57 protein-coding genes and 4 tRNA genes (2 of these 61 cut by a window edge) are annotated in these 55856 nt (G+C 63.4%); 32 read left to right on the top strand and 29 right to left on the bottom strand.

The genetic code is table 11. From position 1 onward, the window contains the following. The 3 genes from sufD to sufB all read right to left on the bottom strand — a co-directional run. Nucleotides 1-218 carry the 5' end (the start) of a Fe-S cluster assembly protein SufD gene (sufD, locus tag D3260_RS01835; RefSeq protein ID WP_120096840.1) on the bottom strand. It extends 1120 nt beyond the left edge of the window, so only the first 218 of its 1338 coding nucleotides appear in the window; its start codon is at nucleotides 216-218; its stop codon lies beyond the left edge, outside the window. Then, on the bottom strand, nucleotides 215-976 hold the full coding sequence (sufC, locus tag D3260_RS01830; protein ID WP_120096839.1) for a Fe-S cluster assembly ATPase SufC: 762 nt from the start codon (nucleotides 974-976) through the stop codon (nucleotides 215-217). Before sufC ends, sufD begins: the two co-directional genes overlap by 4 nt. Nucleotides 977-1054: 78 nt before the next feature. Further along, nucleotides 1055-2542 (bottom strand): Fe-S cluster assembly protein SufB, encoded by a 1488-nt coding sequence (gene sufB / locus D3260_RS01825; RefSeq protein ID WP_120096838.1) that lies wholly within the window; start codon nucleotides 2540-2542, stop codon nucleotides 1055-1057. Nucleotides 2543-2937: 395 nt separating this feature from the next. On the opposite strand from sufB, the gene D3260_RS01820 reads away from it, so the two are divergent. The 3 genes from D3260_RS01820 (at nucleotide 2938) to D3260_RS01810 (ending at nucleotide 4247) form a co-directional block, all read left to right on the top strand. Beyond that, complete coding sequence (locus D3260_RS01820) at nucleotides 2938-3396, top strand: DUF3015 family protein (protein WP_120096837.1); 459 nt, start codon at nucleotides 2938-2940, stop codon at nucleotides 3394-3396. Nucleotides 3397-3520: 124 nt separating this feature from the next. Next, on the top strand, nucleotides 3521-3964 hold the full coding sequence (locus D3260_RS01815) for a thioesterase family protein (RefSeq protein ID WP_120096836.1): 444 nt from the start codon (nucleotides 3521-3523) through the stop codon (nucleotides 3962-3964). Further along, nucleotides 3957-4247, top strand: a complete 291-nt coding sequence (locus D3260_RS01810) for a SelT/SelW/SelH family protein (RefSeq protein WP_120096835.1) — start codon at nucleotides 3957-3959, stop codon at nucleotides 4245-4247. Before D3260_RS01815 ends, D3260_RS01810 begins: the two co-directional genes overlap by 8 nt. Before the next feature lie 17 nt (nucleotides 4248-4264). On the opposite strand, the gene D3260_RS01805 is transcribed toward D3260_RS01810, so the two are convergent. From D3260_RS01805 to D3260_RS01795, 3 genes are all read right to left on the bottom strand, one after another. Further along, nucleotides 4265-4693 (bottom strand): DUF3293 domain-containing protein, encoded by a 429-nt coding sequence (locus D3260_RS01805; protein ID WP_120096834.1) that lies wholly within the window; start codon nucleotides 4691-4693, stop codon nucleotides 4265-4267. A 458-nt stretch (nucleotides 4694-5151) separates the two neighbouring features. Then, nucleotides 5152-7614 (bottom strand): acyl-CoA dehydrogenase, encoded by a 2463-nt coding sequence (locus D3260_RS01800; RefSeq protein ID WP_120096833.1) that lies wholly within the window; start codon nucleotides 7612-7614, stop codon nucleotides 5152-5154. Nucleotides 7615-7638: 24 nt separating this feature from the next. Beyond that, complete coding sequence (locus D3260_RS01795; RefSeq protein WP_120096832.1) at nucleotides 7639-8289, bottom strand: TetR/AcrR family transcriptional regulator; 651 nt, start codon at nucleotides 8287-8289, stop codon at nucleotides 7639-7641. Between the two features lie 101 nt (nucleotides 8290-8390). On the opposite strand from D3260_RS01795, the gene D3260_RS01790 reads away from it, so the two are divergent. Next, nucleotides 8391-8831: a thioesterase family protein gene (locus tag D3260_RS01790; protein WP_158583343.1), complete on the top strand. Its 441-nt coding sequence runs from the start codon at nucleotides 8391-8393 to the stop codon at nucleotides 8829-8831. A gap of 72 nt (nucleotides 8832-8903) precedes the next feature. Here the strand turns inward: D3260_RS01790 and D3260_RS01785 are convergent, their stop codons facing one another. Next, on the bottom strand, nucleotides 8904-9509 hold the full coding sequence (locus D3260_RS01785; RefSeq protein ID WP_120096830.1) for a nitroreductase family protein: 606 nt from the start codon (nucleotides 9507-9509) through the stop codon (nucleotides 8904-8906). A gap of 4 nt (nucleotides 9510-9513) precedes the next feature. Then, the gene (purB, locus tag D3260_RS01780; RefSeq protein WP_120096829.1) at nucleotides 9514-10905 is read right to left on the bottom strand and encodes an adenylosuccinate lyase; all 1392 of its coding nucleotides are present in this window, start codon (nucleotides 10903-10905) and stop codon (nucleotides 9514-9516) included. A gap of 130 nt (nucleotides 10906-11035) precedes the next feature. Here purB and D3260_RS01775 point away from each other — a divergent pair, with 130 nt between their 5' ends. Both D3260_RS01775 and D3260_RS01770 read left to right on the top strand, forming a co-directional pair. Further along, complete coding sequence (locus tag D3260_RS01775; protein WP_120096828.1) at nucleotides 11036-12427, top strand: aspartate ammonia-lyase; 1392 nt, start codon at nucleotides 11036-11038, stop codon at nucleotides 12425-12427. A 64-nt stretch (nucleotides 12428-12491) separates the two neighbouring features. Then, nucleotides 12492-12932, top strand: a complete 441-nt coding sequence (locus tag D3260_RS01770) for a hypothetical protein (RefSeq protein ID WP_147418076.1) — start codon at nucleotides 12492-12494, stop codon at nucleotides 12930-12932. A gap of 7 nt (nucleotides 12933-12939) precedes the next feature. On the opposite strand, the gene D3260_RS01765 is transcribed toward D3260_RS01770, so the two are convergent. Beyond that, nucleotides 12940-13386 (bottom strand): hypothetical protein, encoded by a 447-nt coding sequence (locus tag D3260_RS01765; protein ID WP_147418075.1) that lies wholly within the window; start codon nucleotides 13384-13386, stop codon nucleotides 12940-12942. A 166-nt stretch (nucleotides 13387-13552) separates the two neighbouring features. Between D3260_RS01765 and D3260_RS01760 the strand changes: the two genes are divergently transcribed. Both D3260_RS01760 and kynU read left to right on the top strand, forming a co-directional pair. Beyond that, a complete protein-coding gene (locus D3260_RS01760) occupies nucleotides 13553-14056 on the top strand; it encodes a GNAT family N-acetyltransferase (RefSeq protein ID WP_120096825.1) in 504 nt (167 codons plus the stop codon). Between the two features lie 37 nt (nucleotides 14057-14093). Beyond that, a complete protein-coding gene (kynU, locus tag D3260_RS01755) occupies nucleotides 14094-15332 on the top strand; it encodes a kynureninase (protein ID WP_120096824.1) in 1239 nt (412 codons plus the stop codon). A gap of 774 nt (nucleotides 15333-16106) precedes the next feature. Here the strand turns inward: kynU and D3260_RS01750 are convergent. The 4 genes from D3260_RS01750 to D3260_RS01735 form a co-directional block, all read right to left on the bottom strand. Then, complete coding sequence (locus D3260_RS01750) at nucleotides 16107-16799, bottom strand: glutathione S-transferase family protein (protein WP_120096823.1); 693 nt, start codon at nucleotides 16797-16799, stop codon at nucleotides 16107-16109. 91 nt (nucleotides 16800-16890) lie between these two features. Next, a complete protein-coding gene (locus D3260_RS01745; protein WP_120096822.1) occupies nucleotides 16891-18417 on the bottom strand; it encodes a peptide MFS transporter in 1527 nt (508 codons plus the stop codon). A gap of 188 nt (nucleotides 18418-18605) precedes the next feature. Further along, the gene (locus tag D3260_RS01740) at nucleotides 18606-20153 is read right to left on the bottom strand and encodes a BCCT family transporter (protein WP_158583342.1); all 1548 of its coding nucleotides are present in this window, start codon (nucleotides 20151-20153) and stop codon (nucleotides 18606-18608) included. A 54-nt stretch (nucleotides 20154-20207) separates the two neighbouring features. Then, nucleotides 20208-20921, bottom strand: coding sequence for a transglycosylase SLT domain-containing protein (locus D3260_RS01735; RefSeq protein ID WP_158583341.1), 714 nt, complete (start codon nucleotides 20919-20921; stop codon nucleotides 20208-20210). Between the two features lie 193 nt (nucleotides 20922-21114). On the opposite strand from D3260_RS01735, the gene D3260_RS01730 reads away from it, so the two are divergent. The 8 genes from D3260_RS01730 to D3260_RS01695 all read left to right on the top strand — a co-directional run bounded on the left by D3260_RS01730 (nucleotide 21115) and on the right by D3260_RS01695 (nucleotide 26164). After that, complete coding sequence (locus tag D3260_RS01730) at nucleotides 21115-21609, top strand: disulfide bond formation protein B (protein ID WP_120096819.1); 495 nt, start codon at nucleotides 21115-21117, stop codon at nucleotides 21607-21609. A gap of 20 nt (nucleotides 21610-21629) precedes the next feature. Beyond that, nucleotides 21630-22109 (top strand): ribonuclease E activity regulator RraA, encoded by a 480-nt coding sequence (gene rraA, locus D3260_RS01725; protein ID WP_120096818.1) that lies wholly within the window; start codon nucleotides 21630-21632, stop codon nucleotides 22107-22109. 531 nt (nucleotides 22110-22640) lie between these two features. Next, a complete protein-coding gene (locus D3260_RS01720) occupies nucleotides 22641-23297 on the top strand; it encodes a uracil-DNA glycosylase (protein ID WP_120096933.1) in 657 nt (218 codons plus the stop codon). Nucleotides 23298-23302: 5 nt separating this feature from the next. Then, nucleotides 23303-25129, top strand: coding sequence for an excinuclease ABC subunit UvrC (gene uvrC, locus D3260_RS01715; RefSeq protein WP_120096817.1), 1827 nt, complete (start codon nucleotides 23303-23305; stop codon nucleotides 25127-25129). Between the two features lie 34 nt (nucleotides 25130-25163). Continuing rightward, complete coding sequence (gene pgsA / locus D3260_RS01710) at nucleotides 25164-25718, top strand: CDP-diacylglycerol--glycerol-3-phosphate 3-phosphatidyltransferase (RefSeq protein ID WP_120096816.1); 555 nt, start codon at nucleotides 25164-25166, stop codon at nucleotides 25716-25718. Nucleotides 25719-25791: 73 nt separating this feature from the next. Beyond that, nucleotides 25792-25866, top strand: a tRNA-Gly gene (locus D3260_RS01705). A gap of 80 nt (nucleotides 25867-25946) precedes the next feature. Beyond that, nucleotides 25947-26020, top strand: a tRNA-Cys gene (locus tag D3260_RS01700). 69 nt (nucleotides 26021-26089) lie between these two features. Continuing rightward, nucleotides 26090-26164: transfer RNA gene (locus D3260_RS01695), tRNA-Gly, on the top strand. Between the two features lie 75 nt (nucleotides 26165-26239). On the opposite strand, the gene D3260_RS01690 is transcribed toward D3260_RS01695, so the two are convergent. Then, nucleotides 26240-29302, bottom strand: coding sequence for an FAD-binding and (Fe-S)-binding domain-containing protein (locus D3260_RS01690; protein ID WP_158583340.1), 3063 nt, complete (start codon nucleotides 29300-29302; stop codon nucleotides 26240-26242). Between the two features lie 251 nt (nucleotides 29303-29553). On the opposite strand from D3260_RS01690, the gene D3260_RS01685 reads away from it, so the two are divergent. Together D3260_RS01685 and D3260_RS01680 are read left to right on the top strand one after the other, a co-directional pair. Next, a tRNA-Leu gene (locus tag D3260_RS01685) sits at nucleotides 29554-29641 on the top strand. 358 nt (nucleotides 29642-29999) lie between these two features. Further along, nucleotides 30000-30332, top strand: coding sequence for a hypothetical protein (locus tag D3260_RS01680; protein WP_120096814.1), 333 nt, complete (start codon nucleotides 30000-30002; stop codon nucleotides 30330-30332). 329 nt (nucleotides 30333-30661) lie between these two features. On the opposite strand, the gene D3260_RS01675 is transcribed toward D3260_RS01680, so the two are convergent. The 15 genes from D3260_RS01675 to D3260_RS01610 all read right to left on the bottom strand — a co-directional run bounded on the left by D3260_RS01675 (nucleotide 30662) and on the right by D3260_RS01610 (nucleotide 40559). Then, complete coding sequence (locus tag D3260_RS01675; RefSeq protein WP_120096813.1) at nucleotides 30662-33175, bottom strand: hypothetical protein; 2514 nt, start codon at nucleotides 33173-33175, stop codon at nucleotides 30662-30664. A gap of 4 nt (nucleotides 33176-33179) precedes the next feature. Then, complete coding sequence (locus D3260_RS01670; protein WP_120096812.1) at nucleotides 33180-33428, bottom strand: hypothetical protein; 249 nt, start codon at nucleotides 33426-33428, stop codon at nucleotides 33180-33182. Continuing rightward, nucleotides 33421-33696, bottom strand: coding sequence for a hypothetical protein (locus tag D3260_RS01665; RefSeq protein ID WP_120096811.1), 276 nt, complete (start codon nucleotides 33694-33696; stop codon nucleotides 33421-33423). Before D3260_RS01665 ends, D3260_RS01670 begins: the two co-directional genes overlap by 8 nt. Before the next feature lie 244 nt (nucleotides 33697-33940). Next, nucleotides 33941-34954 carry a major capsid protein gene (locus D3260_RS01660; RefSeq protein ID WP_120096810.1) on the bottom strand — a complete coding sequence of 338 codons (1014 nt, stop codon included), beginning with the start codon at nucleotides 34952-34954 and terminating at the stop codon, nucleotides 33941-33943. A 12-nt stretch (nucleotides 34955-34966) separates the two neighbouring features. After that, on the bottom strand, nucleotides 34967-35416 hold the full coding sequence (locus tag D3260_RS01655; protein WP_120096809.1) for a hypothetical protein: 450 nt from the start codon (nucleotides 35414-35416) through the stop codon (nucleotides 34967-34969). After that, nucleotides 35409-35696 (bottom strand): hypothetical protein, encoded by a 288-nt coding sequence (locus tag D3260_RS01650; protein ID WP_120096808.1) that lies wholly within the window; start codon nucleotides 35694-35696, stop codon nucleotides 35409-35411. Before D3260_RS01650 ends, D3260_RS01655 begins: the two co-directional genes overlap by 8 nt. A 47-nt stretch (nucleotides 35697-35743) precedes the next feature. Further along, nucleotides 35744-36196, bottom strand: coding sequence for a hypothetical protein (locus D3260_RS01645; protein WP_120096807.1), 453 nt, complete (start codon nucleotides 36194-36196; stop codon nucleotides 35744-35746). Nucleotides 36197-36199: 3 nt separating this feature from the next. Beyond that, nucleotides 36200-36511 (bottom strand): hypothetical protein, encoded by a 312-nt coding sequence (locus D3260_RS01640; RefSeq protein ID WP_120096806.1) that lies wholly within the window; start codon nucleotides 36509-36511, stop codon nucleotides 36200-36202. A gap of 272 nt (nucleotides 36512-36783) precedes the next feature. Beyond that, complete coding sequence (locus tag D3260_RS01635; RefSeq protein WP_120096805.1) at nucleotides 36784-37251, bottom strand: hypothetical protein; 468 nt, start codon at nucleotides 37249-37251, stop codon at nucleotides 36784-36786. Between the two features lie 102 nt (nucleotides 37252-37353). Continuing rightward, a complete protein-coding gene (locus D3260_RS01630; protein WP_120096804.1) occupies nucleotides 37354-37554 on the bottom strand; it encodes a hypothetical protein in 201 nt (66 codons plus the stop codon). After that, a complete protein-coding gene (locus tag D3260_RS01625) occupies nucleotides 37551-37805 on the bottom strand; it encodes a hypothetical protein (protein ID WP_120096803.1) in 255 nt (84 codons plus the stop codon). The genes D3260_RS01630 and D3260_RS01625 overlap by 4 nt, the downstream gene beginning before the upstream one ends. Beyond that, entirely contained in the window at nucleotides 37802-38062 is a 261-nt protein-coding gene (locus tag D3260_RS01620; RefSeq protein ID WP_120096802.1) for a hypothetical protein, read from the bottom strand. Before D3260_RS01620 ends, D3260_RS01625 begins: the two co-directional genes overlap by 4 nt. Beyond that, nucleotides 38059-38265 (bottom strand): hypothetical protein, encoded by a 207-nt coding sequence (locus D3260_RS01615; protein WP_199671302.1) that lies wholly within the window; start codon nucleotides 38263-38265, stop codon nucleotides 38059-38061. The genes D3260_RS01620 and D3260_RS01615 overlap by 4 nt, the downstream gene beginning before the upstream one ends. A 129-nt stretch (nucleotides 38266-38394) precedes the next feature. Then, nucleotides 38395-39243 (bottom strand): hypothetical protein, encoded by an 849-nt coding sequence (locus D3260_RS17175; RefSeq protein WP_147418074.1) that lies wholly within the window; start codon nucleotides 39241-39243, stop codon nucleotides 38395-38397. After that, on the bottom strand, nucleotides 39240-40559 hold the full coding sequence (locus tag D3260_RS01610; protein ID WP_120096932.1) for a tyrosine-type recombinase/integrase: 1320 nt from the start codon (nucleotides 40557-40559) through the stop codon (nucleotides 39240-39242). The genes D3260_RS17175 and D3260_RS01610 overlap by 4 nt, the downstream gene beginning before the upstream one ends. A gap of 1161 nt (nucleotides 40560-41720) precedes the next feature. On the opposite strand from D3260_RS01610, the gene D3260_RS01605 reads away from it, so the two are divergent. From D3260_RS01605 to tolR, 14 genes are all read left to right on the top strand, one after another. Next, entirely contained in the window at nucleotides 41721-42212 is a 492-nt protein-coding gene (locus D3260_RS01605) for a pyridoxamine 5'-phosphate oxidase family protein (RefSeq protein WP_120096800.1), read from the top strand. 284 nt (nucleotides 42213-42496) lie between these two features. Continuing rightward, nucleotides 42497-43045, top strand: coding sequence for a hypothetical protein (locus tag D3260_RS01600; protein WP_120096799.1), 549 nt, complete (start codon nucleotides 42497-42499; stop codon nucleotides 43043-43045). A 278-nt stretch (nucleotides 43046-43323) separates the two neighbouring features. Next, nucleotides 43324-44208 carry a MaoC/PaaZ C-terminal domain-containing protein gene (locus D3260_RS01595; RefSeq protein WP_120096798.1) on the top strand — a complete coding sequence of 295 codons (885 nt, stop codon included), beginning with the start codon at nucleotides 43324-43326 and terminating at the stop codon, nucleotides 44206-44208. A gap of 45 nt (nucleotides 44209-44253) precedes the next feature. After that, entirely contained in the window at nucleotides 44254-45156 is a 903-nt protein-coding gene (gene galU, locus D3260_RS01590; protein WP_120096797.1) for a UTP--glucose-1-phosphate uridylyltransferase GalU, read from the top strand. Between the two features lie 161 nt (nucleotides 45157-45317). Continuing rightward, entirely contained in the window at nucleotides 45318-48239 is a 2922-nt protein-coding gene (locus D3260_RS01585; RefSeq protein WP_120096796.1) for a 2-oxoglutarate dehydrogenase E1 component, read from the top strand. Nucleotides 48240-48321: 82 nt separating this feature from the next. Next, entirely contained in the window at nucleotides 48322-49626 is a 1305-nt protein-coding gene (gene odhB / locus D3260_RS01580; RefSeq protein ID WP_120096795.1) for a 2-oxoglutarate dehydrogenase complex dihydrolipoyllysine-residue succinyltransferase, read from the top strand. A gap of 69 nt (nucleotides 49627-49695) precedes the next feature. Further along, a complete protein-coding gene (lpdA, locus tag D3260_RS01575) occupies nucleotides 49696-51132 on the top strand; it encodes a dihydrolipoyl dehydrogenase (RefSeq protein ID WP_120096794.1) in 1437 nt (478 codons plus the stop codon). Nucleotides 51133-51562: 430 nt separating this feature from the next. Continuing rightward, complete coding sequence (locus tag D3260_RS01570; RefSeq protein ID WP_120096793.1) at nucleotides 51563-52315, top strand: YebC/PmpR family DNA-binding transcriptional regulator; 753 nt, start codon at nucleotides 51563-51565, stop codon at nucleotides 52313-52315. Nucleotides 52316-52318: 3 nt separating this feature from the next. Continuing rightward, nucleotides 52319-52843, top strand: a complete 525-nt coding sequence (gene ruvC, locus D3260_RS01565) for a crossover junction endodeoxyribonuclease RuvC (RefSeq protein WP_120096792.1) — start codon at nucleotides 52319-52321, stop codon at nucleotides 52841-52843. Next, nucleotides 52840-53457, top strand: coding sequence for a Holliday junction branch migration protein RuvA (ruvA, locus tag D3260_RS01560; protein WP_120096791.1), 618 nt, complete (start codon nucleotides 52840-52842; stop codon nucleotides 53455-53457). Before ruvC ends, ruvA begins: the two co-directional genes overlap by 4 nt. Nucleotides 53458-53538: 81 nt before the next feature. Then, on the top strand, nucleotides 53539-54606 hold the full coding sequence (ruvB, locus tag D3260_RS01555) for a Holliday junction branch migration DNA helicase RuvB (protein WP_120096790.1): 1068 nt from the start codon (nucleotides 53539-53541) through the stop codon (nucleotides 54604-54606). Beyond that, nucleotides 54599-55000 carry a tol-pal system-associated acyl-CoA thioesterase gene (ybgC, locus tag D3260_RS01550; protein WP_120096789.1) on the top strand — a complete coding sequence of 134 codons (402 nt, stop codon included), beginning with the start codon at nucleotides 54599-54601 and terminating at the stop codon, nucleotides 54998-55000. Before ruvB ends, ybgC begins: the two co-directional genes overlap by 8 nt. Continuing rightward, nucleotides 54997-55752, top strand: a complete 756-nt coding sequence (tolQ, locus tag D3260_RS01545) for a protein TolQ (protein ID WP_120096788.1) — start codon at nucleotides 54997-54999, stop codon at nucleotides 55750-55752. The genes ybgC and tolQ overlap by 4 nt, the downstream gene beginning before the upstream one ends. Nucleotides 55753-55776: 24 nt before the next feature. Next, a protein-coding gene (gene tolR, locus D3260_RS01540; protein ID WP_120096787.1) for a protein TolR crosses the window boundary here: on the top strand, nucleotides 55777-55856 show its 5' end (the start). It continues 364 nt past the right edge of the window; only the first 80 of its 444 coding nucleotides appear in the window; its start codon is at nucleotides 55777-55779; the stop codon falls past the right edge of the window.

The following is a 55856-nucleotide window of genomic DNA, read 5'->3' as shown; positions in this document are numbered from 1 at the left end:
GTGTCCGACAGCTCGAAGCGTCGCTTCTCGACCGGTGCGAGGCTGGTGTATTTCCAATCCTCCTGACGGGTGTTCGGGAAGCCGGCCTCGGCGAACCGCGCCAGCTCGGCCGAGCGGCCTCGCTTCGACTCGTCACTGCCCGGCAGATCGCGCTCGACGCGTGCATACTCCGCCAGGTAGTGGTCGATGCTGGGTTCGATCTGTTCGACAGCGCTCATGATGCGGTCGCGGCCTCGTCGGTTTCGAGATTGGCATAGCCCTCGGCTTCGAGGGTGTCGGCCAGTTCCGGCCCGCCCGATCGGACGATACGTCCCTGATAGAGGACGTGGATGCGGTCCGGCACACAGTGCTCGAGCAGACGCTTGTAGTGCGTGACGAGAACGACCGAGCGCTCGGGCGAGCGCAGGCGATTGATACCGTCGGAGACCACTTTCAGTGCGTCGATATCCAGGCCGGAGTCGGTTTCATCGAGCACGGCGAGGCTCGGCTCGAGCATGAGCATCTGGAAAATCTCGTTGCGTTTCTTCTCGCCGCCCGAGAAATCCTCGTTCACGCCGCGCTTGGCCATTTCCATGCTCATGCCGACGTGCGCAATCTTCTCCTGCGCCATCTGCATGAAGTCGACCGCATCAATCTCCGGCTCACCGCGATACTTGCGTCGGGCGTTGAGCGCAGCCCGGAGCAAGTAGAGGTTGGAAACACCCGGAATTTCGACGGGATACTGGAACCCCAGGAATACGCCTTCGCAGGCGCGCTCGTCCGCCCCGAGCTCCAGAAGCTCCTTGTCCTTGTAGATCACGCTGCCTTCGGTGATCTCGTACTCCTCGCGGCCGGCGAGAATGCTGGCCAGCGTGGACTTGCCGGAACCATTCGGGCCCATGATGGCATGAACTTCGCCATCCGGGATCTCGAGATCGATGCCGCGAAGGATCGGCTTGCCCTCGACCTCGGCGTGTAGATTCTTGATTGAAATCATAGAGGTTTCGACTGTTGAAATTAAGACAGGCCCGTGCCGACCGGCACGGGCCCGCTGAAGGGGCCAGCGCCGATTCGATCAGCCGACCGCGTTCTCGAGCGTGACGTTGAGCAGTTTCTGTGCCTCGACCGCGAACTCCATCGGCAATTCCTTGAAGACGTCCTTGCAGAAGCCGTTGACGATCAGGCTGACCGCGTCCTCCTCGGATAGCCCACGCTGCTGACAGTAGAACATCTGGTCTTCGCCGATCTTGGAGGTGGTGGCCTCGTGTTCAAGCTTGGCGGTGCTGTTCTTCGACTCCACGTAGGGGAACGTGTGTGCGCCACACTTGTCACCGATCAGCAGGCTGTCGCACTGGGTGAAGTTCCGGGCATTGACCGCGCTTGGCAGGATCTTGACCAGGCCACGGTACGACTGTTCGCCGCGTGCGGCGGAAATGCCCTTGGCGATGATCGTCGACTTGGTGTTCTTGCCGACGTGAATCATCTTGGTGCCGGTATCGGCCTGCTGCATGCCACGCGTGACGGCCACCGAGTAGAACTCGCCGACCGAGTCGTCGCCGTTGAGCACGCAGCTCGGATACTTCCACGTGATCGCCGAGCCTGTCTCGACCTGTGTCCAGGAGATCTTCGAGCGATCACCGCGACAATCGCCACGCTTGGTCACGAAGTTGTAGATGCCACCGCGGCCGTTCTCGTCGCCCGGATACCAGTTCTGAACCGTCGAGTACTTGATCTCGGCGTCGTCTTCGGCAACCAGCTCCACAACGGCCGCATGCAGCTGATTCTCGTCGCGCTGCGGTGCCGTGCAGCCTTCCAGATACGAGACGTGGCTGCCTTTCTCGGCGACGATCAGCGTGCGTTCGAACTGGCCCGTGTTCTCGGCGTTGATACGAAAATACGTGGAAAGCTCCATGGGGCAGGTCACGCCTTCCGGGATGTAGACGAACGAGCCATCCGTGAACACCGCTGCGTTGAGCCCGGCGAAGAAGTTGTCGCCGCGCGGTACGACCGTGCCGAGATGCTTGCGAATGAGCTCGGGGTATTCCTGGATCGCCTCGGAGATCGAGCAGAAGATCACGCCGGCATCGGCGAGCTTCTGCTTGAACGTCGTGGCAACGGATACGCTGTCGAATACGGCGTCGACCGCGACGTTGCTCGATGTTGACGGGTACTCCGCACCCTCGACACCGGCCAGCATTTCCTGCTCGCGCAGTGGGATGCCGAGTTTCTCGTAGGTTTCCAGCAGCTTCGGATCGACTTCGTCGAGGCTCTTCGGCTTGTCCTTGGCGGACTTGGGCGCCGAGTAATAGGAGATCTTCTGGAAATCGATCGGCGCATAGTGCAGGTGCGGCCACTTGGGCATCGGCATCTGCTGCCACTGACGGAACGCTTCGAGACGCCATTCCAGCATCCAGTCCGGTTCGGATTTCTTCGCGGAAATGAACCGGATGACGTCCTCGTTGAGGCCGGGGGCCACCGTGTCCGACTCGAGATCGGTCACGAAGCCGGCTTCGTACTCACGCTCGGCTACCAGTGTTTCGACGTCTTCCTCGTGTGCGGCCATAACAACTCGGATCGGTTGAGAATTCGTTTTTTCGAACGAAAGTATAACGCGAAAGGGCGGTACGCTACATTGTCGTCTTTCGATGCGCCTTATAGTAGGGCGCTATCGTTTGCCTTCAAGCGGCAACGGTGTCGCGGGGCCGGCCTGGCCGGCGTGCGACGCGACATCGGGTGCGCTCTGAATCGAGCCCGTACAGCAAGACGAGGCCCGGTGCCCACCGGCGATCTTTTCTCCGGCCGGCCGAGACTCGGATCGGCGCCTTGCCGGACATGATGCGTGGGCGGCCAAGGCACGTTCGGATCGCAGCCCGCCGGTCTCGACGCTATTGCGCTGCATCGAAGCGTCGCGGTTTAATACTGATTCACAACAATTAATCTTGTTCAGGGAGAACGCTCATGCGTAGGCTTCTTTGTCTCGGCGCCATCGCCGGCGCGGGCCTGGCGGCGGCCGGATGTTCGCAGATTACCGTGACTTCCGACACGCTGGTCAACGGCACCGCACGTATTGCGGACGCGACCACGAACGCAGTCCAGCAAACCAGCGACGCGACGACGAACGCGAGCCGCAACGCGTTCGCGCAAAACCACGATGCACGCCGCAAGTTCGTGCATTCGCAGTACGCCATGCTCAAGAGCGAAGCCGCACGCGGTCGCGGTGAGGACCTCGATGCGCTGGCCTACATGATGCGCGAGCAGGACAAGCAGGCCTTTGCCGACACGGTACAGGCCCACTATCAGACGCTGTTTTCCGGGAAGCCCTCGGCTGATGCGTTCCTGTCGCGGCTGTACGGTGTCGTGGGTACGCCATCCGACATGTCGACGGTCGTACAGGCTGATACGCTGGCTGCCAGCTGATCACCCGCGTGTCCTGAAAGCCGGCGCCCGTCGCCGGCTTTTTCGTGTTCGGCCGTCGGCCGGCATCCAGCTGAATCCGATCAGGGGTCGATTTCGTCGTTCTCGACCCGGAAAGAGCGAGCTTATGCCACAACGTGATCGCTGGGACATCGACGTGCCTTTCTTCGTGGAGATCACGGTCGAGGCCGCCGATATAGACCGTTTGAATCACGTCAACAATTCGGTCTACATGCGCTACATGGAGCATGCGGCCTGGCAGCACACGCTTGCGCTCGGCCTCGATTGGCAGCGCTACACCGAGCTCGATGCGGCCTGCGTCGTGCGACGCCACGAAGTCGACTACCTGGCGGCCGCGGTTCTCGGGGACCGTCTGCAGGTCGCGACCTGGATCGCCGAGAACGACGGACGTCTGGCGATGTGGCGATGTTTCCAGATCCGCCATGCCGATACGGGCCGCACCATCTTTCGCGGGCGTACGCAGTATGTGACGGTCACGCTGTCGACCGGCCGACCGCGGCGCATGCCCGAGGCATTCGTGGCCGCTTACCGTCCCGCCGGTGATGGCTGAGCCGGCCGCACACCGGCCGCGTATCGCCATTCGCTACTGTCCTGCCTGTCGCTGGGTGGTGCGGGCGGCATGGATGGCCCAGGAACTGCTCACCACATTTGCCGATGATCTGGGTGAAGTCGCGCTCGTACCGGCCGAACAGGGTGTGTTTCAGATCTGGCTGGATGACGAATGTCTGCACGATCGGCGCGCGGCGGGCGGATTTCCGGAAACCAAACCGATCAAGCGCCTGATCCGCGATCGTATCGCGCCGGCTCGCGACCTGGGCCACTCCGATCGTTGACGCCGGGCATGGCCGGTTTACGGCATCCAGTCGAGTGACAGGCCGCGCTCATCCACACGCACGATCGCTGCCTGACCGAATCGCATGGCCAGTTGTCGTATCGAATCGGCATCCGGGCCGGCGACCCAATACGCAGGCTCGTCCGGCCACTGGCCCGTCGGGTCGCGATTGCGAGCCATCAGCCAATGCCAGGGTCTGTGCATCACAGCATCGCGCAGTGCCCGGTCATGCAACTGGTTGTCTGCAGCGGTGGCCCGCCGGCCGCCGGGATTGTGTGCCGTGATGATCCAGACGACACCGTGCCGGCCATGGGTTGTCACCCAGGTGTGCAGCATCGGCGGCAAAGGTGATGCGATCGCGACCGTGTACCACTCGCGATCGAGACGGACCTGATACGCGGCGGTCTCGAATGCGCTCGCCAGATCGGGCGTGTCGGTTCGGTTCATGCCACAAGCCTACGTGACCCGTACCGGGCGGTGGGAAGACAGGCCGCCGTGCGGTCGCAGGCGGCAATGAAAGCATCGACTGTTCCGATGAGATGGTCGCGTCGGTGGCCACGCGTCGGCACTGGCGGCTTGGCGCCGGCCATGGCCAGCCAGCCGACAGGCATGAAAAAGCCCGGACGCCTTGGGCACCCGGGCCGATCAGATCATCGATGTCGACTCGGCTAGGGCCTGTTGATGTTTCGTGCGAGGCCGCGCCAGCCTGCTAGAACGCTGTATTGCGGTCGTGTTCTTGATATTGGGGCGCTTGTCCCGAAGGGTTGGGCCGCCCATGAAAAATTGACGATGGGCGCCCTGCGGCGTTGCGAGTCTGATCGTGGCACGCCACGATCAGACTCGCGCCTTGCCGGACACGCTGTGGTATCTCGACGAAAAGGCGCTCGAACGAAACATCAACACGCCTAGGCCACGCGTGATGCCGCGCGATCGTCGACATGGGCGCTGTGTGCCATGTCAGCGAGATATTCGGGCGTGAAGGCATCGGTGAGGATCGCGTCGTAGCGCATCTCATCGTAGACCCGGACCTGTTCAGCCTCGCTCTTGTCGAGGATCCCGCGCTCGACCGCGGATGCGAGCCGTGCGTCGGTTGTCAGTCCGGAGAGTTCTCCCTTGGCCACAGCCTTGAAGAACTTGTCGTAGACTGGCTCGACTTCGATGAGTTTCTTGAACGTTTGCTCCATGCGGCCCGTTGCCGAATCGGCGTTCTTGCCGAGATAGATATCGGCCGACAGTCGGTCGCGGAACGCGGACGGCTCCATGATCGCATCGCCGAGCTTGTTGACCAGCGCATCGCTGGCCCCGCGATGACGGCGTCCGGTCGGCAGCACGAGCACGCGCATCAGAAGGGCGGCGCCGCGGTTCGGGAAGTTGCGCAGGAAGCCGTCGAAGGCTTTTTCGATGTTGGCCAGCGATTCGGCCATCACGTAGTGGAGATGATCCACGTCTTCGCCCTTTTCGCCCTCGTCGTGGAAATACTTGAGCGTGGCGGAGGCGAAATACAGCTCCGACAACACATCGCCGAGCCGCGCCGATAGCAATTCCTTGCGCTTGAGCTCGCCGCCGAGCAGGCCCATCGTGATGTCGGCACAGATGGCCAGCGCCGAGGAGAACCGTTCGAGCTTGCGATAGTAGGGCGCGGCTTCGCCGATCACCGGCGCCTCGACGAGAATGGAGCCGAACAGGCCGAAGGTGAAGGCCCGAGCCGCCCGGTTGACCGAAAAGCCGATATGGCCACACAGCAGATCGTCGAACTCGTCGAGATCGTTTTTGCGCGCGGCTTCCATCTCCGGGAAGACATAGGGATGGCAGCGGATGGCGCCCTGGCCGAAGATCATCAGGCTGCGGGTGAGGATATTGGCGCCCTCGACCGTGATCGCGATCGGCACCGACACATAAGAGCTCGACAGATAGTTGCGCGGGCCCTGCTGGATGCCGCGACCGCCGTGCACGTCCATCGCGTCGTTGACGATGGTGCGCATCCACTCCGTCATGTGGTACTTGGCCATGGCCGTGACGACTGATGGGGTGCATTCATCGACCGCCGAGGCCGTGAGAATGCGTGCCGCCTCCATCTTGTAGTTGAGGCCGGCGATCCGGGCGGTGGCTTCCTGCACGCCCTCGAACTTGCCGACGGGCAGTTTGAACTGACGCCGGATGCGGCCCCAGGCGCCGGTCATGCGATACGACAGCTTCGACGCGGCCGAGGACAAGGCCGGCAGGGAAATACCGCGTCCGGCCGAAAGGCATTCGACCAGCATGCGCCAACCGCCGCCGGCGCGTTCCGGGCCGCCGATGATGGCATCGAGCGGGACGAACACGTCCGTGCCGTGGATCGGGCCGTTCATGAACGCGCCCGGGAAATGTCGCTTGCCAATCTCGACGCCCGGCTCATCGGCCGAGATCAGAGCGCAGGTGATGCCGTATTCGGTCTTGTTTTCGTCGCCAAGCAGATGATCCGGATCGTGCAGCTTGAACGCCAGTCCGATGACGGTGGCGACCGGGGCGAGGGTGATCCAGCGCTTCGAGAAGGTCAGCTTGATGCCGAGAACTTCCTCGCCGTTGTATTCACCCCGCGTGACGATGCCGTAGTCGGGCAGGGCGCCGGCATCGGAGCCGACTTCCGGGCCGGTCAGGCCGAAACAGGGGATCTGCGATCCGTCGGCCAGACCGGGCAGCCACTTGTCCTGTTGTGCCTTGGTGCCGTAATGGACCAGCAATTCGCCGGGGCCGAGTGAGTTGGGCACCATGACCGTGACGGCCGTGGTCAGCGAGCGCGAGGCGATCTTGGCGACCACCGTTGACTGCGCCAGCGCGGAAAAGCCGAGTCCGCCGTGTGCTTTCGGGATGAGCATGGCGAAGAACTTGTTCTCGCGGATGTAATCCCAGCCTTCCGGGGGGATGTCGTGGCGCTCGTTGAGAATCTCCCACTCATCGAGCATGGCGCACAGCGTGTCCGTTTCGTTGTCGATGAATGAGCGCTCTTCGGCGGTCAGCTGCGTGCGCTGAAAATTCAGGAGATAGGACCAGTCCGGCTTGCCCCGGAACATTTCGGTCTCCCACCAGGTGCTGCCGGCCTCCAGGGCCTCACGCTCGGTGTCGGACATGGGCGGCAGTACGCGCTTGAACGCGGCGAACACGCGCTTGGTCACCCACTGTTTGCGCAGTGATGCGCTGTTGAAGATCACGATCGGCGTGCCGAAGATGATGGCGGCGATCAGAAGACCGACCCAGCCGATGACCCCGAACAGCGCGAGTCCGAGGAAATAGACGACGGTCACTGCGCTCCAGGTCACGCGTGACACGCCCTTGTAGGCCATCAACCAGACGGCCGCGACAGCGACGATCAAACTCAAAAGGACACTCATCGGGGACATCCTCCGTGGAAATAATCAGCGGGCCGAGATGCGGCGCGCGCGCTCGGCGGAAAGATCGTTGGCCTCGTCGGCATCGGCGGGCATGCCGGCTTCCGGCGGCAGCAGGCTGACCATAAGAAACCGGACGTATTCGGCGAAGGCCGGGTCGTCGGCGGCTGGCCATTCGTCCGGCAGATCGCGACGGATCTGCAGCGAGCCGAGAAAGACCGAGTAGGTCTGCAATGCCCATTGGCGCGCGCGATCGGCCGATAGACCGAGGCCGGCATAGCAGTCAGCGATGAAGTCGAGGCGCCGGCGCGATACGCGTTCCACGTATTCCCGGACGATGGTCGGTTTGGTCGCGCTGGACAGTGCGTTGTAGACCCGGCTGGCACGCTTGGACGTATTGACCTCGGTGATCAATCGCTGAATCCGGGCTCTCGGGTCGGTTTCCTGGGCGACACGCGCGAGCACTTCATCCGTCTCGCGGGCCTCCCAGCGTTGCAGGGCCGCCGTGAGCAGCGCCTCGCGGTTCGTGAAATGCCAATAGAAGCTGCCTTTGGTGACACCCAGCTGGCGGGCCAGCGGTTCGATCGCCACACCTTCGACGCCGCGCTGGCCGATGGCCTCGAGTGCGGCTTCGGCCCAGTCCTGGGCCGACAATGCGTTTTTCGAACGGTTGGGCATGAGGTCTTCGTTGGTGGCTCTTAAGCGTATAATCTTGCGCACTCGTCGACGTGTCAATACGCCGGCGTATGGAAAACGGATGCAGGGAGTACCAGCAGGCGATGCACGAACCGAGCCGCGCGGACTACGCGCACTTGACGTCGATCAAGGTCAAATGGGGCGAGATGGACAGTCTCGGCCACGTCAACAACACGGTGTACTTCCGATACTCCGAGGACGGCCGAATCGACTATATCCACCGGATCAGCGATGAAGCCGACAGTCAGACGAGCGACGGGCCGATTCTGGCGGACCTGCGCTGCAGTTTCCGGCAGCAGCTGCGTTTCCCGGCGGACGTGGAGATCGGCACGCGCGTGCGGCGTATCGGCCGTTCCAGCCTCGAAATCGAACAGTGCCTGTTCACGGCCGGACGCGATGACGTGATCGCGGTGTTCGAAAACGTCGTGGTCTGGTTCGACTTCGGGGCCCAGACGAGCATGCGGGTTCCGGAGACGGTGCGCGAACGGATTCGCAGCGTCGAGACGATCGCGCCCGACGAATAGGGCCCGACCGCGGACGGGCCGGTCCGATCCGGCGCCGCACTCGGCGCCGGAGCCGGGCGGCTCACGCCGGCCTCAGGCGAACCCGTCCTGCATGTAGACCTCGTCAAGATCGAGCTGGCCGGCGCGCGGATGCGCTTGGGCCATCGATCGGCCGATGCAGATCATCATGCAGATGCGGTGATCGGCCGGCAGATCGATGAGATGGCCGACCCGTTTGAAGTCGAAGCCGTCCATCGGGCAGGAGTCGTAACCCATGGCCTTGGCGGCCAGCATGGCGGTCTGGGCGGCCATGCCGCAGGAACGCATGCCCTCGTCGCGCTGGAGCATGTCGTCGTCGCGATAGAAATGACGGATCTCTCGGATCATGCTCTCGGAGACCTTCGCCGGCGCGTTGCGCCAGTAGCGTTCCGGCGATTTCTCCCAGCTGCGCAGGTCCATGCACAGCACGAGCAGTAACGAGGCCTCGGTGACCTGTGATTGATCCCACGCCGCCTTTCTGATCTCGGTGCGTCGCGCCGGATCCGTGACGGCGACGAACCGCCAGTTCTGGATATTGAAGGCCGTCGGCGAGAGGATCACGTGCTGCATCAGCGTGTCGATCTCGTCGGCCGTCATGCGGTGATCAGGGTCGAACTTCCGAACCGAGCGCCGGGCACGTATCGCTTCCAGGACCTCCACTGAATCAGTCCTGTACCGCGTCGACCGCCCGCTGGGCCTGGGCCGGTGCGTTGCCGACGTAGTCAGCCGGACGCATCGCCTTGAGGCGCACCTTGTCCTCGTCGGTGATCGCGAGCGTGTCGATGAACGTGTTCATCGCCTCGGAGTCGACCTTCTTGCCGCGCGTGAGCGTCTTGAGTTGTTCGTAGGCCTGGTCGATACCGCGCACGCGCATCACGGTCTGGATCGCTTCGGCGAGCACCATCCAGTTCGCTTCCAGGTCCTGATCGAGGCGTGTGGCATCGGCTTCGAGCTTGCCAAGGCCCCGTAGCAGCGCATCGTAGGACAGGGTCGAATGGGCCAGGCCCACGCCAAGATTGCGCAACACCGTCGAGTCGGTCAGATCGCGTTGCCACCGCGAGATCGGCAGTTTGCCCGCGAGATGATCCATCAGCGCGTTGGCGATGCCCAGGTTGCCTTCGGCGTTCTCGAAATCGATCGGGTTGACCTTGTGCGGCATCGTCGACGAACCGACTTCGCCTTCGACCGTGGCCTGGCGGAAATAGCCGAGCGAGATATAGCCCCAGACATCTCGAGCCAGGTCGATCAGGATCGTGTTGGCGCGCATCAGCCCATGGAAGAACTCGGCGACGTAGTCGTGCGGCTCGATCTGCGTGGTCGCCGGGCTGACCTCCAGGCCCAGGCCCTGGATGAAGGCGGACGTGATCGCCGGCCAGTCGGCGTCGGGATAGGCGGCCATGTGGGCGTTGAAGTTGCCGACCGCGCCGTTCATCTTGCCGAGCATCGGCATTTCGGCCAGCGCGGCGCGCTGGCGCCGAAGGCGTTGCACGAAAACCGCCATTTCCTTGCCGAGCGTGGTGGGCGAGGCGGCCTGGCCGTGGGTGCGCGAGAGCATCGCATAGTCGGCATACACGTCGGCCATCACGGCAAGCGCTTCAATGACCTGGTCCAGTCGCGGCAGGACGACGGTATCACGGGCGTCGCGCAGCATCTGGGCGTAGGCCAGATTGTTGATGTCCTCGGACGTGCTGGCGAAGTGGATGAACTGGCTGACGTGGGCGATCTCGTCGAAGTGCTCGATCTTGTCGCGCAGGTAGTATTCGACCGCCTTCACGTCGTGGTTGGTGGTCCGCTCGATCCGTTTGACGGCTTCGGCCTCGCCTTCATCGAAGTCGTCGATCACCGACTCGAGATACGCGTTGGCCGTGGTCGACATCGGCTCGATCTCGGGCAGCGCGGGCTCCGAGGCCAGTGCCTGGAACCAGCGGATCTCGACGATGAGTCGATAGCGAATCAAGCCGTATTCGCTGCAGATCGATCGAAGATCGGCGCATTTTGTGCCGTAGCGGCCGTCGATCGGCGAGATGGCGGAGAGCGCGGTCAGATGCAGTGGCATGGGCACGTGCGGTCGGTGGGCGGTGATAGAATCGCGGATTCTACAAAAATGTCCGTGCCCCGTCGTCCGTGCGCTTCGGTCGGTGTTGGCGCAATCGCATTTTCCACGCCGCGAAACAGGAGTCTGTCCAATGGCCGCCGACGAGAACTATCGCATCGAAAAAGACAGCATGGGCGAGTTGCGCGTGCCCAAGGACGCGCTCTGGGGCGCCCAGTCCCAGCGTGCGGTCGAGAACTTCCCGATCTCGGATCTGCGTGCGCCGCGCGCGATGATCAGCGCGCTGGGGCTGATCAAGGCCAGCGCTGCCGAAGTCAACCGCGATCTCGGGCTGCTCGATGATGCGATCGCCGAGGCCATTGTCTCGGCGGCCAATGCGGTCGCGGCCGGCGATTACGACGATCACTTCCCGGTCGATATCTTCCAGACCGGGTCAGGCACGTCGACCAACATGAACAGCAACGAGGTCATCGCGCATCTGGCGACCCGCACGGCCGGTCAGACCGTGCACCCCAACGATCACGTGAACATGGGGCAGTCGTCCAACGATACGATCCCGACCTCGATCCACGTCGCGGCGACCCTCGAATGCGAAAAGCATCTGCTGCCGGCGCTGCGCCACCTGCGCGATACGCTCTATAACAAGGGCGACGAGCTGTCCGAGGTGGTCAAGACCGGGCGAACGCACCTGATGGATGCCATGCCGGTACGCTTCGATCAGGAACTGGGCGGCTGGGCCGCACAGATCGATGCCAACATTGCGCGCGTGGAATCGGCGCTCAAGCGCATGCGGATGCTCGCCCAGGGCGGCACGGCGGTCGGCACCGGCATCAACGCCCATCCGGAGTTCGGCGCCCGTTTCGCCAAGGCCGTCAGCACGGCGAGCTCGTGCCAGTTCGAGACCAGCGAAAACTATTTCGAGAGCCTGTCGAGCCAGGATGCCGCCGTCGAGCTTTCCGGCCAGCTCAACACCATTGCGGTCTCGCTGATGAAGATCGCCAATGACCTGCGCTGGATGAATTCCGGCCCGTTGGCCGGGTTGGGTGAAATCCAGCTGCCGGCCCTGCAGCCGGGCTCGTCGATCATGCCCGGCAAGGTCAATCCGGTGATCCCGGAAGCGGTCGCCATGGTCGCCGCGCAGGTCATGGGCAATCACACCACGATCACGGTCTCCGGCCAGGCCGGCAACTTTCAGCTGAATGTGATGCTGCCTGTCGTGGCCTATAACCTGTTGCAGTCGGTGACGTTGTTGACGCAGTCCTGCCGCGTCCTCGCCGACAAGGCGATCGCCGGGTTCACGGTCAACGAAGCCAACCTACAGGATGCGCTGTCGAAGAACCCGATCCTGGTGACCGCGCTGAATGCGGTCATCGGCTACGACAAGGGCGCAGCCATTGCCAAGCAGGCCTACAAGGAAGGCCGGCCGGTCAAGGAACTGGCCATGGAGCAGACCGATCTGTCCGAGGCCGAGCTGGATCGCCTGCTCGATCCGATGGATCTGACCCACGGCGGCATCAAGCAGTAAGCGTTATGCAGGTGCCGTGTCGGCCCATATCGATACGGCACCTGCGCCGATCGGAGGCATCCGCATGCAAGATATCGTGCAACCTCGCCCGTCTTCGGTCCGGGTCGCGATCGCGCTAATCGGTGCGACCGTCGTTCTGGGGCTGGCCAAGCTCGTGCTGACGCTGTACGCGCCGGCCGGCCCGGGCGGTCACGGATTCACCGTATTCACTTTTCTGGCGACCTATTCGGTCATGACGCTGCTCGTGATCTATCTCGCGATGGGCGCATCCTGGGCGCGCGGCGGATTGCTCGCCGTCTTTCTCGTCGGCGTCGCGCCGGGCCTGCCGCTCGCCTTTGCGTATTTTTCGGTGATTCCGGTCTCGGCAGTGCTGACGGTCGCCCAGGTCGTGGCGACGGTGGTCGGCCTGTATCTGGTCTATCGAGAGCCCGCTGCCAGCTGGTTTAGAAAGCCCGACACCGTGCCGGCCGCCACGCATCGCAGACGTGGCGCCGGGCGACGATGAGCGCGCGTTACGAGACGTGCTTCGACATCACGGTCGCGATGCCCGGCATGGCAGTCACCACTTCCTTGTGTGCGCGGCCGCGCAGGCGCTGATAGCCGGATTTGACGACCTTGTTGTCGACGTCCTTGACGCGACGGTCGCTGACGGTCAGGAGCGCGTTGGCCACTTCGTCCTCGTTGGCCAGCAGATGGTCACGGAACTGCACATCCGGCTTGGCCGCGGCCTCCTGGTAGAACGGTTCCAAGGCGCCCACGAACTCCGGCAGCAGGGCACGCATGGCCCGGTCGATCAGATCCGGCTTGGCCTTGCGGACCATGTTGAATGCGGTACGCAGTGCCAGGTTCTTTTTCTCCACCTCGCTGGAGACAAGTTGCTTGCTGTCTTCCAGCAGCCGGGGGAAGGTCTCCGGCGACAGCAACTGTGCGGATAGGGGGCCTTGTTGGGAATCGGACATGGCGTTTGCGCTGATTGAGATCAAAGCGCGAGGTTTCCAGATCGCACGGAGACGGTCAATTTCCCCTGTTCAGCAGACATCACGCGATTCGGCAGGCGCCATGCCTCGCGCGGCGGGGCTGCGGCGCTTAGACTGACGCGCTCCGGATTGCCAAGCACGAGACGCCATGCTGTCGATTGAGCCCATTCAATCGCGCCACGAAGATGCTTTCGTCGCGGCAGCGCGTCGCAGTACCCGGCTGCATCATCCCTGGATCACCCCGCCGCGCAGTGTCTCAGCGTTTCGTCAGCATCTGGCGCGCTACGGCGCAGACAATCAGATCAGTTATGTCGCGGTCGATGCAGACGATGCGCTGGTCGGCTGTGTGCATCTCAACGAGATCGTGCACGGGGCGCTGTGCTCGGCGTATCTGGCTTATTTCGTCTTCACACCGTACGCCGGACAGGGCTTGATGCAGGCCGCTCTGCGGCTGGTGATCGAGCGCGCCTTCGATCACCACGGGCTGCATCGCCTCGAGGCGAACATCCAGCCCGGCAATCACCCGTCCAAGGCCCTGGTGAGACGCCTGGGCTTCCGGTTGGAAGGATTTTCCCCGCGCTATCTGTGGATCAACGGGGCCTGGCGGGATCACGAACGATATGCATTGACGACCGAAGACTGGCGATCGTGAACGAATACGCGCTCAGCGCGCGAGAAGAGGTACCCGAATGACCCCAGCTGCCCACGCCCGCCGGCTGGATGCTGCCGACCCGCTTGCCGATCGGCGTGACCATTTCGTGTTGCCGAATGACACGATCTACCTAGACGGCAATTCGTTGGGACCGTTGACGCACGCGGCCCAGGCCGCGGTCGCCGATACCGTCGCCGAGGAATGGGGCCGCGGGCTGATTGGGTCCTGGAACGATGCCGGTTGGGTAACGCTGCCCGGCCGCGTCGGCGCGGCCATCGCACCGCTGATCGGTGCCGCGCCGGATGATGTCGTCTGTTGTGACAGCACTTCCGTCAATCTTTACAAGGTGCTGGCCGTAGCGCTGTCCATTCGCGAAGGTCGGGGCCGCCTGGTTGCCGAGCGCGACAATTTCCCGACCGATCTGTACATCGCCGAGCAGGCTGCCGCCCGCGCGCCGGGCGCTTGCCGGGTGGCGTGGCTGACGCCGGACGAATCCATCGCGGATACGCTGGATGAAGACGTTGCGGTCGTGCTGCTGACGCATATCGATTACCGCACCGGCGAGATGCACGACATGGCCGACATCACGGCCGCAGCCCATGCCGTCGGCGCGGTGGTGGTCTGGGATCTGGCGCACTCGGCCGGGGCGGTGCCGTTGGCGCTGCGCGATGCCGAGGTGGATTTCGCCGTGGGCTGTGGCTACAAATACCTGAACGGCGGGCCGGGGGCGCCCGCGTTCATCTATGCCCATCCACGCCATCGGCATCAGATCGCCCAGCCGCTGGCCGGCTGGTTCGGTCATGCCGAGCCGTTTGCTTTCGAGCCGGCGTTCCGGCCGAGAGCGGATATCGCCGCGTTTCTGACCGGCACGCCGCCGATCATTGCCATGCGCGCGCTCGAAGCAGCGCTCGGGCTTTGGCAAGGCATCGATATGCAACAGCTTCGCGAGAAGTCGATCGCGCTCTGTCACTTGTTCATCGAAACCGTGGAAGCCAACACGGATGACGAGGCGCTGACGCTGGCATCGCCCCGGGACGCCGCACATCGGGGTAGCCAGGTTTCCTTTCGTCACCCCGAGGCCTACGCCGTCATGCAGGCCTTGATCGACGCGGGCGTGATCGGTGACATGCGCGCGCCGGATATCATGCGCTTCGGTTTCGCGCCGCTCTACACGCGTTACACGGACGTCGTCGCGGCCGCCGAAAGACTGGTCTCGATTCTCGCGCGTCGTACCTACGACGATCCGCGTTACCGTGCACAAGCTGCGGTGACTTGATGGTGTGCGCCGCTCGGCGCCTGCCTTGTCCGGTGGCAGAAAGCCCCCGGTCGAGGTCCAGACCGCGCACGAAAGCGAGCAGCGGCTCGCCCAATCGGATGGGCTCGGTGTCTGCGGCAACGGACCGCGGACGATCCCGGCCTTGGGCCTGTTGAGGTTTCGTGCGAGTCCGCGCCCAGTGTGCCCTGAAATTGACGATGGGCGGCAAGACGAGGCGTCGCAGGCATAGCGTGTCATGCTGCACCAGCGTGCTAGAACGCTGTATTGCCGTCGTGTTCTTGATTGCGGGGCGCTTGTCCCGAAGGATGGGCCACAAATCGCGCCCTGCGGCGTTGCACGGCTTGACCCTGGCATGACCAAGGTCAGCGCCATGCGCCTCGCCTGGCCGACTTTTGGGCGGCAATGCGGTCACGTGCGACGTGTGATTAACCCGGCATAAAAATAGATGATTTTTCGGGTTGATGACGCGCGTGTGCGACAGCACGCGCGCCACGGCCAACGGCCGTGAAGCCATCGAAAACAAAAGACGGACAAGTGCCGGCGTTTCTTTCGATGGCGTTGAAGACAGCTGACGTCGTCAGCTGTTCTGGTGCCGGATCAATAACAGGCCCGAATACCCTCGAACGCGTGTCTTTCGGTGAAGAACCCGAACGTGTTGCAGCGCGCGGTTTGTGCCACAACACCGGCGCGGTCGCGGTTTGGATGCCGGTTCGGCCGCGGCCGCATACCGGACGCTATGAGGCAACGTCCGGCGTGCCGGCCAGACCGGACCGATTATTTCAGGCGTTCGTTCTGCGGGAACAAGGCCTGCCGTGACTCTTCGTCGAAATCGGTCTTGAACGCGTGTCGTTCCTTGGCGGCCCGCGCACGTTCAGCGGCCGGGCGGGCACTGATCTCGTCGAACAGGCGCTTGATGTTCGGAAAGCGCGACCAGGCATCGTCGTCGCCCATGATGAACGGCACCGGGCCACACCAGCCCCAGAGTGCGATATCGACCAGGCCGTATTCGTCGCCGGCCATGTAGGTCTGTCGGGCCAGATGATCATCGACGAGCTGCCAGTGCCGATTGGCCTCGAAATCGTAGCGGTTCACGCCGTACTCGTTGCCTTCGGGCGCAAAGTGTCGGAAATGCACACACTGGCCGGAATACGGCCCGATGCCGGTGGCGATGAACATCAGCCAGGAGAGCGCCTGGGCACGGGTGGCCGGGTCTTCGGGCAAGGTGAACCTGCCGTAACGTTCGGCCAGGTAGAGCAGAATTGCAGTGCTATCGAACACCGTTGCGCCGGTTTCGGTATCGACCAGGGCCGGTGTCTTGGCGTTGGGGTTGATCTTCAGGAACGCGGGGTCGTGCTGCTCGCCCTTGCGGGTATCGATCGGCACGATTTCGTAGTCCAGACCGGCTTCCTCGAGATAGAGCGCGACCTTCGCCGGGTTGGGCGAGGGATGATAATAGAGCTTCAGCATGGTGCGTCTGGCAATGGATCGTGCACCGAGCCTGAACCCGCGGCACACGTCTGGCAACGACGGGTGCCGCGGGGATGATCGCGCTGGGCGATCAGTGCGTGCTCATGGCCTCGGCGCCGGCGGCGTGGATACGGCCCAGGCGTTTCATCCAGGGCACGACAGCAAACGCGATGAGCGTGCAGATGACGCCGGTCACGCCGAGCTCGAAGAACAGCGTGGTATAGATCGGCAAGGTTTGGGTCGGATCGGTCACACCCTCCGGCACGCTCGCGACATTGGCCACCAGCCCGCCGAGATACTGCGAGCAGCCCGACGACACGAAATAGGCGCCCATCATGAAACCGCTCATCCGTGCCGGTACATAGCGCGCGATCATCGCCAGCCCGAGGCCGCTGACCAGCAGCTCACCCAGCGCGCCGAAGCCGTAGCCCCAGACCATCACCCAGGAGTTGGCCTTGCCGTTGGTGGCGAACCAGATGGCCGAACTGTAGACGAAAAAGCCGATGGCCACGAACACGAAGCCCAGCGCGAACTTGGAGGCGATCGACAGATCCGCACCCCGATTGCCGGCGCGCGTATACAGCGACGCCAGAATCGGCGAGAGCACCATGATCCATAGCGGGTTCAGGGCCTGAAACTGTGCCGGCGACCAGTTCCAGAGGTGCACGCCGAAGACCGAAAAATCGGGGTCGACGTTACGCAGCGCGAACAGGGCCAGCGAGCTCGACATCTGCTGATAGAAGATGAAGAAGAACACGGTCTGCACGACCAGGACCAGGGCCGCGATGAGACCGGCGCGTTCGGCGCGATCGCCGCGGCTGATCAGGAACCAGAAGATCGCCAGTACCGCCAGGCCGGCGCCGAGCACGAAGATACGGGCCAGCGTCTCGTATTGCAGGATCGCGGTCGACAAGGCGATCGCCGCGATCGCACCGATCGCCACCAGGCCGAGCTTGTGCCAGGCGACGGGATGATGATCCGGCTCCGAACCGATGTGATGCATCGAGGCCCGCATCACGAAGTAGTTGGCCAGTCCCACGAGGAGGCCGAAGAAACATACGGCGAAGGCGGCATGCCAGCCGTAGCCGTGGCCGTAGACCTCGTTGACGTAATCCTTGACCCAGGGCGTGAGCAGTTGCGATACCGCCGAGCCGACGTTCACCGCCATGTAATAGATGGTGAATGCCGAGTCGATCTTCGAGTCGTCCCCCTCGAATATCTTGCGTACCAGATTGCCGGCGTTGGCCTTGAACAGGCCGTTGCCGACGATGATCACGCCGATGGCGGCGAACAGAAACCACGTGTTCACGGTCGGCACGCTCATGCAGGCGTAGCCGAGCGCGAGCACGCTGGCGCCGATGAGCATCGTGCGTCGCGTGCCCAGGATCTTGTCGCCGATCCAGCCGCCGACGGCCGGTGCCACATAGATCAGCGCGGCCGCTGCGCCCCAGACCAGATTGGCCCGGCGATCGGCGAAACCGAGCTGCTGAACCATGAAATAGACGATCAGCACCTGCATGCCGTAGAAGCCGAAGCGCTCCCACAGCTCGATCAGGAAGACTGTCGAAAAGGATTTATTACGAGATATGGCCGGTGCGTCGGCGGGTGTGGATGTCATGTTGCCCCTTGGATGAGAAATCGGATCGACGGTGGCACGGGCCTATCGACGGATCGCGACAAGCGCGCACCCTACCCATCGGGCAGCGCCGGCATCAGCTATTCATTCGTCGAGTATGGGCGTGCCCGGCGCCGGTACGAGCGCCGGACAAGCAAGAACCGGACCGGCGTGTTCGCCCGGCGGCGACGTCAGCGAGACGGCGGAGGCGCGCTGGCAGCGAGATCGCGCTGCATGCTTTTCACCACGGCCACGCACAGCGCGATCATCACGATCGAGAACGGCAAACCGCCGGCCAGCGACGCAGCCTGGAGCGCGGACAGCCCGCCGGCCAGGGCCAGTGCGATACTCACCAGCCCCTGCAGTAACACCCACAGCGCGCGCGTGGGCGCAGGCGGGCGGGTCAGTCCACCGGTCGAAAGCACGGCCAGGACGAAAGCCCCGGAATCGGCCGATGTGACGAAGAACGTCACGATGAGCGCGATCGCCAGCAGTGAGCTGTAAAACGACAGCGGCAGACCAGCGAGATAGTCGAATATGACCTGTTTGCCGGGTACATCACCCAGGCCCCCCGGGCCGAACATCTCGCGATGCAGCGCGGCCCAGCCCATCACGCCGAACCAGAGACAGATGCCGGCCGTGGGGATGAGGAGTACGCCGAGCGCGAACTCCCGCACCGTGCGACCGCGCGATATGCGGGCGAGAAAGGTGCCCACGAAGGGCCCCCAGGCGATCCACCAGGCCCAGAAGAACACCGTCCAGTAGGACTGCCATTGATCGCTCCGCTGGGCGAAATCGGTTTCGAAGGTCGATTGCAGGATATGGTTGAAGTAATAGCCGATCGAGGCGGTCACGCTCTTGAGCAGAAACACGGTCGGCCCGAAGGACAGCACCCAGAACAGCAGTACGCAGGCCAGGGCGATATTGACGTTGGAAAGCCACTTGATGCCGCGATCCAGCCCGGACAGGACCGAGATGCCGGCGCCGAGGCTGATCAGGGCAATGAAAGTCACGCGCCAGTCGAGCGAGGACTCGATGAGGCCGAGCTTGTCCAGCCCCGAATTGATCTGCATCACCCCCAGCCCGAGCGAGGTAGCCAGGCCGAACACCGTGCCGATGATCGCCACGATATCGATCAGGTCGCCGAGCCAGCCCTCGACGCGTCGGCCCAGCAGGGGTTCGAGTCCCCAGCGGATGGTCAACGGGCGGCCGCGGCGGTGGGTTGCGAACCCCAGGGCCAGACCGACCACGATATAGATCGCAAACGGGGTCATGCCCCATTCCATCCAGGTCAGATGCACGGCGTAGCGCGCTGCCTCGACCGTATTCGAGGCGAACTCGCGCGGCGCGTTGTGGTAGTGCGCGACGGGCTCGGCGGTCCCGTAGAAGATCACGCCGATCCCGATGCCGGCCGAGAACAGCATCGTGTACCAGGACAGACGCGAGAAGTCCGGCCGGGCGTCATCCGGGCCGATACGCAGGCTGCCGAAGCGTGACAGGCCGACCCAGAAACAGAATCCGATGAAACCGGCACAGGCCAGGACGTAATACCAGCCGAGATAATGGACGATCGCATCGAGTGTGACGCTGAAAGCATGCGACATCGTCTCGGGGGCGGCGATCGTGGCGACCACCAGTGCGAGAATCAGGACAACGACTGGATAGAAGACCCGGCCGGCCAGCCTGAGTGGGCCGTGACGGGCAATGTGAGGCGTGTCGCCGGAAATCGGTGTAGACAAATCGGATCTCTGAACAGTGAAAACGCAGGCCCTGTGGCCGATGAAACGGAGCGATCAGTCGATATGCGGTGCAATGAGCGCCTGGTAGCGACGGATACGCTCGACGTAGCGCACCACCGCAGCGCCGCGGACGTAGCCGCGCGCCAGCTCGGTGTAGTAACGCGGCTCGCTCATCAACGGCAGCACTTCGCGGATGTCCGCCCATAGGTTCGGGTTCCGACCGAGCGTCCGGGCGAGTATGCGGGCATCGATCAGATGCGCGTATCCCATGTTGTAGGCCGCCAGGGCGAACAGATCACGATCGGGCCGTGGCACGTCCGGCGGAATGCGCTGACGCAGGCGGTTCAGATAACGCGCCCCGCCGTGCACGCTCTCGCGCGGCGAATAGCGATTCGTCACGCCGACGACGTGCGCGGCCGGCTCGGAGAGCATCATCATGCCGGCGGCGCCGCGATAATGTGCCTTGGGTCGCCACTTCGACTCGATATAGGCCTGGGCGGCGAGCAGGGAGGCCGGTAGCTGGTAGTCGTCGGCGGCGCGCCGGAACAGGGCGTCGTAGCGCGGCAGAACCCGGGCGATGCGCTTGCGTAGATGACGACGCGTTCTGGCCGGCAGTGGCGGGCCGGCGATTCGCGCCGAGCGGTGTGCCAGCAGATGATCGGCCGAGGCGAGCGCGTTGCGAGCTGGACGGTTGAGTGTGAACGGGTCGACGAAGGCCGGCACTCGGGGGGCGCTTTCCGGATCCAGCAGGGCGGCCAGTGCCGGCATTGGGGCCGTTGATAGCGCGGGAATGGCTGGAACGGCGGCCACGCAGGGCATTGTGATCGGTAATATCAAGCAGGCCGCGGCACGCGCCACGACACGAGCTGTCGTCATGGCATATCCGCGCCTCGTGGTGTCGGTCAAGCCTAGCACAGGGCCGCGCATTGTCGGTTCGCGCGGGCTGTGGGACGATTCGCTGATGAGTACCCGGCCTTACTTCGCGATTGGCACCCTCGTGCCGGTCGCGGCACTCGTCTTCGCCTATCTGCTGCAATATGTCGGCGGACTGGATCCCTGTCCGTTGTGTATATTCCAGCGCATCGCGATGGCCGGTGTGGCCCTGTGCTGTCTGATGGGCTGGATACACGGCGGCGGCGCGATCGCCAGCCGGATCTATGCCGCGCTCGCCACGCTGTGTGCGCTGACCGGCGCGGCGATCGCCGCGCGCCACGTCTGGTTGATGCATTTGCCGCCGGATCAGGTGCCCGCCTGTGGTCCGGGCCTGGATTATCTCGTACAGATCATGCCGCTGAGCGACGTGGTGGCCACGGTGCTGCGCGGCGATGCCAGCTGTGCCACCGTCAAAGGCAGCTTCGCGGGCTTGACTCTGCCCGCCTGGACGCTCATCTGTTTCGTCGGACTGACGCTCGGCGGCCTCTGGGGCGTCTCGCGCAGCCCGGCTCGCTCCGACTGACCCATTTTCGAGGACACGCGATGTATCCCGTTACCGATCTCTGCGACGCGTTCAGCGATAAACTGCAGATCGTCGAACCCCTGTTCACCGATTTCGGAGGCCGGCTGGACTTCGGCGGCCCGATCTCGACCGTCAAATGCTTCGAGGACAACTCGGTCGTCCGGCTGGCCCTCGAAGAGCCGGGCGAGGGACGTGTTCTGGTCGTCGACGGCGGCGGCTCCGACCGCTGTGCGCTGCTGGGCGACAACCTCGTGCAACTGGCCATAGACAACGGATGGGCCGGCATCGTGGTCTATGGCTGTATTCGGGATGCGGCCGATATTTCGCAGATGGACATGGCGGTCAAGGCCTTGAACACGCACCCGAAAAAGTCCGATAAAAAGAACCAGGGCGAGCGCGATGTGCTCGTGCGTTTCGGTGGCGTGAATTTCATGCCGGACGACTGGCTCTATGCCGATCTCGACGGCATCGTGGTCTCGGAAGCAGAACTCGAGCTCTGAAAACGACGAGCTGATGCGCCTGTCCGTGAGCGCGTGTGGCGAAACCACCGGTTCCATCGCATGGGCCGAATATCGCGCATGACGCGAGCTCTCGGGCCCTGGGGCCTGTTGATGTTTCGTTCGAGCGCCTTTCGTCGAGAGGCCGCAGCGTGTCCGGCAAGGCGCGAGTTGCCGATCGTGGCGTGCCACGATCAAGGCTCGCAACGCCGCCGGGCGGGATTTGTGGCCCAACCCTTCGGGACAAGTGCCCCCAAAATCAAAAACACGACGGCAATACAGCGTTCTAGCCCGCTGGCGCAGAATGACACGCTATGCCTGCGACGCCTCGTCTTGCCGCCCATCGTCAATTTCAGGGCGCACTTGGCGCGGACTCGCACGAAACATCAACAGACCCTAGCGCGCGTCGCGACGATCCGGGATGCACGGCGGCCGACGCACGACGATATGCCACACCTTGAGCCCGGCCATTGGGTTCGACAGCGTCCTTCGATGATCGACATCGCCGGTCGCCCCGCAGAACAAGAGGCGCCGATGCCGCAACGCCCGCCGGACGTACCGGCTCCGAACTGTCGCCGCTGCCCGCGGCTGGCCGGCCTGCGGCGTACGATCCGGCGCCGTCATCCGGCGTATCACGCCTCACCGGTGGCCGCGGTCGGCCCGCGCGATGCCCGGCTGCTGGTCGTCGGTCTGGCGCCGGGCATGCACGGGGCCAATGCCAGCGGCCGACCGTTCTCCGGGGATGCCTCGGGCGGCTTGTTGTTCGAGGCTCTCCATCGACACGGTTTTGCCAATCAGGCGCATTCGAAAGGGCCCGGCGATGGACTGGCGCTTTTCGATTGTCGAATCACCAACGCGGTGAAATGCCTGCCGCCGGAGAATCGGCCGAGCGCGGCCGAAATGACGCGTTGTGCGCCGTTCCTGGCTTGCGAGCTGAAAACGCCGATCGTGGTACTCGCCCTCGGTCGACTGGCGCACCAGGCCGTGCTGCGGGCGCTCGACCGGCGCCAGAGCGCGCATCCATTCGCGCATGCGGCGGTGCACCCGTTGCGCGAAGGCACGCTGCTGCTCGATTCCTATCATTGCAGCCGCTACAACCTGAATACGCGGCGTCTGACGCCGGGTATGTTCGACGCGGTGATCGTGCAGGCAAGACACATCTTGTCTTCGTCGCATCCGAGCGCATCATAGGGCGCATGACAGGCGAGACCGATTTCGACCCGAACCGTTACGTACGGCAGCTGACGACGCGGCCCGGCGTGTACCGGATGTACGACGCATCCGGCGACGTGCTCTATGTCGGCAAGGCGAAGAACCTCAAGAAGCGGGTATCCAGCTATTTCCTGCGTGCGTCGGGCAACGCCAAGACCGAGGCGATGCTGGATCAGGTCGCCAACATCGAAGTCACGATCACACACACCGAAGACGATGCACTGCTGCTCGAATCCACGCTCATCAAGAAGCATCGGCCGCGGTACAACATCTATCTGCGGGATGACAAGAGCTATCCCTATCTGCTGATCACCGGCGATAACGATTTCCCGCGCGTGGTCTATCACCGCGGCGCCCAGAAGCGTTCGGGGCATTACTTCGGCCCGTTTCCCAGCTCCGGGGCGGTCAAGAACACCGCCGACACACTGATGCGGCTGTTTCAGCTGCGCAACTGTCGCGACAGCTATTTCGAGAATCGCTCGCGCCCGTGTCTGCAGTATCAGATCAAGCGTTGCAGCGCGCCGTGTGTCGGCAAGATCGACAAGGCCGACTACGACCGCGATGTGCAGGATGCGGTCCAGCTGCTGGAAGGCCGCAACGACACCCTGATCGACCGGCTCGTCGGCGATATGGAAGCCGCCTCGGCCAGGCTGGATTTCGAGACGGCTGCCCGGTTGCGCGAGAAGATCTCTTCGCTGCGCCGTCTGCAGTCGCAGAACCAGGGTGTCGGCGGCAAGTCCGACTTCGACCTGATCTGCGGCGATATCGACGGCGGTGTGGCGGCCGTCGTAGTGGTGACCGTGCGCGGCGGCATCAACCTGGGGCATCGCAGTTTCTTTCCGAGCGCGCCGGCCGGCACGACCGTGGCCGATGCCATGTCGGCTTTCATCAGCCAGTACTACATCGAGCGTCCGGCGCCGCCCGAGCTGCTGGTCGACCCGTTGCCGAGTGAAGCCGATGAGCTGGCCGAAAGCCTGAGCGCCCGGGCCGGTCGTCGGGTGGCGCTCAAGACCAACGTGCGCGGCGAGCGGCGGCGCTGGCTCGACAACACCCGCGCCACGCTCGCCCAGACGCTGTCGGCGCAGCTGGCCAGCCGGGCCGGCGTCGAAAAACGTCTCGGCTCCCTGGCTGAAGCGCTGGGCATGGACGAGCCCCCGATGCAGATGGCCTGTTTCGATATCAGTCATACGCGGGGCGAGAAGACAGTGGCCTCCTGTGTGGTCTTCGAGGCGGGCGCGCCGCAGAAGTCGGCGTATCGGCGCTTCAACATCACCGGCATCGAACCCGGGGACGACTACGCCGCCATGCGTCAGGCACTGACGCGGCGTTTCAAGCGCGTGCAGAGCGGCGAGGCGAAGCTGCCCGATCTGCTTCTCATCGATGGCGGCAAGGGCCAGCTCGGTGTGGCCGGTGAGGTGCTCGACGAACTCGGCGTGGCGGGTGTGCAGCTTCTGGGCGTGGCCAAGGGCTCGACGCGCAAACCCGGCCTCGAGCAACTGTTTTTGCCGGACCGCAACACGCCTCTTATACTGCCTGCCGACTCGCCCGGACTGCATCTGATCCAGCAGATCCGCGACGAAGCCCATCGATTCGCGATTGCCGCGCATCGAGGGCAGCGGGGCAAGGCACGCAGCACCTCGCAGTTGGACGGCGTCGAAGGGCTCGGTCCGAAGCGTCGCAAGGCGCTGCTGCAGGCGTTTGGCGGGCCGCGACAGGTCGCCCGGGCAGGCGTGACAGAGCTGGCGCGCGTCGATGGCATCAGCACGGCGCTCGCCCAGCGAATTTATGATTACTTCCACGACTCGGCGTGATGCGGTCGTGGCAGGCGAACAACGAGGAGCGATCTTGAATCTGCCCATCTGGCTGACGCTGTTCCGCTTGATCCTCATCCCGTTTGTGATCGGGTTGTTGTTCGTGCCGTTGCCCGGTTTCAATATCGTGGCTGCGATCCTGTTCGGCATCGCACTCGCCACCGACTGGCTCGATGGCCATCTGGCCCGTCGCTGGAATCAGACGTCGGCGTTCGGCGCCTTTCTCGATCCCGTTGCCGACAAGCTCATCGTCTGTGGTGTGCTGGTGATGCTGACGTATCGGGCGCCGCACTACTACGTGGCGTTGCCGGCGACGATCATCGTCGGCCGGGAACTGACGGTGTCCGCGCTTCGGGAATGGATGGCCGAGCTCGGTGAGCGGGGCGTCGTGGCCGTGGGATCGCTTGGCAAGTACAAGACTGCGTTACAGATGCTCGCGATCTTCATGATGCTGTTCGGCCTGTATCAGCGCGGCCTGATATTTCATGTGGCGTGCGCGTTTCTGGCGGTTTCGGCCGCACTCACGCTCTGGTCGATGGTGCTCTATCTGCGTCAGGCCTGGCCGCGTTTGAGCGTCGAGAAAAGCTGATAAGGCAAGGCGCGATTTTTTACAATCGGTTCTTGACCCTCGAAACCAGGTCTCTATAATGCACGCCAACAGCGCGGGAATAGCTCAGTGGTAGAGCACAACCTTGCCAAGGTTGGGGTCGCGAGTTCGAATCTCGTTTCCCGCTCCAAACGGCGAAACCTCGGCCGGTAGGCCGAGGTTTTTCTTTGTCGAAGGCCGAGCTATGCTGGGTCGGTAGCCGAAGACACCGGCCAGGTGGCAGAGTGGTGATGCAGCGGCCTGCAAAGCCGCGTACCTCGGTTCGATTCCGGGCCTGGCCTCCAATTCTTCGGGCTCAAACAGTCCGAAGCCGTCTTGAACGCTGCACCGTGGGTTCGAGGCGCATCGATAGTGCGGGAATAGCTCAGTGGTAGAGCACAACCTTGCCAAGGTTGGGGTCGCGAGTTCGAATCTCGTTTCCCGCTCCAGACCGTCGAACCCCGGCCGATCGGCCGGGGTTTTTTATTGCCCGATAGACGAAATAACAGCCGGGCGATCGGTCGTCAGCTGTTGGTGGTCGGTCTACCCGGTAAAGACGTATTCTCTTCGGCCTGTAAACCGTCGAGCAGTACTCGGGCCGGATGCGGGGCAAGCCGGCCGCGTAGACGGCTGATCTGGCTGCGGCAGCTGTAGCCGGGGACCACGACCGTCTCCGCTTGCGGCTCATCCAGCACGTCAGCCCACGAGAGATCGAATATCCGTTCGGAGGTCGCGCGGTGGCGTGTCTCGTGGCCGTAGACACCGCTCATGCCGCAACAGCCCGCGTCACCGATCATCAGCGTGAACCCGAGGTGGTCGAACACGGTCTGCCAGGCCCGGTCGCTGCCGGCGGCCGCTGTGCGCGCGGTGCAATGATTCATTAAACGGAACCGGCCGGCCGAGGCGCCAGCGTGGCGCTTCGAGCCGGCCAGGGCTGCGGCGAGCCAGTCCTCGAGACGCGTGACTGGCAGGCATTCGCCGAGTGCATCGCGATAATCGACCTGCATGGTCGCCGCGATGCTGGGCTCGATGACCAGCAGGGGGCGACCGAGCGCGGCGATCGGCCGCAGACGCTGCAACGTGCGGCGCGCGGTACGCCGAAAGGCCGAAAGAAATCCCTTGACCTGGCGTGGTTTGCCGCTTGCCGTGAACGGCACGACCTGTGGGCGATAGCCCAGGGCTTCGATCAGCTCGATCACGGCGGTGACGGTGGGCGTATCGAAAAAGCTCGTGAAAGCGTCCTGGATCAGAAAGACGGTCCGATCACGAGCGGCCTGCGTCATGACCGCCCAACTCTCGGGCGTATAGCGCAGGTGTGGCCGATCGGCGAGATAGTCGGCGAGCGTCGGAACGCTCAGACACGGCAGATCGGTCAGGCCGAGAGCCCGGCTCAGTCGCGATCGGATGGATGGGTTATCGAGCAGGCGATTCACCAATCCAGGCCAGCGGGCGCCCAATCGGGCGCCGTTTTCGAGAAAAGCCAATGCATAGTCACCGCGCGGGCGGGCGTAGCGGCTGTGATAGGCGTTCAGGAAAACGCTCTTGAAACGGGGCACGTCCACCCGGATCGGGCACTGGGTGGCACAGGCGCGACAGGACAGGCAGCCGTCCATCGCTTGCCAGACCTCGTGCGAGAAGTCATCGCAATCGTGGGCTGTCTCGCCGTTGCCGCTCAATGCCTGCCAGATCAGCCCGCCGGGCGGCTCGTCGATATCTGCGACCTGGGTGTTGGCCTGCGACAGCAGGCGCAGCCACTCGCGCATGGCGCCGGCCCGGCCCTTGGGCGAATGCAGGCGGTCCCGCGTGGCGCGATACGAGGGGCACATCACATGCGTGGGGTCGTAATCGAAGCAGGCCCCGTTGCCGTTGCAGGCGAGAACACCGGGAAAGGCCGCTCGTTCGGCTTCCGGAATCTGGCGGTCGTACGTGCCGCGCGTGGGGGCGTCCATCGCGGCCAGCGGAAACCGTGCCTCGTCCAGCGCCACGATCTTGCCCGGGTTGAGCTGGTTGCGCGGATCGAACGCGGCCTTGATGTCGGCCAGCGCGCCGTAGAGTCGCTCGCCGAAGAAAGCGCGATTGTATGCCGAGCGATAGCCCTTGCCGTGCTCGTTCCAGAGCAGGCCGCCATAGTCGTTCGCCAGTCGAGCGACGCGGTCGGTGATCTCGCGCATGCGGCGTTCGTCGGCCGGATCGGTCAGGTCAAGCGCCGGGCGAACGTGCAGACAGCCGACATCGATATGCCCGAACATGCCGTATGAAACGCCGTATTCGTCCAGAATGGCGCGGAAATCACGCACGTAGTCCGCCAGTACGCGGGGGTCGACCACCGTGTCCTCGACGAACGGCAGCGGCTTGCGCCGGCCGGGCGTGGCACCGAGCAGGCCGACACCGGCCTTGCGCAGATCCCAGAGCGCATCGATGGCGTGTTTCTGGTCGGCGAGATAAAAGCCGTTGGCGCGGCTGTGGCCCTGGCGCAGCGCCTCGGTCAGGGCCGCGACGCCGGCCGGTGGTTCGGTGTGGCCGCTGAATTCGACGAGGTTCACCGCGCCGGGGGTAGAGCCGTCGGTGTTCTCGATATAGTCGCGGACCCGTTCGTAGATCGGGTTGTCGCGTGCCAGACCCATGACCGTCTCATCGATCGACTCGATAGCCACGGGGTCGAACGTCACGAGCTGCTGAGCGTCTCGCAGAGCGCTGTCGAAATCGTCGTATCGCAGCGCAAACAAGCGTCGGGTCGTGGGCAATGGCGTCAGCCGCAGCCGCAACTGCGAGACCAGCGCCAGCGTGCCCTCCGAGCCGCCGATGAGCTTGTTCAGGCGACAGCGGCCATCGGCATCGATGGCTTGAGCGAGATTGTATCCGGACAGATATCGAGACAGACCGGGAAAGACCCGCGCGATCTCGTCGCGATGCGCTTCGACGATAGCGGCGACACGACGCTCGATGGCACGTGTTGCCGGCGCAGCGGGCGGGGCGTCGCTGCGCGCGTCCACGACGTGAAGCTGGCCGTCGGCGAGCACCAGATGCGTGGCAAGTACGTGGTCGCTGGTCTTGCCGTGTACCCGGGAGCCCTTGCCGCAGCCGTCGGTGTTCAGCATGCCGCCCAGGGTCGCGCGAGACGAGGGGGCGACGTTCGGCGCAAAGAACAGGCCGAGCGGCAACAGCGCGGCATTGAGCTGATCGAGGACGACGCCGGGTTCCACGACGGCTTCTCGGGCTTCGGCGTCGATGGCCAGAATATGATTCATGTGCCGCGAGCAATCGACCACGACGCCGGTGGTCAGAGCGCAGCCGATCGTGCTCGTACCGCCACCGCGCGGTGCTATGTGCACGGCGGCGAAGTCCGGGTCGGCCAACAGCTCGCCGACCCGCAGCAGATCGGCCTCGTCGGCCGGGAATACTGCAGCAGCCGGTAATTGCTGAAACGCGCTGTTATCGGTGGCCAGCGTCAATCGTGTGGCATAACGCGTATCGATATCGCCGGCGAACCCGGTCTCGCGCAGCCGGGTAAGCCAGCGGCGGACCTCGGGGGCGATGGCGGCGGCGCGCGACAATCGCGGCAGGACATGGGATTTCGTTTCACGCATCCACAAAGAATGCGGGTCTCCACGAAATCGGTCGAGTCCTGCCTCTTGGTTGTCATCCGCTTCGTCGCCGGCAGGAGGCCTATTGTCTGTCGTAGTGGCCTCTTGGGCTTTCACGTCGGGGTGCGTGCGTAGGGGCAGATTGGTCGCGAATGGCGCTATGGGCCGCACAGGCTGGCGAGTCCGATGACCGACTGCTAGACTCGCTCGCCGCTGCGAGGCGCCCTCAGGCGCCTGGCCTGCAACAGGCCGCTGCCCGGGTGGCGAAACTGGTAGACGCATGGGACTTAAAATCCCTTGGAAGATTCTTCCGTGTCGGTTCGAGTCCGACCCCGGGCACCATTATTTTCAAAAGGTTAAGCGCGAGTATCGAGAGCTTCTTTTCGTTGCCCTAAATGACGGGAAGCGCATGGGAAGCAATTAGGGGGAGGAATGAATCGTGACAATGAGATACTCGCAACGCTACGGCTGGCCGTGTTTATTCTTTCAGTTACTGGGATATCGCTTGCTGGCTGGGTTGCTCAAGCCTATGCGCGGTTTGGCGTAAAGGATCCTGCTGCCCCAAACCCTCCTCCGCTCGGCCTGTATTGGACCGCGATCGTTTGTACGGCTATCATCGGGTTAGCGTTGGTTATGCTCGTCTGGAAGATAATCGGGGTTCAAGACAGGGTGAATCAGTCGTCATCGGAGGGGCGTTGAGATGCCAGTGGTATATGGTCCGTACATAGTTCTGATCGTCGTCATGGTCACGGTGATCGCGTCGGTCGGTATAGGCTATTTCCGTCCGCGGCGTTTGCGTGCGACAGGCTTGCGCGTGACAGAAGAGAAGTCGTTTGAGATTTCGCTAGAGGAACCGCTGAGCAAGCGCGATGAAGAGCAGCTAACAGGCACTGCGGCGCGCCAAGCGGCTAAGCCGGTCGGTTACCAGATCACTCGCCTCACTGCATATTACGCGCACCTGCCGAACCAAAGGTTGCAGTTTGTCAGCGGTAATCTGGAAGTCCATCCAAGAACGCATGCAGATATTGGCTGAACTATAGGTAGGTAGATATAGACTGGGCGATCTGAAGTGGAACCTGTAGTGACCGCGATCGTATAGAAAGCCCCGACCGAAGCCGGGTAGCGCCACCCGCGCACGCGCGGGGCAGCCCCGGGCCACTCGCATTTGACGTGCGAGTGCGCCACCCGCGCTCGCGCCGGACTGCAAATCATTGAATCAAACTTTGAGCTCAACCGGCCAGCGCTTGAGTGATTTCAGCTTCCCGTCGTTGCGAACGCGGTACACCTAGAAATATAGCCGGAGCCAGGACACCGCCGACTGGTCCTGTCCACGGTCTGGCTTACGCCGCCCCGTGGCGAGGCTCAACCGGTCTTCTGCAGAATCCCGCCCGGTCGTTGCTCGTCGACCAGCACGCCGCGGATCGTGTCGCGGATGCCCTGGCCGACTTGCTCGCCCTGTTGGCGCGACTGCTCTGCAGTCATGTTGGGGTGGCTCTGCACGGTGATCGTGTTCGTGACCTGAATCGGGCGCTGGTTGTTGGCGCCACGCTGGCCGGCTGCCGCCGGCGCTTTCGCGAGATAGCGCTTCAGATCCTGATTGGTGCGCTGATCGACGACGCGCTCGCCCTTCTCGAGGTTCCAGGTGCCTGTGGCCGGCACGCTGTCGATGCCGTCATGGGCCTGGCCGACGGCGCCACCGCCGCCCATCGTGATGCTTTTCACGTCGCCAATCAGCGAGACGGCCTCGCCCGCGGCGACCGCGCCGGCCGCGAGGTTCGCCGGGAACGGCAGGCTCAGCGCCGAGACGATCGCGTTCTTGATCCCGAGCGCGGCGTTCGCGATCGCGAATGCTTTCGAGGTTGCGAACATGTCCCGGTAGATCGACGAGTTCTCACCGGCGAAGCCGCGCGTTGCCTCGGCCAGGTTGCCGAACAGGTCCGACGTGCCGGCCAGCCGCGCCTTGGCCATCTGATCGTCATACTTCACGATGCGCTGCTGGTGATCCTTTTCCAGCGCTTCGATCGCCTGGTGCGCCGTCGCGGCTTCTTCCTTGTGCGTGGCGGCGTATTGCCGGAACGCATCCAGGCGCTGCTGATAAGCCTGTTCGTACTGGTCGCGCTCGCTCGATAGCCGGTTGGCCTCGCCGAAAGCGCCGTTGTATTCCGGATCCAGCCCCTGCATCTGTGGCAGCCCCTGGGTCGCCGCGTCTTTCGTCAGCTGTGCCGCGCGCCGCTGCCCAAAAGCCTGCATGTTCTGCGGTAGGTCGCTGACGGACGACTTGAGCTGCTTTGCCTGCTCTAGCTTCTGCCATTCCGGAAACAGTGATTGCACTGCATCCTTCTGCGCGTTGAGCTGGTCGAGCTCGTCGGCCATCGATTGAAGGTGTGCCTTGCGCTCGGGGCTGAGCTTGGCCAGCTCGCCGTGCTCGAGTTCATAGCGCGTCTGGGCCGCCTGGCCGTCCTTGCCGAATAGCGTGATCTGCTTCTGGATCGACGCGGCGGTACTCTCGTACGTGCTGGCCAGCTGCTTGGCTGCCTGCTGCTGGTCGGTCAGGGCGCCGGCCGCAGACGTGCTGCCCTTGCTAAGGTTGGCGATCTGCTGGTTCACCTCGGTCAGCGCGCGGCGATAGGCCGGCGCCTGCTCCGGATCCTTGGCGATCGCGGCCTGGAGTTGTTCGCGGTCCTTGCGCAGCTGCACGAGCTGCTGGTGGCGCTTGTCGAACTGCGCCAGTAGACCCTTCGCGGTGCTGGTATTCCCGCCACCACTATCGGCGCCGCTGTTCGCCGGCGGCGTGCCGGTGACGGTCACAGTCTTGCCCGGCGCGCCGGCGGCCGCGATCGGGCTCTTCGGCGTGAAATCGTCGAAACCGGTCTTCGAGATGACGTTGTTCCAGAGGAAACCCGGCCCGGTGCGGTCGAACAGGAACTTGCCCATCGCCGACCAATCCGTGTGCTCGACCGCATTCGCCAGTTTGCCGATCTCGCTCACCGAGGTGGCGAGATGTTTGGCCAGGCTCGCGGTGCCGTCGGCGATCGTCGTCACACCCTGCTGGAAGGCCGGATCCTTGAACGTGGCCGCCAGGTCGTCCGCGTCGTCGGCCACGTCGCTGATCGCCGGCGCGACCGCGATGGCCAGCTGATTGCCAAGCCCGGTGGCCAGGCCGCGCAGCTCGCGCATCGAGCGATCGGCCTCAATGAGGCGGCGGTTGTCGACATCGGACAGGGCCACGCCGAACCGGCGGGCCTGATCGGTGTACTTGCGTAGCGCCGCGGCGCCGTTGTCGAGGATCGGCAACAGCTTCGAGCCATCATCGGCGATGCTCTCCAGCACGTTGACCTGCTCGGCACGCGGCAGGCTCTTGATCGCGTCGCTGATCCGGATCAGCTGCTCGGTCGGACTCAGCTTCTGCAACTCGGTCGCGGACAGGCCGATACGCTGCAGCGCCTGGTAGAGCTCGCCGCCTTGGTTGAGGGACGCATCGCCGAGCTTGTCGGTCAGATCCTTGAGGATATCGGTCGCCTTGTCAGAGGCGATGCCGGCCTGCTCGGCCGCGTATTGGAACGCCTGCACGTTGCCGGTCGTCGTGCCGATCGTCTGGGCCAGCGTGGCCGCCTCGCGCGTGGCCGCGGCCTGGTGGGCCGTCAGCGCGATCAGGCTGCTGCCGGCGCCAAGGGCCGCCGCCGAGGCGATCGAGCCGTACTTGGCTGCGCTGCGGCTCATCGCCGCGTACGACTGGCTGAGCCGCGAGGCGTTCTTCGTGCTGCGCTTGTTGGCCTGGTCGAGCTTTTTCAGCTGTGCTTCGGTCGCCCGAACGGCCTTGATGCCGCCCTCGGCGTCGCCCGTGATAACGAGCGCGGTCTTGTATCGTCGGGTCATCGGCTCAGCGCTCCGGGCTCAGGTGGTCGGGCCAGTTGTCGTCGATCTCGGGCGGTAGGTGCCGGCGTAGGGCCGAGACGAAGGCGTCGGCCTTGGCCTGGAGTTCTTGCGCCTCGGCTGCGGGAAAGCCAAGTCTGGCGAGCTGCGCCGGCAGGTTCTGGGCGTTGACCCCGGCCGTCAGGGCGGGGATGAACAGCTCGTGCGGTATGCGCGTCGGTTCGCGGCCGAACGGAATCACGCGGTCGTCACTCATCGGATTGCTCCTTGGGCTTGCGGGGCGCATGGCCGAACAATGGCGGTATCGCTTTGGCCAGCGCGTAGACGGGCGAGTTCGACACATAGCCGTCGGGCTCGATCCCTGCTTCGCGCAGCCGCCGGCGCACGGTGTCACGGCTCAGATTCAGAGCGTCGGCGATCGTCGAGATGTTCCAGCGATAGCCGTCATTACGCGGCGCATGCGTTGGATTTCTAGGCAGCTTCGACAGCCTGGGCAGTCGTCGTCGGATGGCTTTTCCTGTCATATCAAACCTTTAGATAGCTGCTGCCTAATGCACTGCTGCTGACGGCCTAGGGCACCGAAAATTAGTCGAAAATTGCGATTCCGCCGATTCGTAAACAGTCGCGATCAAGCCAGGGGCCCTCGCTGTAGATGCCCGCCGATGCGCCAAGGAGGGAAGCGCGCCAGCGGGGCTGAGCGTCCTGCGTTGATGCGGTGTGCCCTCCGCTGCAAGACGAACAAGGGAGCCGGCCGGGTGGCCAGCCTATTCAGGCCGCGTCGACGTGCACCACAATCGACGGCCGCAGCACCAACGGCAGCGGATTACTCTGCACATGGACCTTCGCCCAACGCTCGAACTCGGGGTCCAGCGCCATACGGGCGTAGGCCGGCAAGCCGAGGTCATCATCCGCCGCGATCTGATTGACTGCGCCGATGAAGTCGGCCGGCGCGTAGGACTCGGTGAACAGCGATGTACCTTGCGGGAATGCCAGACAGTCGCCCGGGTCGAGGAACGTTTTGCCGTTGGCCTTGGCGCGATACTCGATGAACTCGATGCCCGCGAACTGGAAGCCGGCGCGCGGATCGTTGCGTAGCGCCTCGCCGTCCTGCCAGCGCGCGTACGCGTCGCGCACGTCCGGATGATCGATCAGCTGGTCGAAGAAATCCGGCCCACAGATTGCCGAGATGCCGGTATGCGGTTCGACCCCGAGCTCATCTTCGATCGTGCGTGAGACGGCCAGGCAAGAGCGCCGGATCTTGGCCGACGTGTCGCTGAACTGGAATGTGGCCGTGGTCGGCGAGGTGGCGAATTCGTCGTTCAGGTCATGGATGATCGAGCCGTCCGCATCGCGGATCTCGCCCTTCAGCGCGCCGACACGCATATGCTCGATGGTCGCATCGATGGTGCGCTTCATGTTGCGCATGCGCTCGTTCACGACCTCTTCGACGGTCTGAAGCTCGCCCTCGCCACCAAAGCGCCGCACGTCTTGCACTTCATCGGCGTAGATCGTGCTCTCCTGCGAGATATGCGAGAGCTTGAACTTCAGCGCGTCGCGCTTATCCCCGAGCACCTGATCCGACGGCGCGCCTCGCGGCCGCGTCTGCACCAGGCTCAGATCGCCGTGACGGCGTTCGATCCAGGCCTCGGTTGTTCGAATCCCCTTGCTTTCGAAAAGCCGCATCTCGGCGAGCTTGGTTTCGAGCCGCGGTAGGTCGTTGATCGAGGCGGTAAGCGAGGCGAGGCTGAACGCGTCGCCGCGGAATACGTCTAGGCTGGGCATATCGGTCTCCAGTTAATCGAAGGCTAGAACAGCGCGCGGATCCGCATCGGCACGCCGGGTGATGTAGTGGCCGCGTTGCTCGGCCTCGGTTATCGCGGACTCTTCGGCTTGCTCGGCTTCGAGTAACGCCGTATCGATGCGCTCAAGTTCGGCCGACCGGTCCGCCGCGTCCATGCCATCCGCGGTCTCGGCCATAAGGGCGGCTTTGATCTGGTCGCGGAAATAGAAGGCGAAGAACGCATCGTCCTTATCCCCGAGCGCATCGAGGTCGGCGCGCAGCTTCAGCCGCTCGACCGTGACCCGCCGCCGGTACTGCTCGGCCTGGCTGGCCAGGTAGGCATCGATTCGTGCCTCGGCTTCGGTCGGGGTGGCTGGCCGGGCGACGACTTCGGCGCGTTCCGCCTTGAGCCGTTCGATGTTGGCGCGATAATCGGCCACCTGGTTTTCAGGACGCTTAGCCATCGGCGTGCTCCTTGCAGCGGGTGAACAGATCGCGCTTCGCCCGGTGATCGGCCCGCAATTCATCGTATTTCTCGACGAGGTGTTCGATGCGGGCCGACAGCGTCTCGTGGCGCGTCTTGTCCGGCGCGCTCAACGAGAAGTCCTTCTCTTCGAGGTTTTCCCGATGGCGATCGAGCGCGTCGAATTCTTCGCGGGCCTTGCGCAGGCTCTCGCCGCACTGGCGAAGCTGGGCGTGTGCCGCGTCCGCGATCGATTCAAGGCGTATCAGCTTGGCGTTCATGGGCGTCCTGGTTCTCTACTGGTGCCCATGATTCCGCCTTTTGTGAACTACGAATACGGCCTATTTGATCGGACAACGTCACGCAGCCGGGAGACACTCTCCGGGATGTGCTGACCCACCTGGAAAGCGCGGAATAGGTGCACCTGCAACGGGGTCAGACGGTCCGGAGGCTCGCTGTAGGCGCGCACCCGCGGCCATGTGCGCGAACCGAAAGCGCGGATCTGTCGCCGCAACTCTTGGAGACGGGCTCGCTCGCTCCGGCCTTCGATGTGCTGGTAGGCGGCGGCCAGCTCCATATCGCGCGTCTGCCATGCGTACTGATTGACCGGCAGATTGATGCCTTGGCCGCGTATGCCGAGCGCGATATCGAGCGAGGACACCTCACCGGCATAGAACCGCGCACAGCCATCGTGCAGCCAGACCACCACGTGATCGGGCAACGCCGACCCGGCCTCAAGGGCCCGGGTCAGGTCGCGGAAGTTTCCGACGGGCGACGTCATGGCTCAGTGGACCGGGCCGACATGATGGGCGAACTCGATCTCGGCCTGTTTCTGCTCGGCGACCGCGAGCCAGCGCTCCCAGTTGTCCAGGCATAGCCGTTCGAGGTATTCGCGATTGCCCGGCTTGGACACGTCGCGTATTTCAATCTCGCCATCCCACGAGCGCAGAAACAGACCGCGCCGCGTCGTGGAGCACCAGGCGAAGACCGCGCCCACCCCGGTCGGGTGTTTCGCGATGTGATCGAGCGCTGCTCGCTGGCATTCGGCGCAGATGAAATCGGTGCTCAATCCCTGAATGGGTGTTTTTTCCGCCATCGGTCGTTCCTCAATCGATCGCTATCCGCTATACTTGAACGGATGCTTGAATGTTTGGCTTGACCCCAGCGCCGGCTCGTCTCTCGTCAAGCTGGCCGGCCACTGGGGCGACGGTCTTTTGCTGGTTCGAACATCGGGCAACGCGTCTTCCAAGGCCCGATCTGGTTTCCTCGTTTGCCATCCGCCCAGCCGCTAAGCCTTTCCGGGCCTCGCTTTCAGGGGATGGCAGACGGGTACTGGTCTTGGTCTGGGTATCGGTCTTGGTCTATTGGCTAGCTCACCTCTTCCATTGATCCGGCATCGATCGACAGCAATTCGTCGATGACGCTGTACTGCAACGCCTCGGGTAACGTCTGCGGCTTCCGACTACTGGTGCCAGCGTCCTTGGTCACCGTGCGAACGCTCACGCTCAGCAGGCAGCCCTTGAGAGCCGAGAACGAGATGCGGTCAGGACGTGTGACGGCGCTCGAAAGCGTCACCATCTGGCGGAATACCGCATGGCTGTGGTGAACCTTGAAGCCGCCGTATCGCTTCGGCTTGCCGGTCAGGCGAGCCACGCGATAGGCGCGGTACAGACGCACGCCGTCATGCGCGCCGCCGCTGATTTGAAGGTGCAGATAGACCTTCGGCGTCGACCGAAAATAGGCGGTTTCGTGAAAGCGATAGATCGCTTGGTATCGGCCGGGCGGCACGAGCGCCGGTGCATCGGCTAATGCTCCGTCACTCATGGCGCCCGCCATTGCGGCGCTAGCCGCGGTTGGATACGCTGTTGCATGCTGATTGCTCTGGTCTGTGATTGGCGAATCTCTACGGCCCGCTGGCGGCTACCAGCGGGCTTTTCTTCATTCGTAGATCCGGTGTTCCGCGCAGTGCAGGTTTCGGCCCGGCTCGGCCGCGTGGAGCTGCTGGCGCGCTTGCTTAGCTTCTTCGGGCTGATCGAACGGGCCGGCCGCGAACGTCGTCAGTGAGCCGCCGCTCGCCAGCCGGTGGGTCTCGTGCACCCAGAACGCGACCTCGGGTTCGGGGAACTCGGCAGGGCTCATGCTTCACCCCCGGCCACCGCCTGATCGAACTCTTGCTCAGCGTCCCAGAGCTCTCTTGTGATAAAGGCCGCCGCGGACTGGATCTGCGATGCCAAATCCTCGTTCAGCTTCAGAACCTGATAGGTGTTCCTATTCTCATCGGCGAGATCGTTGATGGCGCCTGCCAACACGTTGAGCCGCTCGAACCGAACTCCCATCAAATCGCCGGCTTCGGCTAGCGGATTCTGCTTCTGTTCGTTGTGTTTGCTCATGATTTCCCCCGGTTCAGGTTTGGGTCGGCCTGCTGGTCTTCAATCTTTTCGACCAGAGGCGAGAGCACGTCGGCAGCGCATTGCAGAGCCGCTATGAGCGCTCCCTCATGGAAATCACTCCACCACGCAGGGCACTCGTCCTCGTTCGCAAGGTCATGCTTGAGTGCAGCGACGCCATGCAGGACATTGGCCGCGTTATGGAGGCGTTCGATCTCCAGATCGGTGAGCTCGATCTTGTATTTGCGGAGCGGGTTCATGCCGTGGCCTCCTGCTTCTGGCTCAGAAGACGGTCGACGGAATCGGCGGGCCAGAGGAGGCGGCCGTTGGGGAGTTTGCGGGGCTTGATGCCGTAGTAGCTGCCGGTTCGGCAGAGGCGGACTCGAATCGACTCAGGCTTGAGCCCGGTTGCTCGGCTCAGCGCTTCAGTCGAAAGGCCGCCATTGGCGGGGTGCTGGTTCATGTTCACTTGCCTCAATTGATTTAAACGGCAAGTGAAAGGTATCCAGATACATTAGAGGTCGATACAGGGGATAGAAAAAGACCAATACCCTGATTTTTTACAATGACTTAAGAATTACTTGTTATGGCCTTAGGGCCGGCATGAACCTCCGCTCCGCATACCGAGAGCTTCAAAGTCGAGATCTGCGCGAGCGGTTGGTTCACCGGCTCGCTCAAGAGCGCCCAGCCAGTTGCCGATAGCGAACCGCAACCGCCGCTGATACTCGGGTTCTTTGCGCCAATGCCTATCAATCGTAGTCGGATCAATATCAACTAGACGACCGAGTTTGTCTGCCGACCGTTGGCGTCCATATCGAGCCCAATGTTCTGCATCGCGCTCGATCGCCTCCAGAAACTGCCTCCGTTTACTTGGCTTGGCTGCCAAGCCAAGTTCGCCCCGCATTCCGGCGGATGGGGTCAATTCAGCGCAGCCGAGAACTCGGAACGTGAGACATAAAAGTTCAGGTGTCGCCCGCTCGCCATGGTTTGCGCAGTAGACATGAAGGGCGTAACACCAGTTCTTGCACTCGGCGCCTCCATCTTTGGGCCAGCTTTTGATACCTTTGCGCGGTTTCTGTCGGGTCTCTAATTCGCGCAGTAAATCGTCGCAGATCTTCGCTACGCCACGAGCATTGAATTCCGAAGCTATAGGCGTGCGCTCCGCATCATGGTCACCGCGCTCGCGTCTCGACAATCGTTCCTGAGTCGCGATATAGCTGCCCAACTGCGGGGCGACACCATCCGCAGAGTCGAATAGGTGTGGCACCGCGTTGTGGCTATATATTGGTGGGCGCTTTATCTCCCCCTGGCCATCGGGTCCGGCAGGGAAGTGGGGATCGAGCTTGCTTAGGTCCAAACGATCGGCCTCGGCCATCGCTGCTTCCCACGTATACCAGCCAGTCCAAACTAGGTTCTGGATCAGTTGATAACGTTCGATCATGATGCGCCCTTGACCAGCCGCAAGCCGGTATCGTCGTCCGCTGCTGGTTGCTCGATACCCCCTTGATCGAGAATCCATCCCTCGATTCGTGTATGCCACAGCCGGAGGAGGTCGAGTGGCCGCCTTCGGTAGTGCTTCTCAGCCAGCGCGCTCGGCTTGTGGCCTTGGATCTGGGCGACGACGCCCACCGGGCATTCCACCCATTCGCTGAGCGTGCCGAACGATCGGCGGAGGCCGTGAAGCGTGAGGTGCGGCAAGCCCGCCGCCGCGATCAGCCGTGTGTGCGCGTGGTTGCCGTCGGATAGATAGCCGGCGCCGGCCGTTGGGCTGGAGAAGACGTATTCGTTGCGTCGGGGCAGGGCGGCCAGCAGCTGCGCCAGATACGGCGTGAGCGGTATGGTGCGCTCGCCTTCGACCTTGTCGCGCAACGTGAGGCTTCGCCAGTCGAAGTCCGTATCGGCCCACCGAAGCGCCGACATCTCCCGCCGCCGGGCGCCGGTTAGTAGCAACGCCTGCAGATATGCACTCAGTACCGGGCTGCCGGCACCGCGCACCGCCTTGAACCACAGCGCCAGCTGCTCGCGCTGCAAAACATCGTCTTTCGCACGGGGCTTGGGGACGGCGCGACGCACGGATTTGCTCAGCACGCGTCGGGCGTCGGCCAGGCCACGATACTTCGGTTGTTCGTCACACCACGCCAGGCAGGCGCGCAGCAGGCGGTATGCGCGACTCGCCGCGGTCGGTCGGGTCTTCTTCTCCCGCTCAAGCCAGAAGAGCAGCCGCTCGGCCGTCAGATCGGCCAGGCGCTCATCGCGCAGGGCGTACAGCACCCCGGCCTTTGTAGTCATCCGCGAGTTCTTGCGAGGCTGGCCAGGCACCTGCATAGAGCGCTCATGATCGTGGAGGTGAGCTTCCGACCAGTCGGGCTTGCGTGCGGCGATGTATTCCGCCCAAACGTCGCTAAGAGTGATCGTAGCGCGCTCGCGTTCCTGGGCCGCTTGGTTGGCTTCGTCCTCGCGCTGCTTCTGCTCGTCACGAGGGTGGATGCCTGAATCGATCAGCACCCGCATCCGCCGGGCCTCGGCCCGAGCGTCGTCGATATCCCAGCTCTCCGGCTTGCCGATGGTCAGCCGCAGGGTCTTACCGTGCAGGCGGCCCTGGAACACGTACTGCTTGCTGCCGCCGCTCCGGGAGCGAATACCGAGACCGGGCGTCTTTGCATCCCAGAGAAAAGCCTCGGAGCGACCGGCAGGGCACCCGAAGCGCTCGACTCGAGCATGGGTGAAGTTCACCCGGTTATCATTGGCATCAGCCACGGCTTGCCTCCTTGTCAGGTTGCCGCTGGTCAGGCTTTCGGCGTGTTCCCGCACGCCGATTGCCGCTTGATCCCTTGGCCCTCCCGGGAACTACCTGGGAAGCGCATGGGAAGCATATTTGGCTAATATACGCTAACGCCTACTAACGCGCCATACCGTCGAAACGCTGTAATCACGGGAATTTTAAGATGCAGGCTAACGCCGACTAACCCCCTCTCTACGTGACTTAAAATCCCTTGGAAGATTCTTCCGTGTCGGTTCGAGTCCGACCCCGGGCACCACCATATTCCGATCCGCTGTCCTCGAGGCGTCTGACGGGCGCCGCCCGGGTATTGCCCATCTAGGCTTCGACCGCGGTGTGACGATCCGGTACGCGAGGCGCCGTCTGTTGGTCTGAAGGCGATCGATGCGTCGTACGAACGCTCTGTTCCCCACCGCCTCGCGTGTACTGAAAAGCGCGAGGCGCATCGGCAACCGGCAGCGCTTCAGGGCGCTACCCGTACCTTTCTGAAAGTGGTCCCACTCGTTGGGTCGAGCGCAAAACACGATGGCAATCCCGGGTGTCGGCACGCGGAGGCAGGGCCGCGTGCCATCCCCTGTGTGGTGGCCCCGCAGCCCGTTTCGGGAAGCGCTCGAGGCGGGCGCGTACAGAGCATCCCTAGGGCCTGTTGAGGTGTCGTGCGAGTCCGCGCCAAGCGCGCCCTGAAATTGACGATGGGCGGCAAGACGAGGCGTCGTGCGCGCCGTGCCGCCATGCTGCACCCGCGGGCTACAACGCTGGATTGCCGTCGTGTTCTTGATATTGGGGCGCTTGTCCCTTCGGGTTGGGTCGCCCATGAAAAATCGACGATGGGCGCCCGGCGGCGTTGCGAGTCTTGCCGGACACACTGCGGTCTCTCGACGAAAAGGCGCTCGCACGAAACCTCAAAAGGCCCTCGGCTCTGAGGCGATCGCAAAACGCCGTATCTGTTTTTGTGATTTCGAACATCGCAATAGAGCATTTTTAATGGTTACAGCCGCGTTCTAGACTCGCGATTGTTGCCGACGGCCACTGGCGTCAGGCGCGATCGATTCTCGGAGCGGCTCGGTCGTCCTTGATGTGGTGTGGCGAAGTCGGCTGATCCATTTCGCCCACTGGTGTCGAACCGACGGAGCCCATCGATGAACGAGCAGGAACTGGGCGCGCGCAGCGCTGCAATTATCAAAAACGGTTTCTACGCCAATATCGCAACATGTCGTAACGATCAGCCCTGGAACACGCCGGTGACGGCGATGGCCGACGAAAATCTCGATCTGTACTGGTCTTCCTGGACCGAGGCCGTACACAGTCACAACATCCAGTCCAATCCGCGTGTCTTCGTCACACTCTACGATTCGACCCGTGCGCGCGGCACGAACAATCTGCGTTGCCTGTATCTGCGATGCGAGGCGGCGGTCGTGACGTCACGCGATGAAGGCCGCCGGGCTCATGCGCTTGTCTACCCGGAGGAGGCGATCGATCTCGATGGTTTCTTCGATCAAGGGCTACGGCGTTTCTATCGGGCGCGCCCGACTCAGGCCTGGTTGAACTGTCTCTCCGAACGCCAGGTCGGTCCGAACACGATCGATATGCGAACCGAGTTGCCAGTCGCAGCGATTCGCGCCGCGATTTGACGGTGCTAATCAACGGCGAGCCTTTTTCGTCAATTAAACATAAGTATAATAAATGCGATGCTCTCGTATCGCCCTCTGCGCGCGGCCCCGTTGATGGTGCTGTCGCGTAGATGGCTTTTTCTTGATCGTGTTCGCCGATGCGCGTCGGTATTGCGGGTGATATCGCGCGCGTTCTGAGATCATGCCTTGTCGTGCGCGGCGGGCGGTGTCTTCGGCGGGCCGCCACTCGGAGCAGGCGATCGTTCACGGTCGTCTGAATCAAAGTGAAAAAACGCGCTATTTCCTTGATAATCACGCCCGTGATCCGGGCCGCCTCGTTATCGGTTATCGCCTTGTTCGGCACGATCCCGGCAGCGACGGCGCAGGTGGCCGATTACCCGGTGTCGTCGGCCCGGGCGACGACCTCGAATGCCGACGGCGTTCGTCTCGATAATGTCCTGGTGATCGTGGCAGCGCTGCGAAAGGCTCGTCGCGATGCGGCCGGCATCGATGACTGCCGCCGCGGTGCAGCCTATCAGCTTGATCAGCAGCGTCTCCCCGGCCGGGTCCGGACGATCACCTCTGCGGCCAGCGCCTCGCGTATCGCCACGCAGGCAAGCGGCTCGCTTGCCGAGAACGGTGTCGTCGTCATCGCGCCCGAACGGCAGACAGCAGCGGCCGACGTGGCCGTGCGGCTCACCGGTACGACGCCGTTCGTCTGGCAGAAGCGTCTTCGCTCGGATGCGGGGCGAAACGACCCGCGTCGGTGTGAGGATATCCTGCGCGCCACGCTGAAAGGGATACAGGCGCGCGGCGTGCGTCTCGGCATGGATCCGGTCATGCAAAGCGATTGAGCCTGACCGACGTGCGGATTGCAGGGCAGACTCGATTCGGCAGTGTCGGGCCCATGCCGCTTGCCTCGGCGCTGGCCGCCGCGCATCGAGCCGGCATCAGACTGTTTCATGACACGGTCGATGCCGTAAGCGCGGGTACCCGCGTCATGACAGGGTGAGGAGAGCATCAACGGTCATACAGGTGCCCGACCGGGACCTGAACGGCGTCGCGCAACGAAACATTGTCTTGACGCCGTGACGCGTTACACTCTGCCACTCGGATTAAAACTCAGAACAAGATGGCAGGAGAAACGGTACTCACGTTCGATCAGCTGCCCAAAGTTGCGCCTTATTACGTCAAGGCAGCGACGACGTTGTCCGGCGGTTTGTCCCGGGGCGGGACCATCCCACGGATCACTGCCCGTATCGACAATCTGAAGATTCGGTCCGAGCATCTGGCGCGTTATCGTAAAGTCTGTGGCTTTGTTCGCGCCGGACATCTGCCCATCACATATCCGCATGTTCTGGCTTTTCCGTTGCATATGGCGGTGCTCACGCACGCGGATTTTCCGCTCAAGCTCCTCGGTCTCGTCCATGTGCACAATGAGATCACGCAGGAACGCCGAATCGGCGTCGAGGAAGCGCTCGATCTCGTGGTCTTCGTCGAAGGGCATCGCGAGACATCGAAGGGCATCGAGTTCGATCTCGTCACCGAAGCCCGCGATCCGCAGGGCAGCTGCGTCTGGCATGCGAGCGCGACTATGCTCTCGCGACAGCAGACCTCGATCAAGAAAGACCCGAGCCATGAGCGCAAGGGCCCGCCGACGCTCGATTTCGAGCCCACCGACCAGGACAGCTGGTCGATTCCCGGCGATCAAGGGCGGCGTTATGCCGCCGCTGCCGGTGACTACAACCCGATTCATCTCAGCGCGCTGAGCGCCAGGCTGTTCGGCTTCAAGCGGGCGATCGCCCACGGCATGTGGACCAAGGCCCGCGCGGCCGCGGCGCTCTCCGATCGCATCGCCGATCAGAAGTGCACCCTGGCGGTGACGTTCAAGAAGCCGGTTTTCCTGCCGAGCGAAACCATGTTTCGCTATAAGGGGGACGACGATGGCGTGTCTTTTGCACTCACGAACGAGTCGGGCGAAATCCATCATCTGACCGGTACGCTCGCGTTCGTCTAGCAGCGCGCCGGTGCATCAATACAATCAAGATCCAGGACACTGGCCATGAGAATTCGTAAAGCTGTCTTCCCCGTCGCGGGGCTCGGGACGCGGTTTCTGCCGGCAACCAAGGCAAGTGCCAAGGAAATGCTGCCCGTCGTCGACAAGCCGCTGATCCAGTACGCCGTCAAGGAGGCGATCGCGGCCGGCGCCGAGGAAATGGTTTTCATCACCAGCCACGCCAAGAACTCGATCATGGATCACTTCGACCGTGACTACGAGCTCGAAGCCGCGCTTGAAGCCAAGGGCAAGCAGGAACTGCTCGACGCGGTGCACGATGTGCTGCCGCCGGGCATCAGCTGCGTTTATATCCGTCAGCCGGAACAGCTCGGTCTCGGACACGCCATCAACTGCGCGCTACCGGCCGTCGGCGATCAGGATTTCGCCGTGATCCTCGCCGATGACCTGATCGCGGGCGCTTTCCAGCCCTGTCTGGCCCAGATGCATCGCGTCTATCAGGAATACGGCTCCAGCGTGCTCGCCGTTCAGCGAGTGCCGTGGGAAGAGACCCACAAGTACGGCATTGTCGAGGCCGAACAGATCGGGCCCGGGCTGTCGGAGATCCGCGGTATTGTGGAGAAGCCGAAGACCGAGGAAGCCCCGTCGAACCTGGCGGTCGTCGGGCGTTATATTCTGACGCCGCGCATCTTCCGCCTGATCGATCGGACGCAGCCGGGCGCCGGCGGCGAGATCCAGATCACCGACGCCATCGAGGCGCTCATGGGCGAACAGACCGTTCTGGCCTACGAATTCGAGGGCACGCGTTACGACTGCGGCAGCAAGTTCGGTTATCTGAAGGCCAACGTGGAGATGGGGCTTCAGCATGACGAAATCGGCGACGAATTCCGCAGTTATCTGCGCGGCCTGACCTCCGAATGGCTCGATGAGCCGTCCGAAAAGGTTGGCTGACCGCTCGTGGCCCGCCCGACATCCGTGTCGGGCGGGCCGCATTCGATGCTTTCTTTTTGATATCATATGGCCCGGTCGCAAGGCCCGTCACGAAAGGGCTTCGCGCTGACGAACGACCACGAGATGAGTCCGGCATCTCGCCCTGGTAACAGCCAGAACCTATGAAAAGCGAACTGAACGACGAGTTCATCAGCACCTCGCCACTGTTCGGTGGCAACTCTGCCTACGTCGAGTCCTACTACGAGCAGTATCTGCGCGATCCGGATTCGGTCGAGCCCAGTTGGCGAGAGTATTTCAAGACGCTCAACGGCGACGGCAGCGAGGACGTCGCGCACGGACCGATCCGTGATTCGTTCGTTGATCATCAGCCGTCTGCCAGTCAGGGCGCCGGTGCCCGAGCCGGTCTGTCTTCCCGCGCCGCGCAGAAACAGGCCGGTGTTCTGCAGCTGATCAGTCATTACCGCTCGCGCGGCCATCGCGCTGCCGATCTGGATCCGCTCGGTCTCTACAATCCGCCGCCGGTGCCTGATCTCGATCCGGCCTTCCATGGCCTGGGCGAGACGGACATGGATCAGGTCTTCAACACGGGTTCGCTCTACGCCCACGACGACGAGATGACGCTGCGCGACATCATCGACGTCTGCAAGCGGGTGTATACGGGCACCATCGGCACCGAGTACATGTACATCACCAACCCCGAGCAGAAGCGCTGGATCCAGCGTCGGCTCGAGGCCGGTGTCGAGCATCACGGCTTGCTGGACAAGGAGAAGATCGAGATTCTCCGCCAGCTCACGGCGGCCGAGGGTATCGAGCGCTACCTGCACACCAAGTACGTCGGCCAGAAGCGATTCTCGCTCGAAGGCGCCGACAGCATCATCCCGGCACTCGATGAGCTGGTGCGCTCCGCGGCCCGACATCACGTCGATGAAGTCGTGATCGGGATGGCGCATCGCGGCCGGCTGAACGTGCTCGTCAACATTCTCGGCAAGGCGCCCGGCGAACTCTTCGCGGAATTCGAGGGCAAGTACGACGTCGACGAACTCGATATGTCGGGCGATGTGAAGTACCACCTCGGTTTCTCCACCGACATCGAGATCGACGACGAGCGCGTGCATCTCGTGCTCGCCTTCAATCCGTCGCATCTGGAGGCGGTCGATCCCGTGGTCGAGGGGTCGGTCAAGGCCCGTCAGACGCGTCGGCATGACGCTGCCGGTGAAACGGTGCTGCCGGTGCTCATTCACGGCGATGCCTCGTTCGCCGGTCAGGGCATCGTCATGGAGACCATGCAGCTGTCCCAGGCCGAGGGCTATGCCACCGGGGGCACCGTCCATCTGATCGTGAACAACCAGCTCGGTTTCACGATGCAGAACCCGATCACCGGTGAGAAGGGCGATATCTCGCGGACATCGCAGTACTGTACCGATATCGCCAAAATGCTCGAAGCACCGGTCTTTCACGTCAACGGCGACGACCCCGAGGCCGTTGTCTTCGTCATGCGGCTGGCGATGGATTTTCGCGAGACGTTCGGCAAGGACGTGATCGTCGACATGATCTGCTACCGCCGTCAGGGTCACAACGAGGCCGACGAGCCGGCGGTGACACAGCCGCTGATGTATCAGAAGGTCAAGAAGATGGAGACCACGCGGGCGCTTTATGCCAAGCACCTGCAGTCCATCGGCCTGATCGACGGCGACTATGCGCAGAACCTGTCGGATGCCTACCGTGACGGCCTCGACGAGGGCAAGAACATCACGCGGACCACGCTCGGCATGGTCGGTAACGAACATACGGTCGACTGGGCGAAGTACAGCCGCGACAAGTGGTCCCGCATCGTCGACACGGCGGTGCCGATCGAGACGCTGCAACGGCTGTCCAACACGCTCTACGACGACATGCCGGACGGCTTCGAGTTGCACAAGCGTGTGCAGCGCATCGTCGACGATCGACGCAAGATGGTGGCGGGGGCGACCCGCATTGATTGGGGCTTCGCCGAGCACATGGCCTATGCGAGCCTGCTCGACGACGGCTTCAACGTACGGATTTCCGGTCAGGATTCCGGGCGTGGAACGTTCTTCCATCGGCACGCGGTGATCTACAACCAGCAGGACGGTTCGGAATACATCCCGCTGTCGCGCTGCACACGGGAAGGCACACGGTTCGAGGTCAACGATACGTTGCTCTCCGAAGCGGGCGTGCTCGGCTTCGAATACGGCTACGCCTCGGCGGATCCGGAAACGCTGACCATCTGGGAAGCGCAGTTCGGCGACTTCGTCAACGGCGCCCAGGTGATCATCGATCAGTTCATCTCTTCGGGCCGGGCCAAGTGGGGCCGTATGTGTGGCCTGACGATGTTTTTGCCGCACGGCTACGAAGGTCAGGGCCCGGAGCATTCGTCGGCCCGCCTCGAGCGGTTCCTGCAGCTCTGTGCCGAGCGCCACATGCTCGTGTGCGTACCGTCGACCCCGTCGCAGTGGTTCCATCTGCTTCGACAGCAGATGGTTCGCAACCTGCGGATGCCGCTCGTCGTGCTCACGCCCAAGAGTCTGTTGCGCCATCGGCTGTCGACCTCGACGCTGGAGGATCTGTCCGAGGGGCATTTCCATTTCGTTATCGACGAACCGGCCGATATCGACGCCGAGAAGATCAAGCGCGTGGTGTTCTGTAGCGGCAAGGTCTATTACGACCTCCATCAAGGGCGCGAGGAGCGTGAGCTCGACGATGTCGCGCTGGTCCGTATCGAACAGCTCTATCCGTTCCCGGCCGAGGATTATGCCGCCGCGCTGGCGCGCTATCCCAACGCCGAACAGGTGGTCTGGTGTCAGGAAGAGCCGGAAAACCAGGGCGCTTGGTATCAGATCAAGCATCGACTGCAGGTGCCGTTGTCCGATCAGCACGAGATGCTCTATGCCACGCGCCCCGGCGCGGCGACGACGGCGGTCGGCTACCACAAGCTGCACGTCAAGCAGCAGGAAGCGGTGGTCGAGGCCGGATTGGTCGGCGGTGAGCCGTTGATCGAGAAGGGCAGCGTCCGCGCCGACCCGCGCGGCAAGAAGTCCGGTATCCGGCACAAGAAGAACGGCTGAGGCCACGGGCCTGTGATATCTCGGGTCGCCACAGCGGCGACCCGCAAACCAGAACGCAACGCAGAGATTTAGGAACAACAGCATGGCGACAGAAGTCAAGGTGCCGGAGCTGCCGGAATCGGTGAGCGAAGCCACGGTCGGCGAATGGCAGAAAAAGCAGGGTGACGCGGTCGAGCGCGATGAGAATCTGCTGGATCTGGAAACTGACAAGGTGGTGCTGGAAGTCCCGGCCGTGACCGCCGGCAAGCTGGCCGAAATCAAGGTCAGCGCCGGTGACACGGTCCAGGCTGGCGATGTGCTCGCCGTCATCGAAGAAGGTGCCGCCGGTGATGCCGACAGCACCGATGACGATGAGGCCGATACGGACGACGGCAAGGCCGCCGAGCCTGAGGCCGCGTCAGACGAGTCGAAGTCCGATGATGAGGACGAGGGCGAACCGGCCGATGACGATGCCGTGGCCAGCCCGGCTGCCAGCAAGCTGATGGCCGAGAACGACGTTGCTGCCCGCGACGTCAAGGCCACCGGCAAGGACGGCCGCATCACGAAAGCCGACGTCCAGAAGGCGATCGACGACAAGCCGGCGGCCTCGGACACGCCGCGCCCGCAGTCCAAGGGCTCCGGCAATGACGCGGCCGAGGCGGACATCGGCAAGGCCGATCGTCAGGCGCTCGGCGACGTCGAGGCTGAGCGTGTCGAGCAGCGGGTACCCATGACGCGGATCCGCAAGCGCATCGCCGAGCGACTTCTCGATGCGAGCCAGAATACGGCCATGCTGACGACGTTCAACGACGTCGACATGAAGGCGGTGATGGATCTGCGAAACCGCTACAAGGAGACCTTCGAGAAGGAGCACGAGGTGCGTCTCGGCTTCATGTCCTTCTTCGTCAAGGCCGCGGTCGAGGCGTTGAAGCGTTTCCCGATCGTCAACGCCTCGATCGACGAGGGCGACATCGTCTATCACGGATTCTACGATATCGGTGTGGCCGTCTCCTCGCCGCGCGGCCTGCTGGTCCCCGTGCTTCGGGATGCCGACCAGCTGTCCTACGCGCAGGTGGAATCGACGATTCGCGATTTCGGCAAACGCTCGCAGCAGGGCAAGATCACGATGGACGAGCTGTCCGGCGGCACGTTCACGATCACCAACGGCGGCGTCTTCGGATCGCTGCTGTCGACGCCGATCATCAACCCGCCGCAGTCGGCGATTCTCGGCATGCATGCCACCAACGACACGCCGGTCGTGCGCAACGGCGAGATCGTCATCCGGCCGATCATGCAGCTCGCGCTGTCCTATGATCACCGGCTGATCGACGGCCGTGACGCCGTGCTGTTCCTGCGTACCATCAAGGAGCTGCTCGAGGATCCGTCGCGCCTGCTGCTGCAGGTCTGATTCGTTTTTCGAGCTTCAGCGCGCCGGCTCGGCGTCGGCGCGATTCTCTCCCGCTAACCAAGGAACGTCATGAGTACCTCTTACGATGTCGTCGTGATCGGCGCCGGGCCCGCCGGCTACGTCGCTGCCATTCGTGCCGCGCAGCTCGGCATGAACACGGTCTGCGTCGACAATTGGCTCACGCTCGACGACAAGCCGGCACTGGGCGGTACCTGTCTGAATGCCGGCTGTATTCCGTCGAAAGCCATGCTCGAGTCGAGCGAGCTGTTCCATCGCGCAGAGCACGAATTCGAAAGCCACGGTCTGTCGGTCGGCAAGCTCGAACTCGACCTGGCCCGGATGCAGAAGCGCAAGGCCGGCGTGGTCTCCGAATTGACCGGCGGCATCGCAGGGTTGTTCAAGGCCAATGGTGTGGCCTCGAAGACCGGTACAGGCCAGATCGTCGATTCCGGCAAGGTCAAGGTGATCGGCCACGATGGTGACGAGGAAACGCTTGAAGCCAAGCACATCATCATCGCCTCCGGCTCGGTGCCGGTCGAGCTCGATATCGCGGCTTTCGACGGTGACCGGATCCTCGACTCCCGCGGCGCACTCGAAATGGACGAGGTGCCGAAGAAGCTCGGCGTGATCGGGGCCGGTTACATCGGCGTGGAACTGGGCAGTGTCTGGTCGCGTCTGGGCAGCGAGGTCACGATTCTCGAAGCCGTAGACGAATTCATGCCGGTTGCGGATCGCGGTATTGCCACCGAAGCGCTCAAGACCTTCAAGAAACAGGGCCTGGATATCCAGCTTGGTGCCCGGGTCACCGGCACCAAGGTGAACAAGAAATCCGTGCGCGTGGAGTATACGCAGGGCGATGAGAACAAGTCGGAGACCTTCGACCGCCTCATCGTGGCGGTCGGTCGTCGGCCGAACACCGCGAATCTGTGCGCCAAGGACACCCAGCTCGAGCTGGACGACAAGGGCTTCATCGACGTCAACGAGTCCTATCGCACCAGTCTGCCGGGCGTTTATGCCGTGGGCGATGTGATCGGCAATCCGATGCTCGCGCACAAGGGCATGGAAGAAGGCACGGTCGTGGCGGAAATGCTGGCCGGCCAGAAGCCGCATATGAACTACGATGTCATTCCGTCGGTGGTCTATACCACGCCGGAGCTGGCCTGGGTCGGCCGTAGCGAAGCCCAGGTCAAGGCCGCCGGTCTGGATTATCGCGTCGGGCAGATCCCGTTCGCGGCGAACGGACGCGCCAAGGCCATGGGTGAGCAGGGTGGTTTCGTGAAGATGATCGCGGACGCCAATACCGATGAAATCCTCGGCGTGCACATGATTGGTCCCTATGTATCCGAGCTGATCCAGGAAATCGTGGTCGCCATGGAATACAAGGCGTCCAGCGAGGATATCGCCCGGACCATCCATGGCCACCCGTCGCTCGGCGAAACGGTCCACGAGGCCGCGCTTGCGGTCGATGGTCGGCCGATTCATTTCCCGCCGCGGAAGAAGAAATAGGGTCGAGGCCAGACATCGCCGCCGGTCGGCGATATCGGCCGGTACCCTCAAGCCCCCGTGTCGCAGACGCGGGGGTTTTTTTGTGCCCGGATGTCGAAAGCCGCCGGCCGCGTCCGGGTGAATCGGCCGCCCCAGGGCCTGTTGATGTGTCGTTCGAGCGTCTTTTCGTCGAGAGACCGCCGTGTGTCCGGCAAGGCGCGAGTCGCCGATCGTGGCGTGCCACCATACAGACGGGCAACGCCGCAGGGCGCCCATCGTCGATTTTTCATGGGCGGCCCAACCGAAAGGGACAAGCGCTGTTTTGCCGCAGAACAACGCTTGGCGCGGACTTGCACGAAACCGCAACAGGCCCTACGGCGATTCATGGCCGACCGCGACGCCAGCCGGCCGGCTGTTAAACTACCGCGGTTGTTCGACCGACGAGGCGTATATGGCAGGACACAGTAAATGGGCCAATATCCAGCACCGGAAAAAGGCCCAGGACAAGAAACGCGCGAAGGTGTTCACGCGGCTGATCCGCGAAATCACGGTGGCCGCGCGCATGGGCGGTTCTGATCCCAACGACAATCCGCGCCTGCGCCTGGCCTGGGACAAGGCCCTGGCGGCCAACATGCCCAAGGACAACATCGAGCGGGCTGCCAAGCGCGGCGCCGGCGAGTCCGGAACCGACGACTACGAAGAGATCCGCTACGAAGGCTATGGTCCGCAGGGCGCGGCCATCATGGTCGATTGCATGACCGACAACCGGAATCGCACCGTTTCGGAGATCCGCTACGTCTTCTCGCGTAATGGCGGCAACATGGGCGCCGACGGCTCAGTGGCGTATCTGTTCGATCGCAAGGGCAGCCTGCTGTTCTCGCCCGAGGTCAGTGACGAGGACGTTCTGGCACCGGCACTTGAGGCCGGCGCGGAAGATCTCGTTGAGTACGAAGATGGATCCTTCGAGGTGCTGACCGCGCCGGATGATTACACACAGGTTCGTGAGGCGGTAGAGCAGGCCGGCTTTGTCCCGGCGGAAAGCGATGTGACGATGCGCCCGTCGACCACGGTCGAGCTGAGCGGCGAAGCCGCGCAGACGTGCCTGAAGCTCATCGACGCGCTCGAGGATCTCGACGATGTGCAAGAGGTGTACACGAACGTCGAGTTCGACGAAGCCTCGCTTTCCGAGAACGAGGCGGCCTGAATCGTGGGACAGCCCAGACCGGCGCCGCGCATTCTCGGCATCGACCCCGGCTCGACGATCACCGGTTTCGCCGTCATTGACGGGGGCGGCAACCCGAGTGCATGCGTGATCGATTGCCTGCGCCTGCCACGAACCGATTTCCCGGCCCGCCTGGGGCTGATCTTTGAAAAGGTCGCGGCCGTGATACGCGAATGGCGACCCGATGAGATGGCGATCGAGAACGTATACGTCTCGCGCAATCCGGCGAGCGCGCTCAAGCTGGGTCAGGCTCGGGGGGCGGCGATCTGTGCCGGTGCCGCCGCCGGTCTGCCGGTGGCCGAATATACGGCCAGCCAGATCAAGCAGGCCGTGGTTGGCCGCGGTCAGGCCGACAAGGCACAGATTCAGCACATGATCGCGATGCTGCTCGGCGACGGTAGCAAGCTGCAGGCCGATGCGGCCGATGCCGCGGCAGTGGCTCTGTGTCATGCGCATACCGCCCACACGAGTTCACGCATGCGGGCTGCCGGTGCCGGGAGCCGGGCATGATCGGGCGTCTGTCGGGAAAGCTCGTCGAAAAACAGCCGCCGCGTCTCGTCATCGATGTCGGCGGCGTCGGCTACGAGGTCGAGGCGCCGATGTCGACATGCTTTGCGCTGGCGGCTAACGGCAGTGTCGTGACCCTGCTCACTCAGATGATCGTGCGTGAGGACGCGATACTGCTCTACGGTTTCGCAACCGAAAACGAGCGTGCGCTGTTTCGCGAACTCATCAAGGTCTCTGGCATCGGTGCGAAGCTGGCGCTCACGATCCTTTCGGGCATGAGCGTGGCGGACTTCGTGGCGACCATTGAAGCCGATGACGCCGCGCGTCTGACCGGTCTGCCGGGCGTCGGCAAGAAGACGGCCGCACGCTTGCTCGTCGAGATGCGTGACAAGCTTTCGGGGACAGCGATCGCACCGAGCCTGCAAGGTGGGGCGACGAGCGCGGCGGCCGATGCGCCGGCTGGCCCGGTCGGCGCCACCGGTGAGGCCCATCAGGCGCTCGTTGCGCTCGGTTACAAGGCCGCCGAGGCCGATCGATTGCTGCGCGGTCTGGACCCGGACGGTGAACGAGACAGCGAAGCACTCATCCGCGAAGCGCTGCGGCGCGCGGTGCGCTGATGTCGAACGTGATCGTCTGCGATATCCCGGCAGCACGCGCCGACGTGTCTTGGCCTTCGATGCATCACGGAAGGTCACCCCATGAGTGATTCGTTCGAGTCCGACGACGAGTCGGAACGCCTGATCACCGCCTCGGCGCGGTCCGACGAGGGGCGTTTCGACCACGCGCTGCGGCCGACACGGCTGGCCGATTACGTCGGTCAGCCTGAAGTCTGCGAGCAGCTGGACATCTTCGTCTCGGCCGCCCGGGCCCGGAACGAGGCGCTCGATCATGTGCTGATATTCGGCCCGCCGGGTCTCGGCAAGACCACGCTTGCCCAGGTCGTGGCCAACGAGATGAACGTGGGATTCAGACAGACGTCGGGGCCGGTGCTGGAGCGCCCCGGTGATCTGGCGGCCCTGCTGACCAATCTCGAGCCCAACGATGTCCTGTTCATCGACGAGATCCATCGCCTCTCGCCGGTCGTCGAGGAAGTGCTGTATCCGGCGCTCGAGGATTACCAGATCGATATCGTGATCGGCGAGGGACCGGCGGCGCGGTCGATCAAGCTGGACCTGCCCGCGTTCACTCTCGTGGGGGCGACGACCCGGGCCGGCGCGTTGACATCGCCGCTGCGCGATCGGTTCGGCATCGTCCAGCGGCTGGAATTCTACTCGCGTGCGGATCTGGCCTCGATCGTGGTGCGTTCGGCCGGAATTCTGGAAATCCCGATCGTGAATGCAGGGGCGGACGAGATCGCACGCCGTTCGCGTGGGACGCCGCGTGTGGCCAATCGGCTGCTGCGCCGGGTCCGCGACTATGCCCAGGTCCGGGCCGAAGGGCGCATCGACGGCGAGACCGCGGCCCGGGCCATGGACATGCTGCGTGTCGACGACAACGGATTCGACATGATGGATCGCAAGCTCCTGGAAGCGCTCGTCGACAAGTTCGAGGGCGGGCCGGTCGGTGTCGAGAGTCTGGCTGCCGCGATCGGCGAGGCCCGCGAGACGATCGAGGACGTGATCGAGCCGTATCTGATCCAGCAGGGATTCATGATGCGCACGCCGCGCGGTCGAGTCGCCACGGCAGCGACCTATCGCCACTACGGCCTGCCGGTTCCGAGCCAGCCGCAGTCGACGCGGTCGGACCTGTTCGGCTTCGATGACTGAGCGCCCGTTTCATATCGGTATTCGCGTCTATTACGAGGACACGGATGCTTCCGGTGTGGTCTATCACGCCAACTATCTGCGCTATTTCGAGCGCGCCCGGACAGAGTGGCTGGAATCGCGGGGACACGACCACGCGACACTGGCAGGTTCGGAGGCCGTGGTTTTCACCCTGTCGGATCTCTCGCTGCGTTTTCGGCGTCCCGCCCGGCTCGATGACCGGCTCGATGTCTTCGTGACCGTGGCGGCATTTCGACGTGCCCGTATCGTGTTCGCTCAGGAAATACGGCGAAACGATACGCTGTTGATTCAGGGCGAATTCACGGTCGCGTGTGTAAATATCCACGACTTTCGGCCCGTCCGCCTGCCCAAACGGTTGTATGAGGAGCTTTCATGAACGTCGCCGCTGATATGAGCCTGTGGGGGCTGGTCGCGCAGGCCAGTACACTGGTCAAGGCCGTGATGCTCATCCTGTTGCTGGCATCTGTGATCTCATGGGTCGTGATATTTGCCAAGCGCCGGTTGATGAAGCGCACGGTCCGAGACATGGAGCGTTTCGAGGATCGGTTCTGGGCGGGCGGCAACGTCAAGGACATCTACGACGAACGCCAGCGCCATGACGAACTGACCGAAGGCATGCCGGCGCTATTCGCGGCGGGCTACGAGGAACTCAAGCGGCGACGCGTGGATGAGACGGCCACCAGTGCCGATATCGTGCCCTCCGTCCAGCGCGCCATGCGCGTGGCCGAGTCGCGCGAACTCGAGCGGCTCGAGAGCGGCCTCGCATTTCTTGCCACGGTTGGCTCGATCAGTCCGTACATCGGCCTTTTCGGCACGGTCTGGGGCATCATGAGCGCCTTCATCGGGCTCGGCAACGTGCAGCAGGCGAGCCTGTCGATGGTTGCACCCGGCATCGCGGAAGCACTGATTGCGACAGCCATGGGCCTGTTCGCGGCGATTCCGGCAGTCGTGGCCTACAACTACTTCAGCAACCGGCTCGACTTCATCGAGAACCGGTTCGGCACGTTCATGGATGAAATGGCGGGCATCGTCGAGCGCGGGGTCAACGCCGCCACACCGCCACCACGTGACCGCGCACCCAGGAAGGCCGAGCCGGCGGAGCCGGTGCGTACCGCCCCCGAACTCTAGGAGAGGCCTGTGCGTAATCGTTCCATGGGACGGCGCCACAAGCGACGGTTGGCCGCCGAAATCAACGTCGTACCATATATCGACGTGATGCTCGTGCTGTTGAT

The sequence above is a fragment of the Salinisphaera sp. Q1T1-3 genome (genome assembly GCF_003602005.1).
In the GTDB taxonomy this organism is placed as follows: Bacteria; Pseudomonadota; Gammaproteobacteria; order Nevskiales; family Salinisphaeraceae; genus Salinisphaera.
This window is presented reverse-complemented; position numbering and strand designations above follow the sequence as displayed.

Bases quoted from the DNA above. Each gene is read 5' to 3' on its own strand.
- D3260_RS01670 (WP_120096812.1), bottom strand. From the start codon at position 33,428: ATGAGTGACGACCGCGTGATTCCGTTCGGCCGCGAACCGACGCGCATA.
- D3260_RS17175 (WP_147418074.1), bottom strand. From the start codon at position 39,243: ATGATCGAACGTTATCAACTGATCCAGAACCTAGTTTGGACTGGCTGG.
- D3260_RS01735 (WP_158583341.1), bottom strand. From the start codon at position 20,921: ATGCCGGCACTGGCCGCCCTGCTGGATCCGGAAAGCGCCCCCCGAGTG.
- D3260_RS01620 (WP_120096802.1), bottom strand. From the start codon at position 38,062: ATGAACCCGCTCCGCAAATACAAGATCGAGCTCACCGATCTGGAGATC.
- D3260_RS01820 (WP_120096837.1), top strand. From the start codon at position 2,938: ATGCGTAGGCTTCTTTGTCTCGGCGCCATCGCCGGCGCGGGCCTGGCG.
- rraA (WP_120096818.1), top strand. From the start codon at position 21,630: ATGTATCCCGTTACCGATCTCTGCGACGCGTTCAGCGATAAACTGCAG.
- D3260_RS01635 (WP_120096805.1), bottom strand. From the start codon at position 37,251: ATGGCGGGCGCCATGAGTGACGGAGCATTAGCCGATGCACCGGCGCTC.
- D3260_RS01745 (WP_120096822.1), bottom strand. From the start codon at position 18,417: ATGACATCCACACCCGCCGACGCACCGGCCATATCTCGTAATAAATCC.
- D3260_RS01630 (WP_120096804.1), bottom strand. From the start codon at position 37,554: ATGAGCCCTGCCGAGTTCCCCGAACCCGAGGTCGCGTTCTGGGTGCAC.
- uvrC (WP_120096817.1), top strand. From the start codon at position 23,303: ATGACAGGCGAGACCGATTTCGACCCGAACCGTTACGTACGGCAGCTG.
- D3260_RS01585 (WP_120096796.1), top strand. From the start codon at position 45,318: ATGAAAAGCGAACTGAACGACGAGTTCATCAGCACCTCGCCACTGTTC.
- kynU (WP_120096824.1), top strand. From the start codon at position 14,094: ATGACCCCAGCTGCCCACGCCCGCCGGCTGGATGCTGCCGACCCGCTT.
- D3260_RS01655 (WP_120096809.1), bottom strand. From the start codon at position 35,416: ATGGCTAAGCGTCCTGAAAACCAGGTGGCCGATTATCGCGCCAACATC.
- D3260_RS01680 (WP_120096814.1), top strand. From the start codon at position 30,000: ATGCCAGTGGTATATGGTCCGTACATAGTTCTGATCGTCGTCATGGTC.
- D3260_RS01815 (WP_120096836.1), top strand. From the start codon at position 3,521: ATGCCACAACGTGATCGCTGGGACATCGACGTGCCTTTCTTCGTGGAG.
- D3260_RS01615 (WP_199671302.1), bottom strand. From the start codon at position 38,265: ATGAACCAGCACCCCGCCAATGGCGGCCTTTCGACTGAAGCGCTGAGC.
- D3260_RS01645 (WP_120096807.1), bottom strand. From the start codon at position 36,196: ATGACGTCGCCCGTCGGAAACTTCCGCGACCTGACCCGGGCCCTTGAG.
- ybgC (WP_120096789.1), top strand. From the start codon at position 54,599: ATGACTGAGCGCCCGTTTCATATCGGTATTCGCGTCTATTACGAGGAC.
- D3260_RS01750 (WP_120096823.1), bottom strand. From the start codon at position 16,799: ATGCTGAAGCTCTATTATCATCCCTCGCCCAACCCGGCGAAGGTCGCG.
- D3260_RS01595 (WP_120096798.1), top strand. From the start codon at position 43,324: ATGGCAGGAGAAACGGTACTCACGTTCGATCAGCTGCCCAAAGTTGCG.
- D3260_RS01810 (WP_120096835.1), top strand. From the start codon at position 3,957: ATGGCTGAGCCGGCCGCACACCGGCCGCGTATCGCCATTCGCTACTGT.
- lpdA (WP_120096794.1), top strand. From the start codon at position 49,696: ATGAGTACCTCTTACGATGTCGTCGTGATCGGCGCCGGGCCCGCCGGC.
- sufB (WP_120096838.1), bottom strand. From the start codon at position 2,542: ATGGCCGCACACGAGGAAGACGTCGAAACACTGGTAGCCGAGCGTGAG.
- D3260_RS01760 (WP_120096825.1), top strand. From the start codon at position 13,553: ATGCTGTCGATTGAGCCCATTCAATCGCGCCACGAAGATGCTTTCGTC.
- D3260_RS01605 (WP_120096800.1), top strand. From the start codon at position 41,721: ATGAACGAGCAGGAACTGGGCGCGCGCAGCGCTGCAATTATCAAAAAC.
- D3260_RS01570 (WP_120096793.1), top strand. From the start codon at position 51,563: ATGGCAGGACACAGTAAATGGGCCAATATCCAGCACCGGAAAAAGGCC.
- D3260_RS01675 (WP_120096813.1), bottom strand. From the start codon at position 33,175: ATGACCCGACGATACAAGACCGCGCTCGTTATCACGGGCGACGCCGAG.
- D3260_RS01805 (WP_120096834.1), bottom strand. From the start codon at position 4,693: ATGAACCGAACCGACACGCCCGATCTGGCGAGCGCATTCGAGACCGCC.
- D3260_RS01650 (WP_120096808.1), bottom strand. From the start codon at position 35,696: ATGAACGCCAAGCTGATACGCCTTGAATCGATCGCGGACGCGGCACAC.
- ruvB (WP_120096790.1), top strand. From the start codon at position 53,539: ATGAGTGATTCGTTCGAGTCCGACGACGAGTCGGAACGCCTGATCACC.
- D3260_RS01800 (WP_120096833.1), bottom strand. From the start codon at position 7,614: ATGAGTGTCCTTTTGAGTTTGATCGTCGCTGTCGCGGCCGTCTGGTTG.
- D3260_RS01625 (WP_120096803.1), bottom strand. From the start codon at position 37,805: ATGAGCAAACACAACGAACAGAAGCAGAATCCGCTAGCCGAAGCCGGC.
- D3260_RS01765 (WP_147418075.1), bottom strand. From the start codon at position 13,386: ATGTCCGATTCCCAACAAGGCCCCCTATCCGCACAGTTGCTGTCGCCG.
- galU (WP_120096797.1), top strand. From the start codon at position 44,254: ATGAGAATTCGTAAAGCTGTCTTCCCCGTCGCGGGGCTCGGGACGCGG.
- tolQ (WP_120096788.1), top strand. From the start codon at position 54,997: ATGAACGTCGCCGCTGATATGAGCCTGTGGGGGCTGGTCGCGCAGGCC.
- ruvA (WP_120096791.1), top strand. From the start codon at position 52,840: ATGATCGGGCGTCTGTCGGGAAAGCTCGTCGAAAAACAGCCGCCGCGT.
- D3260_RS01640 (WP_120096806.1), bottom strand. From the start codon at position 36,511: ATGGCGGAAAAAACACCCATTCAGGGATTGAGCACCGATTTCATCTGC.
- D3260_RS01720 (WP_120096933.1), top strand. From the start codon at position 22,641: ATGCCGCAACGCCCGCCGGACGTACCGGCTCCGAACTGTCGCCGCTGC.
- purB (WP_120096829.1), bottom strand. From the start codon at position 10,905: ATGCCACTGCATCTGACCGCGCTCTCCGCCATCTCGCCGATCGACGGC.
- D3260_RS01690 (WP_158583340.1), bottom strand. From the start codon at position 29,302: ATGCGTGAAACGAAATCCCATGTCCTGCCGCGATTGTCGCGCGCCGCC.
- odhB (WP_120096795.1), top strand. From the start codon at position 48,322: ATGGCGACAGAAGTCAAGGTGCCGGAGCTGCCGGAATCGGTGAGCGAA.
- D3260_RS01770 (WP_147418076.1), top strand. From the start codon at position 12,492: ATGCAAGATATCGTGCAACCTCGCCCGTCTTCGGTCCGGGTCGCGATC.
- D3260_RS01795 (WP_120096832.1), bottom strand. From the start codon at position 8,289: ATGCCCAACCGTTCGAAAAACGCATTGTCGGCCCAGGACTGGGCCGAA.
- D3260_RS01660 (WP_120096810.1), bottom strand. From the start codon at position 34,954: ATGCCCAGCCTAGACGTATTCCGCGGCGACGCGTTCAGCCTCGCCTCG.
- D3260_RS01730 (WP_120096819.1), top strand. From the start codon at position 21,115: ATGAGTACCCGGCCTTACTTCGCGATTGGCACCCTCGTGCCGGTCGCG.
- D3260_RS01665 (WP_120096811.1), bottom strand. From the start codon at position 33,696: ATGACAGGAAAAGCCATCCGACGACGACTGCCCAGGCTGTCGAAGCTG.
- D3260_RS01775 (WP_120096828.1), top strand. From the start codon at position 11,036: ATGGCCGCCGACGAGAACTATCGCATCGAAAAAGACAGCATGGGCGAG.
- D3260_RS01790 (WP_158583343.1), top strand. From the start codon at position 8,391: ATGCACGAACCGAGCCGCGCGGACTACGCGCACTTGACGTCGATCAAG.
- sufC (WP_120096839.1), bottom strand. From the start codon at position 976: ATGATTTCAATCAAGAATCTACACGCCGAGGTCGAGGGCAAGCCGATC.